The organism is Sinorhizobium terangae (assembly GCF_009601505.1).
In the GTDB taxonomy this organism is placed as follows: Bacteria; Pseudomonadota; Alphaproteobacteria; order Rhizobiales; family Rhizobiaceae; genus Sinorhizobium; species Sinorhizobium terangae.
Map to the genome: position 1 here is coordinate 57,672 of NZ_WITC01000037.1, position 55,885 is coordinate 113,556.

Genomic DNA, 55,885 nt, shown 5'->3' on the forward strand with positions numbered 1-55,885 from the left:
CGAGCGGCTCCCAGGTTTCGCCGGCAAACGCGAGATGCTGCGCGGCGACAAGCCCTGATCTCGGCGCTTTTTCAACCTCCGCTACGCGGCACGAAGCGAACTGTCGCAAATGGCGGGGCATGGCGCGTCAAAATCTGCGACAGAGATCCAACGGAAAAGCGGGGGTGGATCTTTCATGACCGACAATCAATTCCGGGACGCTGCGGCAGGCGAAACCTCACCGCTGGAGCGACGCCGCCGACCCGGCGGCCGAGCCGCGGAACGGTCACGAAAGCCGGCGGCCACGAAATACCTCAACCTCGTCAACACGCTGGCCACGTCGACGGTCCTTTCGGAAGACGCGCTCGAAGCGATACATGACGCCTCCCTGACGATCCTCGAAGAAATCGGCATGGACATCATCCTACCGGAGGCGCGCGACCGCATGAAGGCGGCCGGCGCGGACGTAACGCCCGGCACGGATCGCGTCCGCTTCGACCGCGGTCTGATCATGGAGATGATCGCGTCGGCTCCCCCCAGTTTCACAATGCATGCGCGCAACCCAGCGCGAAACGTCGAGATCGGCGGCAACAATCTCGTTTTCGCGCAGATTGCCAGCGCGCCTTTCGTCGCCGACCGAGAGGGCGGCAGGCGCACCGGCAACCAGGAGGATTTCCGCAAACTGGTCAAGCTGGCGCAGTCTTACGACATCGTGCACACCACGGGCGGCTACCCGGTCGAACCGGTCGACCTCCATGCCTCAATCCGTCACCTGGATTGCCTCTCGGACATGGTGAAGCTGACCGACAAGGTGTTTCATGCCTATTCGCTCGGTCGCCAGCGCAACATCGACGGCATCGAAATCGCCCGTATCGGCCGCGGCATCCCGATGGAGCAGATGGAACGGGAGCCGTCGCTCTTCACGATCATCAACACCTCGTCGCCGCTTCGCCTCGACGGCCCGATGCTTCAGGGCATCATCGAAATGTCGTCGCGCAATCAGGTGGTCGTCGTCACGCCCTTCACGCTCGCCGGCGCCATGGCGCCGGTCACCATCGCCGGCGCTCTCGTACAGCAGAACGCCGAGGCGCTTTGCGGCATTGCCTTTACCCAGATGGTGCGCAAGGGCGCTCCGGTCATGTATGGCGGCTTCACCTCGAATGTCGACATGAAGACCGGCGCGCCGGCCTTCGGGACGCCGGAATACATGAAGGCCGTCATCGCCGGCGGCCAGCTTGCGCGCAAGTACAACCTTCCCTACCGCACATCCAACACCAACGCGGCAAACACGCTCGACGCGCAAGCCGCCTATGAGTCGGCACTTTCGCTGTGGGCGCTGACCCAGGGCGGCGGCAATTTCGTGATGCACGCGGCCGGCTGGACCGAGGGCGGCCTGACGGCCTCTTTCGAGAAGTTCATCCTCGATGTCGATGTGCTGCAGATGGTGGCCGAATTCCTCAAGCCGCTCGACGTCAGCGGGGATGCGCTCGGTCTCGACGCCGTGCGCGACGTCGGTCCAGGCGGACACTATTTTGGTACGCTGCACACGCTTCAGCGCTACGAAACGGCTTTCTACTCGCCGATCCTTTCCGATTGGCGGAATTACGAGACTTGGACCGAGGCGGGCCGGCCGACCACCTATGATCATGCCAACCGCGTCTTCAAGCAGAAACTCAACGAATATGAGCGCCCGCCGCTCGATCCGGCGATAGAAGAAGAACTCGACGCTTTCGTCGCCAGGCGCAAACAAGAAGGCGGCGTGCCGACGGATTTCTGACGGAACGCCGAGAGCTTATCGCGTGGAAGCAAGTTTGCGCTACGGAAACACCACGGAGCGGACCGTTGCGATCAACTGGTCCGTGGGCGCCGCGACGCAGTTGCGATCGATCTCCGCAAGGGTCCTTTCCTTGACCTGGGGCGACAGCAGCTTTCTGAGGTCGCCCAGTGTCTTGGGCGCGGCGCAGATCACAAGGTTCTCGAAGGCGTGCTCAAGCGCATAGTGGTCGAGTTTCCCGGCAATCTCCATGGCGAAGCGGTGCTGCTCCTCGCGAACCGGATCGCTGCTGTATTCCATCGCCGAACGGCCATAGCCGACCGACGTATGGCTGCGGCCGGGTTTGTCGGCCATGATATCTTGAGCACGCTTGGTTTCGATTTCGTATGTCTCCACTTCCGGTTGCTGGCGTCCATCCTTCAGCAGGTTGACGTCCTTGAAGATGCGCGCCGTGTTTCCGTCGGCTGCCAGTATCCAAATCCGGTTCCGCACTATTTTCTCCCCTGTGTCGTGGATGGCAGATAGGTCGGTGAAGGTCATCAGGCAGAACGGCCGAAGCCGTTTCAGGTTCCCTTCTGCTGAAATCTTTCACACGCAGTGCGCGCGGCCGGACTACATTCGGGTAAGATAGGCGTCGAAGCTGCGTTCCGGCGTTGGTTCGTATTGCTCCCGCTCGGTCGTGAGCGAAGTGATCCTGTCAACCCGAAAATCACGGAAGTCCTGACGCAATTCACACCAAGCCGTGAGCAGCCATTTGTGCCCGAAAACGCTGAGGCCGAGCGGCCAAATTGTACGCTCGGACGTCAGTTCTGCAAGACTTTCATACGTCACGTGCAGCTTCCGCCTGGTCGCAATCGCCTGACGTATTTCGCCGAGCAGCGGAGGCGGATCGGGCTGCATTGCCGAGCGGAAGGCCCTCAACGGTGCCTCTCTCAATCTTTTTGCGTGATCCGGCGGCAGCCCTTGTCCGATCTTCTCTATCGCCTCGCGCGCAGCTTGCGCCAGCCGCCTATCCCCGAGCATCTGAACGGCGCGGGCGCCAAATGCGATTGCCTCCAGTTGCTCGAAGGTGAAGGTGAGCGGCGGCGCATCAAAGGCCTCCCGCAGCAGGTAACCCACGCCGCGTTCACCATCGATCGGCGCTCCCGATGCCATCAGGTGCTCCATGTCGCGATAGATCGTGCGTGGCGCGACTTCCATCCTTTCGGCAATCTCCCGCGCCGTCATTGCCTTCCCGGATGCGCGCATGAGTTGAATGATGCGAAACAACCGATCGGCGGGCCGCATGATTTCACCTCCCAAAGACTATGGCCATAAGGCTGGCAGTTGGGGTGTGGTTAAGTCAAGCTATATTGAAAAGGAGACTACGATGACGGCCCAACATGTACTCGAACTCGCAGTCTGCACCGTGCGGGACAAGAAGGCAGCACTCGTCGCTCGCAACCGCGCCATGCAGGCCGTGTCCCGCTATCCCGGTTTCGTCTCATGGCGCGCCGTGACCGCCTGCGAAATGACCGATCTGCTCGCCGACCTGGTCGAGTGGGAAACGCTCGATGCCGCCGAAGCGGCCGGCGAGCGGGTGCTGAACGACCCGGAATTTACGCCGTATATGGCGGCGGTCACGCGAGTAAGACTAATGCAGCACTTCGTCACCGAACGGCAGATCTGAGTAAAGAAGACGGCCCATGGCAGAACCGCTCAAGAACCTGTTGCATCCCGGCGTCGTCCTTGAAATCGCCACGCATCTGGGCCGGAGTGCGGCCGCATTCGACCGCGAGCGCTTCATTGCGCTCGCAACACACGACCTGGATGCGCTCGAACTGATGCAGCGGTCACGACAGATCTGCGACGCCTTCTTTCAAACGCTGCCCGAAGATTTCCCCGCCGCCGCCGAGATACTGCAGCGCGCCCTGCCGAGAGACGACGTACCGGGGCTGAGCGGCTGGGCACTTCTTCCGGTGAACCAGTTCATTGAGGCACGCGGCCTTGACCATTTCGAACTCTCGCTCTCGCTTCTGCGCCGTCTTACACCGCATTTCACTGCGGAATTCGGCATCCGCGCTTTCATCCGTCGAGACCAGCAACGAGCGATCACCACGATTTCCAGTTGGACCGGCGACAGCAACCACCATGTCCGGCGGCTGGCGAGCGAAGGCACGCGCCCGCGCCTGCCTTGGGCCATGCGCCTGCCGGAACTCATCCGCGATCCGCGCCCGATCCTTCCGATAATCGCCGCGCTGATCGACGACCCGGAAGATTACGTGCGCCGCTCCGTCGCCAACAGCCTCAACGACATTGCCAAGGATCATCCCGACCTCGTGGCGGAATTCGTCGCGGCGCATGTCGACGGCGCATCGCCGGAACGCTTGCGGCTGCTCCGCCACGCTTGCCGCACGCTCCTGAAGCAGGGCCATGTGGAGGCACTCGCCAACTTCGGCTTCGGTACATTGTCAGGCATCGATGCCAGCCTGACGTTGGGCACGCCGCTTGTCCGCCTCGGCGAACATCTTCGCTTCGGCCTTGGAATACGGAACTCCGACACGGCCGTGCAAAAAGTCATGATCGACTTCGCCGTGCATCACCAGAAGGCGAACGGCACAATGTCGCCGAAAGTATTCAAGTGGACGACGATGACGCTCAAGCCAGGTGCAGCGCTCGAAATCGAAAAAAGCCACCCGATCCGCCCGATCACGACGCGACGCTACTATGCCGGCGCGCACAGGGTCGTCGTTCTGATCAACGGTCAACCGGTGGCTGGAGCCGATTTCGAGCTCGTGATCGACTGAATCGGCGCGCCGTTTCGCGCTTGCGAAAAGATAGACCTTGACTTTTCCGGCCAAAACAACGACATGGTCGCAGCGTCACCTTCCGGCCGCCGCGTGAGCGCGCCCTCGGCAACCACTTCTCAGCCGTGAAGAAGGAAAAGCGCGAACATTCGCCGCGATCGGCGGCAGCACAGGCGCCTAACTGACGATTTTTCTTTAACCCACAAGTTCCCAATTCACGCGGGGTTCTTGACGCCAGACGACACCGGAATTGCATCCTGCGGTTCCGGCGAGAGCGTTTGGCGCGCCCTAAAGGTATACGCATTGTCCACTTTTAAAGAGCTCGGTCTTTCCGAGCAGATTCTGGCGACACTCTCGGCCAATGGTTTCGAAAAGCCGACGCCGATCCAGGCGCAGGCCATTCCGCTGGTTTTGAAAGGCCATGATCTCATCGGCCTCGCACAGACGGGCACCGGCAAGACCGCTGCTTTCGGCTTGCCGATGATCGAGAAACTCGTTGCCGACGGTAAACGTCCCGATCCGCGCAACATCCGCGCTCTCGTCCTTGCACCGACCCGCGAACTGGTGAACCAGATCGCCGCCAACTTGAAGCTTTTCGTGAAGAAGAGCCCGCTCAAGATCGGCGTCGTCGTCGGTGGCGTCTCGATCAACAAGCAGACCGAACAGCTCGCCCGTGGCGTCGACATTCTGGTCGCGACCCCTGGCCGTCTCCTCGATCTCGTTGCCCGCAAGGCGGTGACGTTGACCCAGGCTCGCTATCTCGTCCTCGACGAGGCCGACCAGATGCTTGACCTCGGCTTCATCCACGACCTGCGCAAGATCTCGAAGCTGGTGCCGAAGAACCGCCAGACGCTGCTCTTCTCCGCGACCATGCCGAAGTTGATCGCCGAGCTTGCCGGCGAGTACCTGACTGATCCGGTCAAGGTCGCTGTCACGCCTCCGGGCAAGGCCGCCGACAAGGTGGAGCAGTATGTCCACTTCGTTCCCGGCAAGGACCTGAAGACCTCGATCCTCAAGCAGTCGCTCACCGACAACCCCGATGGCCTCTCGCTCATTTTCAGCCGCACCAAGCATGGCGCCGAGAAGCTGATGAAGCATCTGGACCACGTCGGCTTCAAGGCTGCTTCGATCCACGGCAACAAGAGTCAGGGCCAGCGCGAGCGTGCGCTGAAAGCCTTCCGCGACGGTGAAATCCGGGTGCTCGTTGCGACCGATGTCGCCGCCCGCGGCATCGACATTCCAGGCGTCACCCACGTCTACAACTACGATCTGCCGGAAGTACCGGATGCCTATGTCCACCGCATCGGCCGAACGGCCCGCAACGGCCGCGACGGCATCGCCATCGCCTTCTGCGCACCGGACGAAATCCGCCTTCTGCGCGACATCGAGAAGCTGATGGGCATCAACATTGCTGTCGCCAGCGGCGAGGCTCCGGCCGACCAGGCGCGTCCGTCCAAGGGACGCGGCGGGCGCGGCAATGGCCAGCATCGCGGCAACGGCGGTGGGCACCGGCAGGAAGGGCGTCCGCATCGCGAACGTCCGGCACGCGAACCGGCAGCAACGCCGTCAGGCTTTGCCGGCGACGACCTGCTGCGCGACGAACGGCGTCCACAGAAGCACGACCGCCGCGATCAGCGCCAGCCGGCTCACGGCCATCATGACGGCCGGTCGGAAGGCAACCGCAATCACGAGGGCCGCAAGCACCACGGCCGCCCGGCTTCGAAACACGAGGGCCGACGCCACGGCGACGGCCCGTCCGGCGACCGCCGCGAAGGCCAGGGCGCACGTCGCGCCGACAATCGCGGCCGCCGCGGCTGAGTGCAATCTCATTGCTGGGAAACGAAACGGCGGGCCGAGTGCCCGCCGTTTTGGTCTAAGTTGGAGCATTGCGCCAGCTGCAGCATTCTCCTCCGGCCTGCCGGCCATCTCCGCCACAAGGGGGGAGATGCCGCGGTAGGGCAGAGGTGGTGTCAACATGCCCACTTAGAGCCAGAAGCGATTTTGATCAGCGTCCGAACTCCGCCCGCAAATGCTGATCGCCGTCCGGCTCAGCTCGCCACAGCCTTACTGGCCCGGTCGCCGGAGGGCGCAGGGTCAGCGGCCTTTCGGTTGGTAAGATAGACGCCGGCCACCGCGATGATCGTGCCGACGATCATCGGTAGCGTCAGGGCTTCGCCGAAGAAGAGCGCCGCCTGGACGGCCGCAAGCGGCGGCACCAGATAGATCAGCGAGGCAGCGCGCGAGACCTGTCCGCGGCGGATGAGATAGAGCAGCAGCGCGATCGCGCCCATGGACAGGCCAAGCACCGACCAGGCTAGCGCGCCGACAAGCTGCAGGTTCCAGGTGACGTGCAGGTCCTCAAGCGCGAACGCGAGGGGAACCGTAACAATCAGCGCGCCCGCATATTGCAGCGTCGCGATCGCACGGATGTCTCCATTCTGGAGGTGCCGTTTCTGGTAGAGCGTGCCGTAGGTGACGGCCGCCATGCCAAGGACATTGACGACGACGGGCAGGAGGTGGATCGGCATCGCGGCGGTATCGATCGCCACCATCTTCGGCAGCACCGCGAGCGCGATGCCGAGAAAGCCGAGCACGAGGCCGATCTGCTGCAGCCGGCTCAGGTTTTCATTGATCAAGAAGGGTGCGACGGCCGCGGTCATCAGCGGCTGCAGTCCGGCGATGATGCCGGAAATCGCTGCCGGCACCCCCTGCCCGATCGCCCACCACACGGCGCCGAGATAGAGCCCGTGGAGGAACATCCCCGACACAATAGCGTGACTGATGGTGGTCCAGGAGCGCGGCCAGCGAGCGCCCGTCACGACGCAGAAGCCGATGAAGAGCAGGATCGCGAAGGCATAACGCAGCACGAGAAAAGTCAGCGGATCGGCGAAAAAGGCCGCATACTTGGCGACCACCCAGCCGGTGGACCAGAGCAGGACGAAGATGGCCGGAGCCAAACGGGCAAGCGTCATCGGTTTTTCCGTGGCTGGGCACGACCGCGGCGGATTAGTCGAGTGCCTAAGGTCGCAAGCTGGTACGAGCACTTCCGCCGATAAAGCGCATACTGCCTTCGGTCAAAGTAATTTTTCTGATGCTCACCATCAGCGAATCGGAACCATAAGCCTGAGCGACGAGGCCGCGGGCGAAACAAACCCGGCCTCGTATTCCTCGCGATAGTGGAAATGGGTCGTATCGATGATGTGCCCCTCAGCGGCGATCCAGTCGAACATCTTGCTGTAATCCGCGAAGACATCCGAGCTCTCGGGACGATGGATCGTCGTTGCCAGGCGCATGGCCGGCAACTCGACTTGCTGCGGCTGGGTGAAGGTCCCGTCGTCTTCGCCCGCATAGCCGACGAGATAACGGAAGCCGTCAGACCGATCGTTCCAGGAGAGACCTATTAGCGCCGAATGATCATCAGGATAAGCACGCCGGCGATGTTCCTGCGTCTCCGCGATCAGGCGGCGAACGGCGCCGTCGGCCGCTTCGATGAAGGTACCCTCCCAGAGGTGACCCGTGATCGTTTGGGCCGGGCGTTCCACGATTTCGAACGCTATCACCATCTCGCTTCCTCCCGTTGCCTCCTGCCGAATGCTCAAATTTCAAGCATCTGCCGATTTCCTGCCGCACATGGAAAAGCGCCCGGGAGCCTGCCGCCCGCTGCGGCGGATTTCGGCCGCCCGCAATCACGGCGGCCGCGTCCCGAAAGACATTTAAGGCAGCTCGAAAATTCTTGATCAGCGAATGTGCACGCTTCTTGCATTGCATCAACCATTGTACTCAAATGGTCAAAAATAAGGGGACCACGCCTTTGGCATTTGACGAAATGATGAATGCGGACAGCAGTCCGCGCCAGCCATATTCGACCTACAATGAATGGTATGCCAGCCAGGACAGAAATCGCCTCATAGCGAAATCAAAAGAAGCTGAAAACATCTTCCGCAAGACGGGCATTACCTTCGCGGTCTACGGACACGCAGACTCCTCCGAAAAGCTCATCCCCTTCGACCTCATTCCCCGCATCATTTCCGGCCGAGAGTGGCGCAAGCTGGCGCAAGGCATCGAACAGCGGGTCATCGCCCTCAACGCCTTTCTCGACGACATCTACCACAAGCAGGAAATCGTCCGCGCCGGGCGTATTCCGCGCGAACTGATCGAGAAAAACGACGCCTTCCTGCCGCAAATGATCGGCTTAAGGCCGCCGGGCGGCGTCTACACGCATATCGTCGGCACCGACATCGTGCGCACCGGCGAAGACCAGTTCTACGTGCTCGAGGACAACGCCCGCACGCCATCCGGTGTCAGCTACATGCTGGAAAACCGGGAAACCATGATGCAGATGTTCCCGGAGCTTTTTCACCAGAACCGCGTGCGTCCGGTCGAGAACTATCCCTACCTGCTTCGCCAGAGCCTCGCCTCGCTGGCTCCGCCCGGCTGCAGCGGCAAGCCCCGTATCGCCGTGCTAACCCCCGGCATCTACAACTCGGCCTTCTACGAGCACGCCTTCCTCGCCGACATGATGGGCGTCGAGCTGGTGGAGGGCTCGGATCTCCGCGTCATCGACGGCAAGGTGAAGATGCGCACGACGCGCGGCTATGAGGCGATCGACGTGCTCTACCGCCGCGTCGACGACGATTTCCTCGATCCCCTCACCTTCCGCGCCGATTCCGCCCTCGGCATTCCCGGCATCATGGACGTCTACCGGGCCGGCAACATCACCATCGCCAACGCGCCCGGCACCGGCATTTCCGACGACAAGGCGATCTATTCCTATATGCCGGAGATCGTGGAGTTCTACACCGGGCGCAAGCCGTTGCTCGAGAACGTCCCGACCTGGCGCTGCTCGGAACCGCAAAGCCTCAAATACGTGCTCGAACACATCGAGGGGCTAGTGATCAAGGAGGTCCACGGTTCCGGCGGCTACGGCATGCTCGTCGGCCCGACGGCAACCAGGAAGGAGCGGGCCATTTTTGCCGAAAAGCTGAAGGCTCGCCCCGGCAACTACATCGCTCAGCCGACTTTGTCGCTCTCCACTGTTCCGATCCTCGTCAACAAGGGCATCGCTCCTCGCCATGTCGACCTGCGTCCCTACGTCCTCGTCTCCGACAAGGTGCAGATCATTCCCGGCGGCCTGACGCGCGTCGCACTGAAGGCGGGCTCCCTGGTGGTCAATTCAAGCCAGGGCGGCGGCACCAAGGACACCTGGGTACTGGAGGACTGACGCGATGCTGGGAAGAACTGCGAACGGCCTCTACTGGATGTTCCGCTATATCGAGCGCGCCGAGAACAGCGCCCGCCTGATCGATGCCGGCCTGCGCATGTCGTTGACCCGCAGCGAAGCGACCGAGGACGACTGGGACGGTGTGCTGCAGAGCGCCGGTGTGCGCGAACTCTATGACGAGGTGCACGACACGCTGACGAGCAGCGATGCCATCGACTTCCTGCTTCGCGATCGCGCCAATCCCTCGAGCGTCATGTCCTGCATCGAGGCGGGCCGCCACAATGCCCGCATGGTTCGCACGGCGCTGACGCGCGAGACCTGGGAAGCGACCAACGAATGCTGGATCGAGATGAAGGCGATGCTGGCGAAGAAGGCACGGCCCGCCGACCTGCCCGAGATCATCGACACGATCAAGCGCCGCGCCGGTCTCATCCGCGGCGCTTTCCATGGCACGATGCTGAGGAACGAGATCTTCAACTTTTCGCGCATTGGAACCTTCATCGAGCGGGCGGACAATACGGCGCGCATTCTCGACGTGAAATATTACGTGCTGCTGCCGGCCGTCGCCGCAGTCGGCTCGTCGATGGACAACGTGCAATGGGAATCGATCCTGCGCTCCGTCTCAGCCCATCGCGCCTATGGCTGGGTCTACGACGCCGAGCTCAAGCCGGCGAACATTGCCGACTTCCTGATCTCCAACGGGCGCATGCCGCGATCGCTCGCCTATTGCTACGAAAAGATCGTCAGCAATCTCGGTTATCTCGCGCGTGAATACGGCGAGACACATGCGGCGCACGAGACGGCCGAGCAGACGCTTGCGGCGCTCCGCAGCCGCTCGATGAACGACATCATGGATCAGGGGTTGCACGAATATCTCGAGGAGTTCATCAGCGACAATAACCGTCTGGGCCAGGAAATCTCCGACGGCTATCGGTTCTATCACTGAGCTTCAGGAGAAAAACATGCACCTGAAAATCAGCCACACGACCGAATATCACTACGATGAACCGGTGCAATATGCGCTTCAACGGCTGCGACTGACGCCGACGACCCAGGTGGGTCAAACGGTCCTGAACTGGGAGACGCGCGTGGAAGGTGCGGCTGTCGAAGTCGCCTACGACGACCACTTCGGCAATCGCACGCATCTCGTCAGCGTCGAGGGAGACCGCAAGGCCATTCGGATCGTGGCGAGCGGCGAGGTGCACACGGAAGATCGCGCCGGCGTTTTCGGCCCGCACCACTCCTTCGTGCCGCTATGGCTCTATGCGCGCGAGACGCCGCTCAGCAAAGCCGGGAAGCTGATCCGTGATCTTGCGAAATCCGCCGAAGGAGAGACCGATCTCGAGCGCGTGCATTCGCTGATGGCCATCATCCACGAAACGGTCGAATACAAGCCCGGCGACACGCAGACTGAGACCACAGCAGAAGAAGCACTGGAGCGCGGCAAGGGCGTCTGTCAGGATCACGCTCATATCCTGATTTCCGCAGCCCGCACGCTCGGCCTCCCCGCCCGCTATCTTTCCGGCTATCTCATGATGGAAGGCCATCCGGAACAGACGGCGAGTCACGCGTGGGCCGAGGTTCATATCGCGGGCCTCGGCTGGGTCGGCTTCGACGCCGCCAACAAGATCTGCCCGGACGATCGCTATGTCCGCATCGCGTCCGGGCTCTGCTATAGGGATGCCGCTCCGATCTCCGGACTGGTGCATGGCGCGGCGAGCGAGACGCTGAAAGTGGCCGTGACGGTCGAGAAGCAAGGACAGACGCAAAGCCAGAGACAAGGCGAACAGAGCCAGAGCCAGAGCCAGAGCCAGAGCCAAAGTCAGAGCCAGAGCCAAAGTCAGTAATCGCCGTCGCAACTGCCCCTCATCCGGCCTGCCGGCCACCTTCTCCCCGCAAGCGGGAAGGAGACTCGTGGCGGCCGCTCAAGTCCCCTCTCCCCGCGAGCGGGGAGAGGGTTAGGGTGAGGGGCAAATTGGCGAAGAAGCGCTGAGCGAGGGCCAATGCGACCGCCCTCGCCGGCTTATTCAGACGCCAGCCCTGGTCAATGGCTGTCGCGGTCCATCGGGATGCGGTCCCCACGCGCCCCAACGAGGAAGTCGAGGTCGGCGCCGGTGTCGGCTTGCATCACGGTCTTGATATAGAGCCCGCCATAGCCGCCGGTGAGCGGCCTGACCGGCGACACCCAAGCTTCGCGACGGCGGGCAAGTTCCTCATCGGACACGTGGAGATGCAGCGTGCGGTTGGGGATATCGACTGCTATGAGATCGCCATTCTCGACGAGTGCGAGCGGCCCGCCCTCGGCGGCTTCGGGCGCGGTATGCAGGATAACTGTACCGTAAGCCGTGCCGGACATGCGCGCATCGGAGATGCGAATCATGTCGGTGATGCCCTTCTTCAAGACCTTCGGCGGCAGGCCCATGTTGCCGACCTCGGCCATGCCGGGATAGCCCTTCGGGCCGCAATATTTCAGCACCATGATGCAGTTCTCGTCGATGTCGAGATCTTCACGGTTGATGCGGGCGTGATAGTCCTCGATGCTTTCGAAGACGACCGCGCGGCCCTTGTGCTGCATCAGATGGGGCGAAGCGGCTGACGGCTTCAGCACGGCGCCTCTCGGGGCAAGATTGCCGCGCAGCACGGCGATGCCGCCGGACTTCGTCAGCGCCTTTTCGCGCGGCAGGATCACGTCTTCGTTATAATTGACGACGCCCTTGACGTCGTTCCAGATCGTGTCGCCGCTGACCGTGATGGCGTCGTTATGAAGGAGCCCCATCTCGGCGACGGCCTTGATGACAACCGGCAGGCCGCCGGCGTAGTAGAACTCCTCCATTAGGTACTTGCCCGACGGCTGCAAGTTGACGATCGTCGGCACGTCGCGGCCGAGCCGATCCCAGTCATCGAGCGAGAGATCGACCCCGACACGACCGGCAAGTGCGAGCAGGTGCAGCACCGCATTGGTGGAGCCGCCGACCGCGCCATTGACACGGATGGCGTTTTCGAAGGCCTCTTTGGTAAGGATGTCGGAAGGCCTCAGGTCTTCCTTGACCATCTCCACGATGCGGCGGCCGGTAAGCTGCGAAATGACCCGGCGGCGCGCGTCAACGGCGGGGATGGCGGCATTGCCGGAGAGCGTCATGCCGAGCGCTTCGGCCATCGATGCCATGGTCGAGGCCGTGCCCATGGTCATACAGCTTCCGGCAGAACGGGCCATGCCCTGCTCGGCGTCCATGAACTCTTCCAGCGTCATCTCGCCGGACTTGACCATTTCGGAAAACTGCCAGACGGCGGTGCCGGAGCCGACGTCCTTGCCGCGCCATTTGCCGTTGAGCATCGGTCCGCCAGAAACGACGATCGCCGGAATATCGACGCTCGCCGCTCCCATCAGAAGGCTGGGCGTTGTCTTGTCACAGCCGCCGAGCAGCACGACGCCATCGACCGGGTTGCCGCGGATCGCCTCTTCGACATCCATGGCCGCAAGGTTGCGGAACATCATCGCCGTCGGTCGAAGCGTGCTTTCGCCGGTCGAGAAGACCGGGAACTCCACCGGGAAGCCGCCCGCCTCGTAAACGCCCCGCTTCACGCGCTCCGCGAGGTCACGTAGATGCGCATTGCAGGGCGTGAGCTCCGACCAGGTGTTACAGATGCCGATGATCGGCCGGCCGTCGAAGGTATCGGCGGGCAGTCCCTGGTTCTTCATCCAGGAGCGATGCATGATGGCATTCTTGCCCGTACCGCCGAACCATTCCTGTGAACGGAGTTTGCGCGGCCACTCAGCTTTCTTCTTCATCGTTTCCTCTTCAGCCCCGCATGTCAGCGGGCAATACCATGCTGCCTCACGCCAGCGTGTAGGCGGTCTTGACGGTTGTGTAGAATTCGGCGGCGTATTTGCCCTGCTCGCGCGAGCCATAGGAGGAGCCCTTGCGGCCGCCGAACGGAACGTGGAAATCGACGCCGGCCGTCGGCAGGTTGACCATCACCATGCCGGCTTCGGCATTGCGCTTGAAATGCGTCGCATGCTTCAAGCTCGTGGTGGCGATGCCGGAGGACAGCCCGAACGGCGTGTCGTTGGCAACCGCCAGCGCCTCGTCGTAGTCCTTCACCCGGATCACCGCCGCGACCGGACCGAAGATCTCCTCGCGGGAAATCCGCATCGCGTTGGTCGCCTCGGTGAACAGCGCCGGCTGCAGGTAGAAGCCGGGCGTGTCGCGCGCAATGAGCTCGCCGCCGAAGGCGAGCTTGGCGCCTTCCTGCTTTCCGATGGCGATATAGTCGGTGTCCTGGTTCAACTGGCCCTGATCGACAACCGGACCGATATGGGTGCCGGCCTTCAGCGCATCATCGACGACAAGACCGTTCATCCGCTCGGCCATCGCTGCGACGAACCTGTCGTGGATGCCTTCGGTGACGATGATGCGCGACGAGGCGGTGCAGCGCTGGCCTGTCGAGAAGAAGGCGGAATTGACCGCCGCCTCGACGGCGACCGAAAGATCGGCATCATCGAGCACGACGAACGGGTTCTTGCCGCCCATCTCGAGCTGGAATTTGCGATTGTGCTCGACCGAGGCAGCGGCCACGCGTTTGCCGGTGCCGACGGAACCGGTAAAGGTGATCGCCTGAAGGTCGGGGCTGTCGAGCATCGCCTGGCCGACGACCGAGCCCTTGCCCATGACGAGGTTCAGCACCCCTTTCGGCAGGCCGGCACGGTGAAGAATGTCGACGATCGCCCAGGAGCAGCCGGGCACCAGTTCGGCCGGCTTGAAGACGACGGTGTTGCCGTAGCAAAGTGCCGGGGCGATCTTCCAGGCCGGAATGGCGATCGGAAAATTCCACGGGGTGATGATGCCGACGACGCCGACCGGCTCGCGGGTGATCTCGATGCCGATTCCCGGCCGGACCGACGGGATGACCTCGCCGGCCAGCCTCAAGGCCTCACCGGCGAAGAATTCGAAGATCTGGCCGGCACGCACGGTCTCGCCGATACCCTCGGCCAGCGTCTTGCCCTCCTCGCGCGACAACAGCCGCCCGAGTTCGTCCTTGCGCGCGATGATCTCGTCGGCGGTCTTCTTCAGGATCGCGTGGCGCTCGAGCAGCCCGGAGCGCGACCAGGCCGGAAAGGCCGCCTTTGCCGCCGCGATCGCGGCCTTCGCATCGTCGGCGCTGGCGCGGGCATAGTCGCCGATGACATCGTTGGTGTTCGACGGATTGATGTTGGCAACGCCGTCGGTGCCGACCCATTCGCCGGCAATCAGGTTCTGATGAAGTGTCATGGGCTTTGGGCCTCCTTGTCTTCTTGACGCAGCCGGCCGCCCGTCGCGGCCTGCGGCTGCCATGTCAGGTATATCAGAGTTGGCGTATGGCGATCTCTTCCTCCGCGGCAATGGCCAGCGGATTGCGTAGCGGCAGGCCGAATTCCCCGGCCTCGATCTCGAATACGTCCCCCTCCTCCGTGCGGATGCCATCCCCGAAGGAAAGCGTCGCCGTGCCGAACATGTGCACATGCACGTCGCCCGGCACACGGAAGAGACCGTACTTGAAATGGTGATATTCGAGATTGGCGAAGCTGTGCGACATGTTCGCTTCGCCGGAAAGGAACGGCTTTTCCCACAGCACTGTGCCGCCGCGCAGGATGCGAGACGTGCCGCGAATGTCGTCAGGCGCCGCGCCGATGCGGATTTCCGGCCCGAAGCTCGCCTGGCGCAGCTTCGAATGGGCGAGCCAGAGATAATTGACCCGCTCGGTCTTGTGGTCGGAGAACTCGTTGGCGACGGCAAAGCCCAGGCGATAGGGCACACCCTTGTCGGAGATCACGTAGATACCGGCCATTTCCGGTTCCTCACCGCCATCTTCCGCAAAGGCCGGGGAAACGAGGGCTTGGCCGGGCGCGACCGCAGACGTTCCGTTGCCCTTGTAGAACCATTCCGGCTGGACGCCCTTTTCGCCCGGCTTCGGCTTGCCGCCTTCGAGCCCCATGCGGAACATCTTCATCGAATCGGTCAGCGTCTCTTCCGCTGCCTCGGCCGTCTTCTTGTGCATGGCGTCGCGGGTTGCCGCCGAGCCGAGATGAGTGAGACCGGTTCCAGTCAGATGCAGGTGCGCCGTATCAGGATGAGTGATCGGCGGCAGCATCCGCCCTTCCGCATAGGCCTTCTTGAGATCGATCGTATCGCCCAGACCGCGGCTGTCGATCACCTCCTTGAGGCTCTTGTCGCCATTGGCCGCTTCCATCGCCAGCGCATAGACGCTTTCCGCCCCCTTGACGACGCGAGCCACCTCGCCCGCAGACCGAACGGCGACGGCGATCGATCCATCTTCTTTCCTGACCTGAGAAATCAGCACGTTCCTGTCCTTCCTCTCGACCTGGGCTTCACCGCCCGCCCCTTTCGTGACGCAGGCAATGCGCCGCCCTCGGGTGATTTGCACCACCCAATCCAGCGGCCCGAGCCGCCCGTTTCTGTTTCTGGTTCAATGAAGGCTGATCGGGGAACCGGTCAGCCTTTGCCTTTGTTCTTGTTGTAGACGTCGAAGAATACGGCTGCGAGCAGCACAAGACCCTTGATCAGCTGCTGGTAGTCGATGCCAATGCCCATGATCGACATGCCGTTGTTCATGACGCCCATGATGAAGGCGCCGATGACGGCACCGGTGATCTTGCCGACGCCGCCCGAAGCAGAGGCGCCGCCGATGAAGCAGGCGGCGATCACGTCGAGTTCGAAGCCGACGCCGGCCTTCGGGGTGGCCGAGTTCAACCGCGCCGTGATGATCATGCCGGCGAGAGCGGCAAGCACGCCCATGTTCACGAACGCGTAGAAGGTCAGCCGCTCGGTGTTGATGCCGGAGAGCTTTGCAGCCTTTTCGTTGCCGCCCATCGCATAGATCCGCCGGCCGATCGTCGAGCGCGTCGTAAGGAACGTATAGGCGGCAATCAGCACGCCCATGACGATGAGAACGTTCGGCAGACCGCGATAGGTCGAGAGCTGGAAGCCGATGAACAGCGCGACGAAACCGATAACCGCCATCTGAATCGCGAAGAAGATGAAGGGCTCGTTCTCCGTGCCGTGCTGCTCGTTGATGCGGCGATTGCGCAGCCCCGCGTAGACGGCGTAGCCGACAAGCGCCAGCACAGCTACCAGCGCCACCATGTTCTTGATGACGTCGGGGTTGGGGCTGAGGAAATAGAGGAAATCCGGAACGAAGCCCGTCGACAGGATCTGGAACTCCTTCGGGAACGGCCCGATCGGCCGCCCGCCGAGGACCACGTAGGTCATTCCGCGGAACACCAGCATGCCGGCGAGCGTGACGATGAAGGACGGAATCTTCTGGTAGGCCACCCAATAGCCCTGCGCCGCCCCCATGATGCCGCCGACGACGAGACAGGCGGGAATGACCACGAACGCAGGCAGGCCCCATTTGACCAGCATGATCGCCGATATCGCGCCGATGAAGGCCACGATCGAGCCGACCGAAAGGTCGATATGCCCGGCGACGATGATCAGCAGCATGCCCAGCGCCATGATGACGATGAACGAGTTCTGCAGCACCAGGTTCGTGATGTTGACGGGCCTGAAGAGAACGCCATCGGTCACGAACTGGAAGAACAGCATGATGATGACGAGCGCGACCAGCAGGCCGTATTCGCGGATGTTGTTCCTGAGATAGTCACCGATCGACGGTTTGGTGGTTTGGGTGCTCGTATCGGCGACCATTAGTGTTTCTCCCCTGAACGCATGATGGCGCGCATGATAGATTCCTGGCTGGCTTCTTCCTTGGAAAGCTCTGCCACAATGCGCCCTTCGTTCATGACATAGATGCGGTCGCAGGTTCCGAGGAGTTCCGGCATTTCCGAAGAGATCATCAGGATGCCTTTGCCCTCGGCCGCGAGTTGGTTGATGATGGTGTAGATCTCATACTTCGCGCCGATATCGATGCCGCGTGTCGGCTCGTCGAGTATGAGAACGTCGGGATTGGTGAACAGCCACTTGGACAGCACGACCTTCTGCTGGTTGCCGCCCGAAAGGTTCACCGTCTCCTGATAGATCGAATGCGAGCGGATACGAAGCTTCGTGCGATAGTCCGCAGCGACCTTTCTCTCCTTGCGCTCATCGATGACGCCGTTCGACGCGACCGCATGCAGGTTGGCAAGGGTCGTGTTGTCCTTGATATTGTTGATGAGCACGAGCCCGAGCTGCTTGCGGTCTTCTGTGACATAGGCGAGGCCCGCCTTGATCGCCCGCGGGATCGTGCTGACGTCCACCGGCTTGCCGCGCATGGTCACGTCGCCGGTGATCTTGTGCCCCCACGATTTGCCGAAGATGCTCATCACCGTTTCGGTGCGGCCCGCACCCATCAGCCCCGCAATACCGACGACTTCGCCAGCGCGAACATTGAAGCTGACATCGTGCAGGAACTGGCGGTCACGGTGATGCTGATGGAAGACGTTCCAGTTCTTCACCTCGAGCAGCGTCTCGCCGATATTCGGCTCGCGTGGCGGGTAGCGGTCTTCCATCGCGCGGCCGACCATGCCCTTGATGATCCGGTCCTCGCTGATGTCTTCCTTGTGACAGTCGAGTGTTTCCACCGTGCCGCCGTCACGCAGGATGGTGATCTGGTCGGCAACCTTTTTGATCTCGTTCAGCTTGTGCGAGATGATGATCGAGGTCATGCCCTGCTTGCGAAACTCCATGAGCAGCTTCAGAAGCGCGTCGGAATCGGTCTCGTTCAGCGAGGCGGTCGGTTCGTCGAGGATCAGCAGCCGGACCTTCTTGGAAAGCGCCTTGGCGATTTCCACCAGTTGCTGTTTGCCGACGCCGATATCGGTGATGAGCGTCGCGGGCGGCTCCTTCAAGCCTACCTTGTTCAAGAGCTCCTGCGTGCGGGCAAAAGTCTGCGGCCAGTGGATCACACCTTTGCTAGCGATCTCGTTGCCGAGAAAGATATTTTCGGCGATCGACAGCAATGGAACCAGCGCCAGTTCCTGGTGAATGATGATAATGCCGAGATGCTCGCTGTCCGAGATCGTGCTGAAGCGCCGCACCTCGCCGTCATAGTAGATCTCACCCTCGTAGGTTCCCGCGGGATAGACGCCGCTCAGCACCTTCATCAAGGTCGACTTGCCGGCACCATTTTCGCCGACGAGAGCGTGGATTTCCCCTTCGCGGACCTTGAAGCTGACATTGTCGAGCGCCTTGACTCCCGGAAACGTCTTGGTGATGCCCCGCATTTCGAGAATGATATTGTCCATGTTCAGCATTCCAGCTGCAGCCCGCGAGAGACTACAGACTCCCTTACCCAGAGAAAAGGGTCCGCAACGGGATCGCGGACCCTCCGTTTCGACGCGATCAGTTGTTGATCTGGTCTTCCGTGTAGTAGCCCGAGCCGACAAGGATTTCCTTGGCATTGGACTTGTCGACCGCAACCGGCTTCAGCAGGTAGGACGGAACAACCTTGACACCGTTTTCATAGGTCTTGGTGTCGTTCACTTCCGGCTCCTTGCCGTCCATGATCGCGTTGACCATGTTAACCGTGACCTTGGCGAGTTCGCGGGTGTCCTTGAAGACGGTCGAAAACTGTTCGTCGGCGAGGATCGACTTGACCGACGGCAGTTCGGCGTCCTGACCGGTGACCACCGGCATCGGCATGTCGCCGGAGCCGTAACCGACGCCCTTCAGAGCGGAGATGATGCCGATCGAGAGACCATCATAGGGCGAGAGCACGCCGTCAACCTTGGCGTCGGTGTAGGTGGACGAAAGCAGGTTTTCCATGCGGGACTGGGCGACGGCGCCGTCCCAACGCAGCGTGCCGACCTGATCCATGCCCGTCTGGCCGGACTTCACGACGATCTTGCCGCTGTCGATCAAGGGCTGCAGGACCGACATCGCGCCGTCATAGAAGAAGAAGGCGTTGTTGTCGTCCGGCGAACCGCCGAAAAGTTCGATGTTCTTCGGCTCGGTTGCGCCGTCGAGCTTCAGGCCGTTAACGAGCGAGGTCGCCTGCAGGACGCCGACCTGGAAGTTGTCGAAGGTGGCGTAGTAGTCGACGTTGCCGGAGTCGCGGATGAGGCGGTCATAGGCAATGACCTTGACGCCGGCGTCATGCGCCTTCTGCAGGATGTCGGACAGTGTGGTGCCGTCGATGGCGCCGATCACGAGAACCTTCGCGCCCTTGGTCACCATGTTCTCGATCTGCGCGAGCTGGTTCGGAATGTCGTCGTCGGCGAACTGCAGGTCCGGCGTGTAGCCGGCTTCCTTGAACAGCTTCTCCATGGTCTCGCCGTCGGAAATCCAGCGGGTCGACGTCTTCGTCGGCATTGAGATGCCGACGGTGCCCTTGTCCTGTGCGAAGACCGGTGCAGCAAACGACGCGACGGAAATCGCCGCGGCTGCGAGAAGCGAAGTAATCAATTTCATCAGATCTCTCCCTGAGTGTTGAAGCCGGCAGGCCCCGTCATATGCGCAGCGATCCACCGGCGCGGAGAGTTGGTCCCCGGCGGTGGTTCAAGGTGAAGGAAAGCCCTCCCGGCCCCACATACTCCCGCATGCACTGGCGCATCGACAGGGAAACTGGAATCAATAAACATAACTGTCAAATACAATATCGCTTTGCATGCATATCAAAATTGATATACCACAGCAAAAGAGTGTGATTATTGAAAATTTTCAGAAAACGGGGCCAATGCCGTGACAGTGGACAGCAGGGCGAATGCCGGAGCGATGGCGGACGAACTTCTCGATAGCGCCCTCCTTCGATCGGGCCTGAAGATCAATCATCTGAGGCTCATCCTGGCGATTGAGGACTATCGTCGCATCAGCACCGCCGCCGATTCGCTCGGCATCTCGCAGCCGGCAGCGTCGCGAATGCTCGCCGAGATCGAAGCGATCATGAAGGCGCCGATCTGCGAACGGGTGGCGCGCGGCGTCGAACTGACCCGCTATGGCGAGGCGCTCGCACGACGCGCGCGAACGATCTTTCTCGAACTGCGCGAGGCCGCGCGCGAGATCAATGAATTGAAAACCGGTAGCGGCGGCTCGGTCTCGCTCGGCTCCGTCACGGGCCCCGCCCTTAACCTCGCCGTGCCCGCCATCCGCCAGGTCTCGACGGCCTATCCCGGCATCGAGATAAATGTGCAGATCGACAACAGCAATGTGCTGACCCGCGAGCTCCTGGCGGCGCGCCACGACTTCGTCGTCGGCCGCATCCCGGACGATCTCAATCCGCGCCTCTTCAACATGGTCGAGATCGGTTTCGAGGAGGCCTGCCTGATCGTTCGCGAAGGCCATCCCCTGCTCGAAAAGCCAATCGCAAACGCCGACGACCTGCCGGGTTACGAGTGGGTGTTTCAGCCTCCGGGAACGCTGCTGCGCCGTGCGGTCGAGGACAGCTTCGTCTCCGCCGGCGTCCGGCTGCCGGCAACCGTCATCAACACGTCCTCGATCATTCTGACGCTGTCGATCGTTCGAAACACCAACGCGATTGCACCGGTCGCCCTCGACGTTGCGAATTTCGTCGCCGGCAACGGGACGCCCGCCGGCGATATTCGCGTGCTGCCAACGCAAATCCCGATACGCATCAAGCCCTACGGCCTGATCACCGCCGAAGGCCGTGCCCTGCCGCCAAGCGCAAAGCTGCTCTACGACCTGATCCTGAAGCAGAGCAGAGCGTGATAAGGCCCGCATAACCCTCACAGGGCAGGATGGCTGAAGAATCTCGCCGTCGGTCGTTCGCAAAGCGACATCCCCGACAAATGCTGTTTGGAGAAGACACGTCATGTTCGGCATGTCGGTGTTTCAGTCAGTGCTCGAACGATTGAAGGCAGAGCAGCAGGACGCGGCGTGCGACGAGGACGCCGGCGAGCAGGCATTCCGGCATGGCATGGCCGGGTTCTCGCAAGGCTTCATCGTCGACACGTCGCCGGCTATAACGGCGCTCGATGCGGTCCAACGTGCTTATCATGAGCTTGCAACGGCCGAGAGCATGCAGCAACCGGTGATGCCCGATCATCTGAAACGCACGAGTCTTGCCGAGGTTGCGGCCGAGCTTGCACTGGACGAGCAGGAAACCGCGATTTCGCTTGCTGCCAAACGACGGCGGTTCGCCGCGGCTAACCACCCGGACAGGTTACCGGCCGACTTCAGGGCCAACGCCACCGTTCGGATGAAACTTGCCAATATGCTCATCGATGAAGCGTCGCGAAGGCTGCCCCGCGACAACGGGTCGGCATGACCTTCACTTCGGCGCGTCACCCGCGTCGGTCTTGTCATCGACCGATTGCTTCGGCTTGAAAAAGATCAGCAGAGCACAGCCCGCATAGGCGGTTACGGCCAGAAAGATCATGCCCCACGTCGTCTGCCCGGTGCTGAATTCCACCGCCGTCCAGGCAGCGCAGACGGCGACGATCAACAGGCGGATCCACAGGGGCTGGTAAAAAGGGTGATCCGGATCGATGAACTTGAACATCCTGTCTCTCGGCCAGCGTGCAAACTTGTTTCCTTGTAGGGGCAAATTGGGCGCGCCTGCAAGTATACGGCCACAAACCCGGCTTGACGACGCGAGCGCAAATGGAATAAAAATTCCGAAATTGATGAGTTTGGCCTTTTCATTCCGGCGCGAAATTGTCGCAAACGGGAGACAGAATCGGAGTGGAGGCAAGGGAGAGACACGCCGCGCCGCGGCGCGCGGGGATATCAGCGTTACATTCCTTATGAATGCGCGGGCAATGCGGTCCGCGACGCCTTTGCGCGATGAGCGTCAATCATCGCGCCCCTTTCCGGTTGCGACCGGATTTCGAGAGAGACGAACATGACAGTGAGATTTGGTCTTCTGGGCGCCGGGCGCATAGGCAAGGTTCACGCGAAAGCCGTCAGCGGCAATCCCGACGCCGTCCTCGTCGCGGTCGCCGACGCTTTCCCGGCCGCGGCGGACGCCATCGCCAATGCCTATGGCTGCGAAGTGCGCACGATCGAGGCAATCGAAAGCGCTGCCGACATTGACGCCGTCGTCATCTGCACGCCGACCGACACGCACGCCGACTTGATCGAGCGCTTTGCCCGCGCTGGCAAGGCGATCTTCTGCGAAAAGCCGATCGATCTCGATGTCGAGCGCGTGAAGGCCTGCCTTAATGTCGTATCGGACACCAAGGCAAAACTGATGGTCGGCTTCAATCGCCGCTTCGATCCGCATTTCATGGCCGTGCGCAAGGCGATCGATGACGGCCGCATCGGCGATGTCGAGATGGTGACGATCACCTCACGTGATCCGGGTGCGCCGCCGGTCGATTATATCAAGCGCTCCGGCGGTATCTTCCGCGACATGACGATCCACGATTTCGACATGGCGCGCTTCCTGCTCGGGGAAGAGCCGGTCACCGTGACCGCGACCGCTGCCGTGCTCGTGGACAAGGCGATCGGCGAGGCCGGAGACTATGACAGCGTCTCGGTCATCCTGCAGACGGCCTCCGGCAGACAGGCGATCATCTCGAATTCGCGCCGTGCCACCTATGGCTACGATCAGCGCATCGAGGTTCACGGATCGAAGGGCGTCGTCTCGGCGGAAAACCAGCGCCCGGTATCGATCGAAATCGCCACCGGCGAAGGCTACACCCGCCCGCCGCTGCACGACTTCTTCATGACGCGCTATACCGAGGCCTACGCAAACGAGATCGAAAGCTTCATCGCTGCCATCGAAAAAGGCGCGGAAATCACGCCCTCCGGCAAGGACGGCCTCGCGGCACTGGCACTGGCGGACGCGGCCGTGAAATCGGTTGCCGAGAAGCGCCAGGTGAGCATCGCCTGACGCTGCATTTTCAGCAAAACAGCCAAGGCCGGGTTTTGAGCCCGGCCTTGATCTTTTTCATTCGGTGAACATCACGCCTCGGCCCTTGGCCGGTCCTGCACCGGCTGGTTGGCACTCGGTGCGCGCCCCGGACGACCGGAGAGGAAGCCCTGTATCTGCCGGCAGCCCTCTTCGACGATGATCTGCTTCTGCCGCTCCGTTTCGACACCTTCGGTCACCACCGGCAGGTTGAGGCTTTGGCCAAGCGCGATGATCGCGCGGATGATGGCATGCGCCGCAGGGTCCTTGTCGAGAGCCGCCGTGAAGCTGCAATCGATCTTCAGTTTGTCGAACGGGAAGGTCTGGAGGTTGCTGAGCGAGGAATGGCCCGTCCCGAAGTCGTCCATGACGATGCGCACGCCGAGCAGCCGCAGCCGGACGAGCGTCGTCAACACGTCATCTCTATTGTGCATCAGCACTGCTTCGGTGATCTCCAGTTCCAGCCGGCGCGGCTCGAGACCGGTGCGCCTCAGAATCGCTTCAATCTGGTCAAAGAGGTTGGGAAGCAGAAACTGCACCGGCGAGATATTGACCGAAATCGCCAACGGCTCGTTCCAGCGGGCCGCTTCAAGGCAGGCCTGCTCAAGCACCCACTCGCCGATCTGGATGATCGAGCCGCTTTCCTCGGCGATCGGAATAAAGATACTGGGACTGACAAGACCGCGATCGGGATGTTGCCAGCGCAACAGCGCCTCGTAGCCGACGATCCTGTCGTCACGAACGTCGACGAGCGGTTGGTATTCGAGGAAGAGCTGGCGCCTGACGACCGCGTGCCGAAGGTCGTTTTCCATTTGCCGGCGCGTGCGCACCGCTGCATCCATCTCGGCGTCGAAGAAGCAGGCAATGCCCTTGCCGGTCTGCTTCGCGCGGTAAAGCGCCGTATCGGCATTGTTGCAAAGCCGGTCCGCCGTCATTCCGTCGGCCGGATAGATCGCCACACCGATGCTGACGCCAACAGCCATCGGGTCACGGCTGGTATCCATTTCCTCTGCAATGGATCTCAGAATGCGCTCCGACAATTGCCGCGCTGCCTCGGGCTGCCCGGCGGACGGCTGGATGATCGCGAATTCGTCGCCGCCGAGCCGCGCGATCGTATCGCCATCCCCGCATGCCGCGCGCAGGATGTCGGCCACCTTGCGCAGGATGCGGTCGCCTTCCCCGTGGCCGAAAATATCATTGACGGCCTTGAAGCGGTCGAGGTCGAGACAGAGGACAGCCAGCAGTTCGTTCCTCGCGCTCGCTACGGCGATCGACTGCGCCAACCGCCGATCGAACGAACTGCGGTTCGAAAGGTCGGTCAGCGCATCATGATGCGCAAGGTGCTCGATCGTGCGTTCCGCCTCCTTGCGCTGGCTGAGATCGCGCACGAAAATCACGTCGCACTCCCGACCCCGGTATTCGATCGTGCGACACGTGTATTCGACGGGAATTCGCCTCCCGTCCGCGTGAAGCAGTTCGAGTTCGCATGAGCCGCCGAACGCCCGACGACCCCCCGGCCGTTCCCGATCCTGCGCGAACAGCTCCGTCAGGTTTTTCTTTGCCAGTTCGGCTGCGGTCCGGCCGCAAAGGCTCATGAAACGCTCGTTGATATCGACGATTTCATCACCGCGGACGATCATCATGCCTTCGAGCGACGCGTTGACGAGCCCGCGAAGATCGGTGAGGTGCCGGTCGAGGAAGAGCGCGCCGAAAGCCACGAGGATGAGTGTCGTCGATGCAGCGATCACGCCGCCCGCAAGCCAGGCAGGATCGAATGTGGTAGCGGCGGCAACGCTCGGGTCCGGCACAAGGCCGACACCGCTCATCGACTTGAAGTGCATCGCGCAAATCGCAAGCACCAATAGGACCGTGGACGCGACCAGCCCGCGAACGCCCTGCAGCTTTCGGAACAGATGAAGCGCGACGCCTGCGATCAGCATGCCGAGGATGACGGCGGTCACGGTGGATCGAAAGTCGAACGTAACCTGGCCTTGCGCTTCGACCGCGCGCATGCCGGTGAAATGCATTGCTGCGATGCCGAGGCCGAGCAGGATGCCGCCGACGGCGAAGGCGTAGCGGAAGGTTCCGGCGAGCGCCACGGTGAATGCAATCCAGGACGCCGCGATCGCCACCAGCACCGAGAGGGTCGTGCCTCGGACCTCATATGCGATCGGCATGCCGCCGTCGTAGGCGAGCATCGCGATGAAGTGTGTCGACCAGATGCCGACGCCGGACGCAAAGGCGCAGGCGACGGTCCAAAGGCGGCGCTCAGTGCCGAGGCTGCGCTGCGCGCGCATCAGGAGCAGCATCGTGGCGACGCTGCCGGCAAGACAAACGATCGCCGCAATGGCGATCAGTCGCCAGTCATGATCATTGCGTATGCATGCAATCACTGAAAACATCGCTGCCCCCTGCGTCAGGGACAGCTTTGCAAGGAGTCTCTAAATAACCGTAAATTGCAGAGACACCAGAATTCGCCCGAGAGATTTCAGTGCCGAGCGACGCGGAGCGCCGAGGCGGCGTTCGAACTTAGCCATGCCCGCCGGCAATGTCTGCGTCGATCGTGCTGAGTGCGCGATTGAGATGGCCATCGAAAACGAGCCGCTGCTCGTCGGCTGCCACCGCGATTTCCGGCAGTCCTTGCAGGCGTACCTGCAGGGACTGGGCGAGCCCCTCCTCCAGTCCCTTGTGAAGGAGATCGAAGTAACGTGTCCCCGGTCCGGTGACGAAGATCGGCATCGGCTCGTAGAGGCTGAGCAAGCGGGAAATGCCGTTGCCGAGCGCGATGCCGGCCTGGCGGAAGGCGTAGCCGGCCATGCGGTGTCCCTGGCGCGCGTTGGCCGCAATCTTGTCCATCTCCGATAGCGGCACGAACTTCGCAGGGATCGTGTCGGAGGGCACCTCGAACGCCGTGCGCAGGATTCCATAGAAGCCCGCCGCCGCTTCGATGCAGCCGTGGCCGCCGCATCGGCAAAGCCCAGCGGAGCTCGTGTGCAGCATGTGCCCGAAATTCGGCGCCGAAACATCAAGTTCGCCGAGACGGCCTTTCCGTGCAAGGCCGAGACCGATGCTGTGCCCAAGCGATATGGCTGCAAGCGCCTTGAAGTCTTCTCTCTCCTCCTCGGCTCGGACCGCAAGCGCTTGGGCAACCAGCAGCGTCTCGTTGCTGAGCATGATCTTGGCCCGCCAATCCGGGCGCAGCAGCTCTTCGAAATCGAGTTCCTCTTGGCCGAAAACCGGGGACCAGATCAGTCGCGCTCCATCAGCCGCAACAAGGCCCTTGCTGCTGATCGAGATGGCAAGCACATCTTCCTTCGTGATGCGGGAGCGCTGGAGCAGCCGTTCAAGCGCTGCGGCGAATACCTGCCCGAAAGCGGCGGTGCCCCTGAGATCGTGTTGTCTCGCCTCCTCGAACCGGTCGAGCAGAGTGCCGCCGTAATCGGCGAGCGAATACTGCACGATATCGGACGAGATGCGCACGACGATCACATGGCCGCAGTCGCGCCGCGGCATGAAAAGCACACGCGGCCGGCCACGGCCGCCTTGAACGTGCTGTTCACTTCTGGCGATGATTCCGGCGCGTTCCAGTTCCGCCGTGATGGCGGAGACGGTGGCCGAGGCGAGATCGGTTTCCGATGCGATTTCCGTGTGCGACAGGGAACCTTTCCGGCGGAGCGCCGCAAGGACAAGCGTGCTGTTCTGCTGACGTACAAGTTCAGTGCTGGACTTCGTCAGCATTACGCGTCCCTGTCGATGGCGGATCCTTCAACCCCATGCCTCCTCCAAAGCATCTGTTGACCGGCAAGACAAGGCGCCCTGCATGTTTACTCGGACGGAAGCCGATCCAAGGGCAAAAACATACAGCATTTCAACATGCTATCACGACTTTTGCGCCTTCCCGGAAGAGGCGCATGGCGCTGCACGGGGCCTTGTTGACAGCCTGCTAAAACTCTGACATTTATTTTCTCGACTGTCGAGAAAAAAGTCCGCACTGGTTGCGGCGGGCTTGCGACAGCACTTCACGGTTGGCCGAGGAGGCGTGCGGGAGGTTCGTGCGCACGGCGCAACCATTTGGGAGGGATGAAATGAAATCCGTTTTGAAGTTGATGGCGGGGGCTGCCATCATCGCGTCCATGCATTCGGCGGCCATCGCCAAGGATCTTGTCGTCGGCGTTTCCTGGTCGAACTTCCAGGAAGAGCGTTGGAAAACCGACGAGGCCGCCATCAAGGCCGCGCTTGAAGCTTCCGGCGACAAGTATATCTCCGCCGATGCCCAGTCTTCCGCCGCCAAGCAGCTGACCGACATCGAATCGCTGATCGCGCAGGGCGCAAACGCCTTGATCGTGCTTGCCCAGGACTCCGACGCGATCGCCCCGGCGATCGAAAAGGCCACCGCAGAGGGTATCCCGGTCGTCGGCTATGACCGCCTGATCGAAAATCCGGCCGCCTTCTACATCACTTTCGACAACAAGGAAGTGGGCCGCATGCAGGCTCGCGAAGTCTTCAAGGTGAAGCCGGAAGGCAACTTCGTCTTCATCAAGGGCTCCTCGTCCGACCCGAATGCCGACTTCCTCTTTGCCGGCCAGATGGAAGTGCTGAAGGAAGCGGTTGACGGCGGCAAGATCAAGAACGTCGGCGAGGCCTACACCGACGGCTGGAAGCCGGAAAATGCCCAGAAGAACATGGAGCAGTTCCTGACCGCCAACGACAACAAGGTCGACGCGGTCGTCGCTTCGAACGACGGCACGGCCGGCGGCGCCATCGCGGCACTTTCGGCGCAGGGCCTCGCAGGCGCCGTTCCGGTCTCCGGGCAAGACGGTGACTTTGCGGCGCTTAACCGCGTCGCGCTCGGCACCCAGACGGTTTCCGTATGGAAGGACGCCCGCGAGCTCGGCAAGAAGGCCGCTGAAATCGCTTCCGCGCTCGCCGCCGGCAAGACGATGGACGAGATCGAGGGCGTTCAAACCTTCAACGGCGGACCGAAGGGCGTTGCCATGAAGTCGGTCTTCCTGGCACCGCTTGCCATCACCAAGGACAATCTGAACGTCGTCATCGACGCCGGCTGGATTTCCAAGGACGCAGCCTGCCAGGGCGTTGCTGCCGGCACCATCGCCGCGTGCAACTGACGGCTCGGCATTTGAATTGACCTCAAGACGCCGCAACGTGACCGCGTTGCGGCGTTTGCTTGAGGTCGGGACGGTCTTCGCATGCAGGTGATAAGATCGCGGCAACGCGGCGCGAAAATAGCCGCATGAGCAAATGGAAACAGTGGGGGACGGCGGCCATGGCCGACACGACAAATACCGCACATTTTAATCGCGCGCGCAGCGCGGCTGAGAATCCAGTGAAGCGCTTCTTCCGCGCCACCGAAATCGATACCCGCCTGCTCGGCATGGTCGGCGCGATGCTGATCATCTGGATCGGCTTCGACTTCCTGTCCGGCGGCCTGTTCCTCACGCCGCGAAACCTCTGGAACCTTTCGGTGCAGACTGCCTCGGTCGCCGTCATGGCGACCGGCATGGTTCTCGTCATCGTCACCCGCAATATCGATCTGTCGGTCGGCTCCATCCTCGGCTTCGTCGGCATGATCATGGGCGTGCTGCAGGCTGAACTGCTGCCGCAGATCCTCGGCTTTAACCATCCTGCCACCTGGATCATCACGCTGCTTGCCGGCCTTTCCCTCGGAGCGGCGATCGGTGCACTCCATGGCATGATCATCGCTTTCCTCAACGTCCCGTCCTTTATCGTCACCCTCGGCGGTCTCCTCATCTGGCGCGGCGCCACCTGGTTTGTGACCAGTGGCCGCACTGTCGCGCCGATGGACGCCACCTTCCGCCTGATGGGCGGCGGCACCGAAGGCTCGATCGGCGCGACGGCAAGCTGGATCGTCGGCTTGCTTGCCTGTCTCGCGATCGTCGCCAGCATCATCAACGCCCGCAAGCAACGTAAGCGCTTCGGCTTTCCCCGCCGCCCGGTCTGGGCCGAGTATTTCCTGTCGGGAATTGGCTGCGCCCTCGTTCTCGGCGCGGTGGCGGTCGCCAACAGCTATCCCTGGCCAACCAACATCGCCCGCAAATACGCCGAAGCCAGCGGCATCGCGTGGCCCGAAGGCGGCCTCTTCATCGCCCACGGCATCGCCATTCCGGTGCTGATCGCCATCGTCATCGGCATCGTCATGACCTTCATCGCCACGCGCCTGCGCTTCGGCCGCTACGTTTTCGCGATCGGTGGCAATCCGGAGGCGGCCGAGCTTGCCGGCATCAAGACGCGCTGGGTCACCGTCCGCATCTTCGCGCTGATGGGCATGCTCTGCGCTGTCGCCGCCGCAATCTCGACGGCGCGCCTCAACGCCGCCACCAATGCCCAGGGCGAACTCGACGAACTTTACACGATCGCCGCGGCCGTCATCGGCGGCACCTCGCTTGCCGGCGGCATGGGCACGATTGCCGGCGCCATGCTCGGCGCCCTCGTCATGCAGTCGCTGCAATCCGGCATGGTGCTGCTCGGCATCGACAGCCCGCTGCAGCGGATCGTCGTCGGCGTCGTGCTGGTCACCGCCGTCTGGCTCGACACCGTATATCGCGCCCGCGCAAAATAATCAGGAGTACGAACATGACAGATCAACGCACTCCGCTTGTGGAAATGAAGAACATTTCCATCTCCTTCGGCGGCATCCACGCGGTGGACAACGCTTCCGTCGATCTCTATCCGGGTGAGGTCGTGGCGCTCCTCGGCCACAACGGCGCCGGCAAATCGACGCTGATCAAGATACTTTCCGGCGCCTACAGGCGCGATGCCGGCGAGATCCTGATCAATGGCGAGCCGGCCGAGATCCACAATCCGCGCGACGCCAAGAAATACGGCATCGAGACGATCTACCAGACGCTCGCTGTCGCCGACAATGTCGACGCCGCCGCCAATCTCTATCTCGGCCGGGAACTGCGCACCCCCTGGGGAACGCTCGACGACGTGGCGATGGAGGCGAAGGCGCGCGAGGTGATGGGCCGCCTCAACCCGAACTTCCAGCGCTTCAAGGAACCGGTAAAGGCACTCTCCGGCGGTCAGCGGCAATCGGTGGCGATTGCCCGAGCCATCCTCTTCAACGCCCGCATCCTGATCATGGACGAACCGACGGCGGCCCTCGGGCCTCAGGAAACCGCACAGGTCGGCGAGCTCATCAAGCAGTTGAAGCGCGAAGGCATCGGCATCTTCCTGATCAGCCACGACATCCACGACGTCTTCGATCTCGCTGACCGCGTCTCGGTGATGAAGAACGGCCAGGTCGTCGGCCACGCCCGCACCGAGGACGTGACCAAAGACGAGGTGCTCGGCATGATCATCATGGGCAAGGTGCCGCCAAAAGCGATCCCCGGCCCCGGCGCCATGCAGATGGCGTGAGCCTGAAGCTCTGCAAACACCACGAATGCCGCGTCCGAGGGCGCGGCATTTTTCTTCACGGAGGTCCCTTGTCCTATGCAGCGCTGCGGCCTCCACGCGAACACAGAACGCAAATTTCCGCTGCAAACTCATTCAATCACCATTGAAGCGGCGCGCAAGCTAGGCTAAGAACCGCTCACAGCCTGCTTCGGCGGCCCTGGCCGCCAACGGATGCACCCGTAGCTCAGCTGGATAGAGTGTTGGATTCCGATTCCAAAGGTCACAGGTTCGAATCCTGTCGGGTGCGCCATTTTGATATAAACCTGAGAATCCAAGCCGCCGATTCTGCGCCCGAAGCGGCGGAAAATGTCTTTAGCAGTTCGGTTTTTGCGACGCCAAAGGCGGCGCGTATGCTGCAGGCAAGGACCTCAATCATGAAGAAGCAAGTCTTGTTCATTCAAGGCGGCGGCGCAGGGACCCATGATGAATGGGACAACAAGCTCGTCGACAGCCTGAGGCGAGAACTTGGGCCTGGCTACGACGTCCGCTACCCGCGCATGCCGAACGAGGCAGATCCCACCTATTCCACATGGAAGGCCGCGCTCGCGGAAGAGATCGCCGGCCTCGATGATGGCGCGATACTGATGGGCCACTCAATTGGCGGAACGGTTCTGATCAACGCGCTCGCGGGGTCACCACTGAACCGGAAGCTTGCGGGCATATTTCTCATCGCAGCGCCCTTTGTTGGCGCTGGCGGTTGGCCAAGTGAAGATATCCAGCCAACAGCCGACCTCGGTGCGCGATTGCCTCCAAAGACGCCGGTCCATCTCTATCATGGCAGCGAAGACGACATTGCGCCGTTTGCGCATGTCGATCTCTATGAGAGAGCGATACCCGGCGCGATAGTGCACCGGCTCCACGGCCGCGATCACCAGCTCAACGACGACTTGGCCGAGGTTGCCGCTGGCGTCCGCGCTTTGAAATGAGACGGGCCTGCCTGCGACCGCGTTCTCCAACGGGACTTCATATCCGGTATTCAGCGGCGCTTCAGCTCACCCCCACCCCGGTGTGTAGCAGTTTCCGGCGACCCCGGTCACAGATGTTTTTTGTGACGGCTCGACACCGCATCGGTCGTCGGGCGCTGTTCACCGGTCGATCTGGCGATCACAAAACGCACAGAAAGCTCACGCTTGAAATTACATTAGCGCTAATGTAATTTGCTGCCCATGAGCCAAAAACAGATGCCAGGTCTCGGTGAACTGCTCCGCTATGTCGGAGAATTGGTCGATCAGGGTGCGGAGGAAGAGTACCGCGCCATGAACCTCCCCTATCGCGCCAGATACACCCCGGTCATGCGTGCGCTCGCCGCCGGCGCGGAAACCGTGACCGAGATCACCGCCCTGAGCAACCTCACGCAGGGCGCGATCAGCCAGACCGTGAGGCTGATGGAGGCCGATGGCCTAGTGGCACGCCATCGCCTGGAGGATGGGCGCAAGAACGGTGTTCATCTGACGGCTCGCGGCCGGGAATTGCTGAAGAGACTTGAACCCCACTGGGCGATCACCTTCACAGCCATAGACGCGTTGGAAAAGGAAATTGGCCATCCGCTTCTTGAGGTGCTGGCAAAAACGGCGCGCGCACTGGAACACCAGGGATTTGCCGCCCGACTGAGGGCCGCCGCACACCACGCAAACGAGGATCACGTCGATGCAGACTGACACGATGCTGCGCAAGAACTGGTTCGGTGCAGGAGGCAGCGCCTATGCGCAGTTCAGGCCCGAGTACCCGGTCGCGCTGTCGACGTTTCTTGCGAAAGTGTCTCCCACCCGTGACATGGCCGTCGATGTCGGCTGCGGCAACGGGCAACTGACCCGGCAACTGGCGACCTATTTCGATCGCGTGATCGGGGTAGACCCTAGCGAAGACCAGATCGCCAACGCTCAGGCCGAGGACAAGGTGCGATATCTTTGCGCGCCGGCCGAAAAACTGCCTCTTCCGGACAACACGGCGAGCCTCATCACCGCAGCACAGGCCGCCCACTGGTTCGATCTGCCGGCCTTTTATGCCGAGGCTCGCCGGATCGCCGTCGAGAACGCCGTTATCGCGCTCATCAGCTACGGGGTGCTCCGGCTGGAACCTGATGAACTTCAGGAGCGGTTCATCGACTTCTACCACAACGAGATCGGCCCCTATTGGCCGACGGAGCGCAAGCTGGTGGACACCGGCTATGCCGATATCACCTTCCCTTTCAATGAGCGGGCAGCACCGGAGATGGAGATCCACAGGGCCTGGGAGCTCGGCGATTTCCTGGGCTACCTGTCGACATGGTCCGCCGTGCACCGTGTCAACGACGCCGGGCGCGAAGACATTCTCACGGCCTTTGTCCGGGATATTTCCGAACTCTGGGGCGACCCGGCGAAGAAGCGGCCGGTGTCCTGGCCCATCAACATGAGATTGGGGACGATATGAACGATATCAGCGAACTGCCGATACTCGAGGCTGGCCTGCGTCATCGCGAACGGCTGGCGGTCACCCCGTTTCACACCGTGCCCGAGGTCGATGATGCCTGGCCAGGCTTCAGGGATATGCCGCCGGTGTTCGCAACGGCGATGATGATCGGCTTCATCGAGCAGACCTGCATCGAAGCGTTGCGTCCTTATCTCACCGACCAACAACGCACCGTCGGCACCCATGTCGATGTCAGCCATGTCGCGCCAACACCCGTCGGCATGTCGGTGACGGCAGATGTCGAACTGGTAGCGGTGGACGAAAGATCGCTTCTCTTCAAAGTCTGCTGCTGCGACGAAGCTGGTCTGATTGGCGAAGGAACCCATCGCCGCGCCATCATCGACCTGAACCGGTTTACCCGGCGATTGGCTGACAAGGCCGCCCAGGCCAGCTAGTTGACATTCCGATATTATGTGACAAAGTCAGTGATATATATGACAACGTCAACTAAATGGATGTTCCATGCCGCAGGTCGATCAGGAAGATTATGTGGCCGCGGTGCGCCGCTTCAGCCGTTTCTACACACGCCGGATCGGCCTGCTGCACGAGGGCCTGCTCGGCGGCCCCCTGTCGCTCGCCGAGGGCCGCCTCGTCTACGAGCTGGCGCAGCGTAAGACATCCACAGCCAAGGAGCTCGGAGCCGAGCTCGAGCTCGATTCCGGATATCTCAGCCGGCTCCTGAGGGGCCTGGAAGAGCGCGGTCTCGTCTCGAAAAGCCCGTCGCAGGAGGACGGCCGGCAGGTTCTGATCTCGCTGACCCCGGCGGGCCGCGAGAGCTTCGCAACCATCGACGCGCGTTCGCGCGACGAGGTGAGCGCCATGCTCGATCGCCTCTCACTGCCCGAACGGCGGAAGCTCGCGACGGCACTTGCCGAGGCCGAGCGACTGCTGGGCGGTGCGACCCCGGAACCTGCTCGCGTCCCCTATATCCTCCGCCCGCATCAGCCCGGAGACATGGGTTGGATCGTCCATCGCCACGGTGTGCTCTATTCTGAGGAATACGGATGGGATGAGCGGTTTGAGGCCCTCGTCGCCCAGATCACGGCCGATTTCATTCAAAACTTCAAGCCGAACCGCGAGCGCTGCTGGGTCGCGGAGCGCGAAGGCGAGATCGTCGGTTCTGTCTTCCTCGTTGAAGAATCTGCGACCGTCGGCAAGCTCCGCCTCCTCTACACCGAGCCAAGCGCACGAGGTCTCGGGATCGGCCGCCGGCTGGTCGAGGAATGCATCCGCTTTGCGCGACAGGTGGGGTATTCGAAGGTTACCCTCTGGACCAATGACATCCTGACCGCAGCAAGGCACATCTACCAAACGACGGGTTTTCATCTCGTGCACGAGGAGAAGCACCATAGTTTCGGGCACGATTTGGTCGGGCAGAATTGGGAACTGGTGCTGTGACGGTGACACGGCCCTGCCCCAGCGCCGCGTCAGACGCGTACGGCAACGCCTCGGAAGCGCCAACTCGGCGTCCGGTGGTAAGGGCTCGACCGGAGATCGCCCGTTACGACGGGTGACTGAAGCGGGCCACTTGCGCATCCTTCATCAGGCTGCGGAAGTTTGGTCCGCTGACATGCACCAGTGTCTTGTGGTCGCCGCCTTCGAAATAGACGTCGGTGACGTTGCCGAGACTCTCGTCAAGGACCACCGGCACATTATAGGCCGATCCGATGGGCGGCACCGCGCCGGTGTCGCAATCGGCGAAAAGCGTGCTGACCTCCTCTTCCGAGGCGAGGCCAAGGCGCCTGTTCATCACGTCCTGCAACGTGGAGAGCTCGATCCGATGCGTGCTTGGAACAACGGCGAGAAAGTATCCCATTTCGTGATGCACGACGACGGACTTGGCCAGCCTGCTGCCCGGAACATGCGCCGCCTGCGCCGACTGGCTGGTGGTTGCCGTGCGGTGGTGAGCGACGGTGTCATAGGCCACACCCTCGCCTTCGATGTAGTTCTGAAGCTTCCTTGCGATCGTCATCGTAGGCACCTCAATGTTGCGTAGTGACGTATCAGGAGAGACATTTTCCTCTCATCAACTGCGAAGTCAACGGCGAATGGCCGTTGCGCCGGCCGCACTTCAATTCCAAAAACACCCACTGCAGACGCAACAAAGGCCGGCGGCCGCCGTGCAGCCACCGGCCTTCTGCAACTTCGGCCGGTCGTTACGCGGCCGCACTGTCCTTCGGAAAGTCCGTCGATACCGCGAGTTCCCGCCAGGCGGCGAGTTCGCCGGCGACATGGGCGTTCTTGGCTTCGATCGCGGCCACGGTGTCGCTTCCGAAGGGCATGCGCAGCGGCGGGTTGTCGGCGTGGGCAAGTTGCACCATCGCTTTGGCGAACCGCGCCGGGTCGCCCGGCTGGGCATGGTTTGCCGTCTTGGCGAATTCGCGCATGGCGCCAACGGTCTCGCTATAATCGGAGATCGACAGCGGGCTCACCGACAACGACTGCTCGTCCAGGAAGTCGGTGCGGAAGAAACCCGGCTCGACCACCGTCGCCTTGATGCCGAGCGGCGCCAATTCCTGCGCAAGCGCCTCGGTCAGCCCTTCGATCGCGAATTTGGTCGAGCCGTAGACGCCCCAGCCGGTAAAGGCCGTATAGCCGCCGATCGACGAGATGTTGATGATGTGGCCGGAGCGCTGGCTGCGCATCTGCGGCAGGACGGCACGGGTGACGGCGAGAACGCCGAAGACATTGGTGCGATAGATCTTCTCGATTTCTTCCGCGGTCGCTTCCTCGACGGCCCCGAGCAGACCGTAGCCGGCATTGTTGAGCAGCACGTCGATCCGGCCGAAGCGCTCGACCGCTGCTGCGGCTGCCGCCCGGGCCTGTTCCTCATTGGTGACGTCGAGCGCGAGCGTCAGGAGGTTCGCGTGCTGGCCGAGCGAATCGAGGGATTCGACGCGACGCGCCGTGGCAACGACCGCATCACCGGCACTGAGTGCCTCCTTGGTGATCAGTGCGCCAAAGCCGCGGGAGGCACCTGTGATGAACCAGATACGCATGGGAATATCCTTTTTCCTTGAGTTGAGTCGGATGTTTTCTTCGAGTGTCAATCAGTTCGATTCAGCAGCCGGGAAGTCGGCCCCTTCGGTCACTTCGGCCCAGGCATCGAAATCCTTGCGCAAGGCATCGAGCTTCGCCCGAGCACCGGCGAGAGCTTCGCGGCCGAGCAGCAGCCGCAGCGGCGGTTCGGCGGCATTAACCGCCATCACGATCGCGCGCGCGGCCCGATCCGGATCGCCAGGTTGCTTGCCGCTGTAACCCCTGATCCGGCGCCAGACGGCACCTGCCGTGTCCTCATAGTCGTTGATCGAGACGGTGGCCTCGCCGGCGGAGCGTCCCGCCCAATCGGTGCGGAAGGGACCGGGCTCAACAATGAGCACCTTGATGCCGAGAGGCTCCGTCTCCTTCGACAGCCCCTCGGACAATGCCTCGACGGCGAATTTCGAGGCCGCGTAGAAGCTTAGCGACGGCACCGACCGCAGGCCACCGACCGAAGAAATGTTGACGATCGTGCCCGAGCGGCGCCGGCGCATGCCGGGCAGGACGGCGCGGGTCATGTTGGCGAGGCCCCAGACATTGACCTCGAACATGGCGCGGACCGCATCCATGTCGCTCTCCTCGAAGGCGCCGAAATAACCGACACCGGCATTGTTGACGAGAATGTCGATGTGGCCGAAGCGCTCTTCGGCGGCGCGTGTCGCCGCGGCAATGTCGTCTGCCTTCGTCACGTCGAGTGCGAGCGCGAGCGTCCGGTCCGGCGCGATGGCCGTTAGATCGGCGACCTGCGCGGCGTCACGAGCCGTGACGACAACATTGTGGCCGAGCGCGATGACGTGCTGTGCGAGCGCGCGGCCGAAGCCGGTCGAGCAGCCTGTAATGAACCATGTCTGTGCCATTGCGAACTCCTTCCTTGATCGGATGAGGATCAGATCCTCGAGGCCGGGGCCGACTTGCCCGTGGCGACAAGGGGAGAATGGCGCAATTAGATTTGCGTGATTAGAATGGAAAATATCTCAACAATGCTGAGCGAGGTTCATCTATGCGGGCAACCGATCTGTCAGAACTTGCGGCCTTCGACGCCGTCGCGCGGCACCGAAGCTTCCGGAAGGCCGCCGAGGAGCGTGGGGTGACGGCCTCGGCGATCAGCCACGCCGTCAGCAATCTGGAGGAACGGATCGGGCTTCGGCTGCTCAACCGCACGACCCGCAGCGTCTCGCTGACCGACGCCGGCACCATGCTTCTGGCGCATCTCACCCCCGCCTTCGGTGAAATCGGATCGGCGCTCGACGCGCTCAACAGATTTCGCGACACGCCGTTCGGCAAGGTGCGCATCAATGTCCCGAATTCGATTGCCCCTTTCATCTTGGGGCGGGTGATGGGTCCGCTTATCCGGGACAACCCCAATCTGGAACTGGAGATCTCCGCGACCGACCGACTGGTGGATATCGTCGAGGAAGGTTTCGACGCCGGAGTCCGCCTCGGCGAGAGCCTTCGGGAGGGCATGGTGGCAGTGAAGGTCGGGCCTCGACTACGCTTCGCGGTCGTCGGCGCACCGGACTACTTCCGGGAGCGGGACATCCCGCAGACGCCGCACGAACTGAAGGATCATGTCTGCGTTCAAAACATGTATCCGACCGGTGTGCGCTACCCCTGGGAATTCGAACGGCGCGGCGAGGCTGTCGCCTTCCATCCGAGCGGACCGATCGCGCTCGATGACCAGGAACTCATGGTCCAAGCGGCGCTTTCCGGCGTGGCGCTCGCCTATGTCTGGGAAAACCGCGCACAACGCGAGGTCCTTGACGGCAGGCTGATCCGCTGCCTCGATGAATGGTGTCCGCCGGAGGACTGGTTTTATCTCTACTATCCGAGTCGCCGGAACATTTCAGCGGGACTGCGGGCGGTGATCGAGGCGATGCGGGTGTGACCGGGGCCGGCAAACTGGTCCTCGCGCGCCATCACGGCCGCTTGCTACTTCGGCAACGCCTCACCCATGTCGCTCCAGCCATGCCTTCAGTGCCACGGCATTGTTCCTCCCGACGTCGCGCGCCGCGAATAGCAACGTCACGGAACCGTTTGCCAGATGCTCGCGAAGCTCCTGGACCGCCGCCTGCGCCGCCGCGTCCTCCAGTTCCGCCGCATAAGCCGTGCAGAACTCGTCCCATGCATCCGGCTGTCCATGGAAGCGTTTGCGCAAGGCATCGCTCGGCGCGATGTCCTTCAGCCAGAGATCGACCCCGGCCTTGTCCTTGGCAACGCCGCGTGGCCAAAGCCGATCGACGAGGATGCGCGTGCCGTCGCTGGCCTCCGGCGCCTCGTATACCCGCTTCAATTTGAGCGAGCTCATCAGAAGCCTTTCCATGTATCTACATACTATGTATATGCATACAACCATGGAAAAGACGAAGCAACCGAAAACGCTCCGCAGCGATGCCAGTATCCTGGTGGACATCTGCGCCGGCCTGAACAGCCGGCTCGCCGCCCGGCGCATCACCCAATTCATGGATCGTGAAATGGCGGGATGCGGGCTGAGCGTCGCGCAACTCGGCCTGATGGCCCAGATCGCAGCGGCATCCGACGACACGCTCGGCGCCCTGGCGCGGCGCAGCGGGCTTGAACAATCCACCCTTTCGCGGAACCTGCGCACCCTCGAGAATGAAGGCTTGATCGAGATTGCCATCGTCGAGGCTGATCTGCGCCGCCGCGCCGTGTGGCTGACGGAGGCCGGCGCTCAAAGGCTTGAAGCGGCGATTCCGGTCTGGCGCGACGCTCAGGCAAGGTTGGCGGCGCACTTTTCCCCCGACCTCGCCCGCCGTCTGGCGGAGGAGACGGAAGTGTTAGTCAGAGGTTGAAGGCGTTGTGCCGAGCTCGCGCTCCATGAAGACGATATGGGGCATGAGGTCATCCGGGTACTGATGGTATGGAGGACAGTCGCGGAACCCGAGCGACTTGTACAGGGCGATCGCCTCCGTCAGGCGGTTGGCCGTGTCGAGCCGCATCAGCATGTAGCCGTCGGCGCTCGCCGCAGCCATGATCGCGTCACCCAGACGCCTGCCGATGCCATGCCCCTGAGAGCGCGCCGGAACAAACAGCCGCTTCATCTCACAAATCCCATCTGAAAGCCGGCGGTAGGCGCAGGCGCCGTGGATCTGGTTGCCGATCGTGGCAAGAAGGGTTTTGCCATTCGGCGGCCCGTACACTGCCGGCAGGTTCATTAGTTCCGCATCGAGCGATTGATGACCGAACGCCGCGTCGACGAACCAGCGGTCGTGCGCATAGCGGGCTCGGCACCAGTCCGTATACTCCCGGATCAATGTGTCGAAGGCGGCGTAGTCGTCAGCCGACACAGCCGTGCGAATGGTCACGTGCATATCTGCCATCAGCAACCGTCACTCTCCCGGAGCACCGCCCGCCATGCCGCGATGATTGCGTCTGCCGCAGCATTGCCGGCGAGATCGTCGGTCAGCCATGAGATCACCGATACGCGCATGACCTTGCGGCCACGCCAGATCGCACCGCCGCAGAAGCAGACGCCGTCGGCCTGTATCCGCTCGATCGTCCGCTGCGTGAGCCGGTCGGCCGCGTCGTCTGGGTGTTTCGCACCGAACCGCACGAGGATCTGGTTGAGCACGACGTCATTCAGTACCGCAATGCCCTCCTCCGACCTCAGCTTTTCGGCCATGGCATGGGCGACCCGACAGTGACGCGCGACCATGGCGGCAATGCCGTCACGCCCGAGATGCTTGATCATCGCCCAGGTGGCAAAACCACGGGCGCGACGCGACAATTCCGGGACGAAATGGCTCGGATCCCGCTCGCCCTCGTAGCTTGGCGGCAGGTAGCTTGCCGCAATCGTCATCGCACGGCGATGCGCCTCTTCGCTGCGAACAATGGCATAGCCGCAGTCATAGGGCGTCTGCAGCCATTTGTGGCCGTCGGTAGCCCAGGAATCGGCACCGTCGACGCCCTTGGCGAGCCCGCTTCTCTGCGGGCAGGCGCGCGCCCAAAGACCGAAGGCGCCGTCGACATGAACCCAGGCGCCGATGTCCCTGGCGATAGGAATGATGCGGTCGAAATCGTCGAAGGCACCTGTGTTGATCTGCCCAGCCTGAAGGATGGCAATACAGGGTCCGGAAACCTTGCCAGCCGCCTCGGTGAAATCCGACACGAGAATGCGGCCGGCATCATCGGTCTTCACGCGGACAACCCTGTCGTGCCCGAGGCCGAGAAACTGCAGAGCCGAGAAAACCGTCGCGTGGGCCTCATCGCCAATCAAAACCGTGATTGGCGGTGCGCCGAACAGGCCCTGCGCTTCGACGTCCCAGCCGGCCTTTCGCAGCACATCGCCGCGTGCTGCGGCGAGGCAGACAAAATTCGCGACCGTCGCTCCGGTCACGAAGCCGATGGAACTTTCTCTCGGCAGATCGAGAAGATCGAGCAGCCAGTTGCCAGCAACAGCCTCGGCGGCCGCGGCAGCGGGTGTTGCGTGATGGTTGCCGGTGTTCTGGCCCCAGGCGCTCGTCAGCCAGTCGGCGGCGACCCCAACGGGATGCGACCCGCCGATGACCCAGCCGAAGAAGCGCGGACCCGTCATCGCGTGAAGTCCGGGCTCCGCCTTCGCCACAAGTTCCTCGATCACGCCAAGGCCGCCTCTCTCCGGCAGAGGTTCGCGGAATTCGTCAAGCGATGCCTGGTAGGAGATCCGCGGCCTTTGCGGGCCCGCGGCTATGTTGTCGCGGAAGCGCGCGGCATGTTTTGCCGCACGCTGGAACAGGTCGTCTACCGAGTCCTGCTTCATGAAGCCCCCTCCGGCCAAGTCGCCAGCCCTCGCAAGCGAAAATGACGACTCCTGACGTCTCTCTTCTGCCGTCACGACGCGGTCCGGCCATACGCGTGCGGTTTCGCGCATGGCCGCATTTCAGCAGTGAGCGGCAGCTCTCGTGGACTCAGGCCGCTCCCCGCTCCTCGATCGGCCTTACGTTCTGGTTCATGCGGAACAGGTTTTGCGGGTCGTATTTCCGCTTGACCTCGACAAGCCGTCCGTAATTGCTGCCATAGGCGGCCTCGACGCGGTCGATTTCGTCAGCCGGCATGAAATTGATATAGGCCGTCCCGGCTGCATAGGGCTTGGCCGCCTCGAAAAGACGACGCGCCCAGTCTATGCAGGTCTGGTCCATTCCCGGTTCGCGCCAGCGAGCATGAACGTTCATGACGAAGTGCGAGCTGCGCTGCGGGAAAGCGGTCTCCTCGGCTGCAACACGACCGGCGGCACCACCGACGTGGCCGATGAAGATTTCACATTCCGGTCCCGGCAATTGACGGATGGCGTCCAGAAGGATGCCGATCGTCGTGTCCGACAGTTCTATGAAATCGTGGCTCTTCCAGTAGTTGCGAGCACCCGGCGTTAGCAAGGGATCGAACGCCTGCTGCCAGCCGACGAAAGGACTGGGACCGACGACATCCGCAATCGGCTTGCCGATTGCGCGCAAGGCCGCAGTTGCCTGCCCGCCGGCCGCGATATCGCCCGAGTAGCACATGGCCAGCACGAGGATTTCCTTGCCATACCATTCTTCCGGAAGGAAGGGCAGCGGCGGCGCCTGCCGCATCACCGCCCAGCAGGTGAGTTCGTCCGGCGCAGTCTCGAGCGCCTCGCGGTATTGCTGGAGAACCGTTTGCGCGTCGGCGAAGGGGTGGACAACCAGCCCCGCGAGAACCTGCGTGTCGAGTTCGTGGAGCTGGAATTCGAAGGCCGTGACGACGCCGAAATTTCCGCCGCCGCCGCGCAGCGCCCAGAACAGGTCGCGATGCTCTGTCAGGCTGGCGCGCACCATCTCGCCATTCGCCGTCACCACATCGACCGAAAGCAGGTTGTCCAGGGTTAATCCGAACTTGCGCGTGAGCCAGCCGAAGCCGCCGCCAAGCGTCAACCCGGCAATGCCCGTCGTTGAATTGATGCCGGTAGGGAGCGCCAGTCGAAAAGCCTGTGTTTCCTTGTCGACATCGGCAAGCGTCGCCCCCGGCTCGACCCATGCCCGCTTCGTCGCAACGTCCACGCGCACGGATTTCATCGGCGACAGATCGATCATCAGGCCGCCGTCGCAGACGGCGTTGCCGGCGATGTTATGCCCACCGCCGCGCACCGCGACGAGCAGGCCGTTTTCGGCCGCGAAACGAACCGCATTGATGACGTCGGCGGCCCCTGCGCATTGCACGATCAGTGCGGGCTTGCGGTCGATCATGCCGTTCCAGATCGTACGCGCCTCGTCGTAGGTCGCGTCGTTCTCGGTGAGTACGCGGCCACGCAATTGCCCCGCCAGCGCCTCGATGGCCTCGGCCTTAACCGTCGTCTTTCCCGCTTGCAGATTGGTGAGGCTCATATCATTCATGATTCGCTTCTCCCGCGGTGAACCATGCCCCAGCGAGCGGCATTCTGCGCCTTTCCCCAAACCCGCGCAAGCAGCCGGCCCGGCTGCATCGACCGGCGTCAGTGCGCCCCATGGTTGCAATTTTGGCCAAAATCCGCCAAGGAACGCCGGCGGCGCGCGGATGACTCCGCAGTTCACGCCGCCCCCCAGGAAGGACGTCGCCAATCAAGCCCCGGGCAAGGCTGGAATACGAGAAAAGCGGAGCGCAAAGCGCACGTTGGAGGCAGATCGGGCATGAAAGTCGTCATTCTCGCCGGTGGATACGGCACACGCATCTCCGAGGAGAGCCACCTGCGGCCCAAGCCCATGATCGAGATCGGCGGTCGTCCGATCCTCTGGCACATCATGAAGATCTATAGCCATTTCGGCTTTTCCGATTTCGTGATCTGCCTTGGCTACCGCGGCTACATGATCAAGGAATATTTCTCCAACTACATCCTCCACTCCTCGGACGTCAGCTTCAACATGGCGACCGGAGAGACCGTCTATCACACCAGCAAGGCGGAGCCCTGGCGCGTAACCCTTGTCGAAACCGGCGCGGACTCGATGACCGGCGGGCGCTTGAAGCGGGTCGCCGATTATCTCGGCGATACCTTCTGCCTCACCTACGGCGATGGCGTCGCCGACATCGACATACGCGCGTTGACCGATTTCCACCGCCGGCATGGGCGCGACGCGACCGTGACGAGCGTTGTACCGCCAGGACGATACGGGGCGCTCGCAATAGATTCCGGCCGGGTCTACAGCTTTACGGAAAAGCCTGCGGGCGACAACGGCCGCATCAATGGCGGCTTCTTCGTGCTCAACCGCGCTGTGCTCGACCGCATCGAAGGCGATCACAGCCCCTTTGAAGACGGGCCGCTCGAAGGCCTGGCGCGGGACGGCCAGTTGATGGCTTTCCCGCATGACGGCTTCTGGCGTCCGATGGACACGCTGCGCGACAAGAACCAGCTCGAAGAGCTCTGGCAGCAAAACCGCGCGCCCTGGAAGGTCTGGTCATGAGCCGACTGGCTGATCCAGAGTTCTGGGCGGGAAAACGCGTCCTTCTCACCGGTCACTCGGGCTTCAAGGGCAGTTGGGCTGCGCTGTGGCTGAGTGAAATGCAAGCGCATGTCACCGGCTACGCATTGCCGCCGGCTACCCAACCGTCGCTGCACGCCCTGCTGCATCCAGGCGAATTACCGGATGCGCAGCTCGGAGACATTCGCGACCGCGAAGCGCTTGCCGAAATCCTGCGGAAGAGCGAGCCGGAGATCGTCCTGCACATGGCGGCACAGCCGCTGGTGCGGGAAAGCTATGCGACGCCCGCCGAAACCTTCGACGTCAATGTCATGGGCACGGTATGGCTGCTGGAGGCCGCCCGCGCCGCGCCATCGGTCAAAGCCATCGTTTTGGTGACGACGGACAAGGTCTACCGCAACGACGAGAGCGGCCGACACTTTCGGGAAAGCGACACGCTCGGCGGCCACGATCCCTATTCCGGCTCGAAGGCCGCCTGCGAGATCGCGGTCGCGACCTGGCGCAGCTCCTATTTCAACGAGCGCGGCATCCGCATCGCTACCGCCCGTGGCGGCAATGTGATCGGCGGCGGCGACTTTTCGGCCGACCGGCTGGTGCCCGATATCGTGCGGGCGGCGCTTTCAGGTGAAAGGCTCCACATCCGCAGCCCGCTTGCGACGCGGCCGTGGCAGCATGTGCTCGACTGCCTCAACGGCTATTTTCTCCTGGCCGAATCGCTCTACAAGGGCAAAGCCAGCGTCGATGCACTGAACTTCGGTCCTTCGCCCACCGAACAGCCGATCGCCGTGCGTGACGTGGCAAACGCCATTCAGGCCGCAATGGGTCTTTCCCCGCAATGGGACGATGTTTCCTCACTCGCGCAACCGCGCGAAATGCAGACACTCGGTCTTGATCCGGCACTCGCAGCCGAGACCCTCGCCTGGCGCGCGCGACTGACGCAGCGACAGGCGATCGAGTGGACCGCGCACTGGTACAACGGCTGGCGCCGGGGCGAGGCCGCGCGCCAGCTCACGCTCGGCCAGATCGCCGAATTTACGAAAGGTTGCCCATGCTGATGCCCCATCACTGCCGTTTCTGCTCGACCCCGCTCGCAACGCTCGTTGCCGACCTGGGGGCGACGCCCTGGTCCAACTCGTTTCTCGAGCCGACCGAGGAAGCGATCGCACGGGAGCAGGCCTTTCCCTTGCAGGTGATGGTCTGCTCGGAGTGCCTGCTCGTCCAGACTACCGAAACGGTACCGGCCGATAAAATCTTCAACGCGGAATATCACTACCTGTCATCGTTCTCGACGAGCTGGCTGGACCATTCCCGGCGCTATGCCGAAAAGATGATTAACCGCTTCAATCTCGATGGCACGTCACAGGTCGTGGAGGTTGCCTCAAACGACGGCTATCTGCTGCAATATTTCGCCGAGAAGTATATTCCCGTGCTTGGCGTCGAACCGGCGGCCAATGCCGCCAAGATCGCCGAAGGGCGCAACGTCCCGACGCACGTTGCCTTCTTCGGAGAGATTACCGCGAGTGGACTGGTCGCCCGCGGCATCCGCGCCGACCTGACCGCCGCAAACAATGTTCTGGCGCACGTGCCGGACATCGCCGATTTCGTCAGAGGCTTCCCGATCCTGCTCAAGTCGGACGGGGTGGCGACCTTTGAATTCCCGCATCTGCTGCGCACCATCGAAGGCATCCAGTTCGATACGATCTACCACGAGCATTACTCCTATCTCTCGCTCGTCGCCGTAGAGCGCATTTTCAAGGCCTGCGGTCTGCACGTCTTCGACGTCGAGGAACTGCCGACCCATGGCGGCTCGCTCCGAGTCTATGCGCAACTGCCAGGCGGCAAGAGGCCGGAGACCGCGGGTCTGGCGAAGGTGCGTGCCGACGAGGCCGCGGCGGGTCTGATGCGCATGGAGACCTACACGGCGTTTGGAAAGCGGATCGCAGCGGTGTGCGAAGAATTCCGGGCTTTTCTCGCGGATGCAAAGGCCGAGGGCAAGACCGTGGCGGCCTATGGCGCGGCGGCCAAGGGCAACACCTTCCTGAATGTTTGCGGCCTTACCTCAGAGGACATAGCCTTCATCGTCGACCGCAATGACCTGAAACAGGGCAAGCTGTCGCCCGGCAGCCATATCCCGATCCACGCGCCGGACGAACTGGCGTCCGCGAGGCCCGACTACGTCGCGATCCTTCCCTGGAACCTGACGGACGAGATCGTTGCCGCGAACGATCACGTCCGCTCCTGGGGCGGCCGCTTCGTCGTGGCGATTCCGGAAGTACGCGTGATCTGAGGGTGCGATTACTGCATGTTTCCTCAAATCGTAACCGATTTAAGGACAAAACATGCAGCAATTCAAAGTGCCACAGCGTCCTTTGTGCGTCTGAAAAGATGCGCGGCGCTGTAGGCGCCCCAACTTCATTCTGCGATCAGACGAAAGCGAGGTTCCGGTCGCGCTCGGACATCTGGGTAATTTCGATCGGCCATGCGATATTCACACGCGGATCGAGCGCATTCAGTCCGCCTTCCGCCTCCGGCGCAAAGGGCTTGTCGTGAAGATAGATCAGCTCGCAATTCTCGGTGAGGGTCTGGAAGCCATGTGCAAAGCCGCCCGGGATCATCATGGACCGAGCGTTTTCGGCGCTCAGGATTTCGCCGTGCCAGTGCAAGTAGGTCGGCGAATCCGGCCGCATGTCGACAGCGACATCGAAGACCGCACCCGCGAGACACGAGACAAACTTCGCCTCCTCATGGGGCGGGCGCTGGAAATGGAGCCCGCGGACGGCACCCTTGGTGCGCGTCATCGAATGATTGATTTGCGCAATCACGCCAGAGGGGCCGAGCTCGGAAAGCTCCTCCTGACAAAAGAAACGCGAGAAGAATCCACGCTCGTCACCAAACCGCTTGCGCTCGACCACCAGCAGGCCGGGAAGTTCCGTATGGATGCGCTTGAAGCGCGACATTGCATGTCCCTCTCAATTGGCCAAGCGATTCATCGGGGCGGCGAGCGTGGAGGCGGTATCATCATTCCCGCGCGATCGAAAGACGTTAGAGCGATTCCACGGAAGGTGTGTAGTCGTTTTCCTTCCGGGATTGCATCGTTTCGAGGGGTTGCATGTCTCATGAACACGATCCCTCGCGAAAACCCTTACCGGCGAACGGAGACCGCTTGACCAGACAAGTCCTTCTCACCGGCGCCACCGGTTTTGTCGGCCGCCACGTCCTGCGCGAACTAGCCAGACGCGGCATCGTCGCGTGCCCTGTCGTGCGCACAGGAAGCGAAGACCGGCTTGCCGACGCGGCCGGAATCGGGCGCATTCTTTCAACCGACGCGCTTTTTTCCGAGTCGGCGGAGTGGTGGGCGCAAGCACTCGCCGGCGTCGACACGATCATCCATCTCGCCTGGTACGCCGAGCCGGGCAAATACCTCACATCACCCACCAATCTCGATTGTCTCACCGGCACCCTGGCCATGGCCAAAGGCGCCGCAGCCGCGGGCGTCAGGCGCATTATCGGCATAGGCACATGCTTTGAATACGAACTCACCGGCCACCCCCTGACGACCGATACGCCACTCAAACCCCTGACACCCTATGCGGGCGCCAAGGCGGCGGCCTTCATGGCGCTTTCGCAATGGCTGCCGCAGGTGGGCGTCGAATTTGCCTGGTGCCGGCTGTTCTATCTTTACGGCGAAGGAGAAGACGAGCGGCGCTTCGTTCCCTATCTCAGAAATTGCCTTGCCGCGGGACAGAGGGCGGATTTGACCCAAGGTCACCAGGTCCGCGATTTTCTCGACGTCGGCGAAGCCGCCAGGATGATCGTAGACACTTCGGTCAGCACCGCGCAAGGAGCGGTCAATATTTGTTCGGGCGTACCGGTAACGATCCGAGAATTTGCCGAGAGAATCGCCGACGAACATGGTAGGCGGGACCTGCTCAATTTCGGGGGTCGAGCCGAGAACCTCGTCGACCCGCCATTCGTCGTGGGCGTCAGGTGAACCGACAGGCTGAGGGACCACTTATGGCATCAGGAAACGCTACGCGGGTGCTTTACGAGCAGCGCGAGTTGCCGATTTTTCAGAACAAGATGTACGACAGCCCCGAAGACGCGATATCTTCGCCGCGCGGGGAAATGCGCCTCGTGGAGGACCTTGGCACGGGCCTGGTGCGCAATGCGGCCTTCCGGCCGGATCTGATGGTTTACGATACGAGCTATCAGAACGAGCAGGCCGTCAGCCCCTCATTCCAACGTCATCTCGATGACGTCGCCAGGATCATTCTCGATACGATGGGGCGCCACGAGCTCGTCGAGGTAGGATGCGGCAAGGCCTTTTTCCTCGAGAAGCTTCTTGGCGAAGGCGTCGATATCACCGGCTTCGATCCGGCCTATGAGGGTGACAACCCGCGCGTCCGCCGCGAATATTTCCAGCCCGGCTCGGGCATCGAGGCCAAGGGCCTCATTCTGCGCCATGTGCTTGAGCACATTCCCGATCCTGTCGCCTTCCTCGAGCAACTGAAGCAAGCGAACGGCGGCCAGGGGAAGATCTATATCGAGGTCCCCTGCTTCGACTGGATCTGCGAGCGCCGGGCCTGGTTCGACATCTTCTACGAACATGTCAACTATTTCAGGCTGTCCGATTTTCACCGGATCTTCGGCAACGTCATTTCGAGCGGCCGTGTCTTCGGCGGCCAATATTTGTTCGTGGTTGCGGAATTGAATTCCTTGCGCAGACCGGTCATCGACGAGAAGGATCGGGCAGGCATTCCGGAGGACTTCACCCGCAAGCTCGACGCACTGGATACGGCGGACCGGGAACCGGCGGTGATCTGGGGCGGCGCATCGAAGGGCGTGATCTTCTCGCTGCTGCGCACGCGCGCAGGGCTGCCGGTGAAGGCGGTCATCGACATCAACCCGGCCAAGCAAGGCAAGTATCTGCCGATTACCGGGCTGCGGGTCCGCGCGCCCGAGGACGTGCTGGCGGACTTGCGCCCCGGCTCGAGCATCTACGTGATGAACCGCAATTATCTCGAAGAGATCAAGCGAATGTCCAACAACGCATACACCTATATCGAGGTCGATCATGACTGATTTCCGAAAGGAGGTCGCCGCGCGAATCTCCGAAATCGAAGCAAACAGCGAGTTCCGCAAGAGTGCCGCCGATTTCCTGCGCCAGTCGATCGGTCCGAAATACTCGTACAACTACTTCTGGATGGACCGGCCAATCATCCAGTATCCGCAGGACATCGTCGCGATGCAGGAGATCATCTGGGCGACACGTCCCGATCTCATCATTGAAACCGGCATCGCCCACGGCGGCTCGCTCATCATGAGCGCATCGATCCTGGCGCTCCTCGACATGAGCGACGCAATCGAGGCGGGCACGACGTTCGACCCCCGCGCCCCGCGCCGGAAGGTGCTGGGTGTCGACATCGATATCCGCGCCCACAACCGGGAGGCAATCGAGGCCCACCCGATGTCGTCCCGGATCCACATGATCCAGGGGTCGAGCATCGAGCGCAATGTCGTCGAACGGGTCCGTGACTTTGCAAAACCGTTCGAGCGCGTCCTCGTCTGCCTCGACAGCAACCACACGCATGATCATGTGTTGGCGGAACTGGAGGCCTATGCGCCGCTGACGACGAAGGACAGCTATTGCGTCGTGTTCGACACGGTCATCGAAGACCTTCCGGAAGAGGCCTATCCCGACCGTCCGTGGGGCAAGGGAAACAACCCCAAGACCGCGGTGTGGAAATATCTTGAATCGCACCCGGAATTCGAGATCGACCGCTCGATTGACCGGAAACTGATGATCACCGTTGCTCCGGACGGCTTCCTGCGGCGCAAGTGATCACACGAAGACGCTTTTCTGCAAAACGCCCCGGGACAGCGTCTCGGGGCGTTTGCATTTCACAAAGAAATTGGGGCCCGGCGACGGGAACAAGGGCTGAGCGCTTCGGGGAGTTCACTCCCGCCGAAAGCCCTTGCTCGCCACCATCAGGTTGCGGGTGTAGTCCTCGCCGATGCGTCCCTCGACGAGATCGGCCGACGACAACCGTTCGACGACGCGTCCACCGCGCATGACCGCCAGCCGGTCGCACATATGAGTGACGACCCCGAGATCATGGCTGACCATGATGAAGGTCAGCTTGCGGTCGCGACGCACCTGTTCAAGGAGGTTGAGCACCTCCGCCTGGACGGATGCATCAAGCGCCGATGTCGGCTCGTCGAGCAGCAGGATCGATGGTTCGAGGATGAGCGCCCGCGCGATGGCGATGCGCTGGCGCTGCCCGCCGGACAGCTGGTGCGGGTAGCGGAATCGAAAGCCGGAGCCGAGCCCCACCTCGTCCAGCGCCTTCAGGATGCGGCGTTCGCCGTCGCCGATGCCGTGGATCGCCAGCGGTTCCAGCAATTGCCGGTCAACCGTCTGGCGCGGATGCAGCGAACCGTAAGGATCCTGGAACACCATCTGCACCGAGCGGTAGAAGGCCTTGTCTCGGCGCGTGCCTTGAAGCTGCCGGTTCTCGACATGGATCGTACCCTCGGTTACCGGCGCAAGCCCCGCAACGGCCCTGAGCAAGGTGGATTTTCCCGAGCCGGATTCGCCGACAAGGCCGAAGGACTCACCGGCGGCGACATCGACGCCGACAGCGTCCAGCGCCTTGAAGTCGTCATAGCTGACCGTGAGGTTTTGAACGGAAACGGCAGTCGTCATAGCGCCCACTCCGGCTTCCGGTCGAGGACGGGCAAGGGATGGCGGTCCGCCCCGATGACCGGCATGCAGTTCAGGAGGCCCTGCGTATAGGGATGCTTGGCGCTGGCGAGATCCGATGCGGCGATTTCCTCGACGATCCTGCCTGCATACATCACCAGCACACGGTCGCAGAAGGACGAGACGAGCCTGAGATCGTGCGACACGAAGATCAATCCCATGCCGCGATCCGCGACCAGCTTGTCGAGGATCGACAACACTTCGAGTTGCACCGTTACGTCGAGGGCAGAGGTCGGTTCGTCGGCAATCAGCAGCTCCGGGCCCGCGACCAGCATCATGGCGATCATCGCGCGCTGGCCCATGCCACCCGAGACCTCGTGCGGGTAAAGATCGAAGACGCGAGCCGGGTCGCGGATCTGCACCGCCGCGAGCATATCCAACGCCCGCTCCCGGGCCTCGGAACGGCTGACATTCTCGTGCCGCCGAAGCGTCTCGACGATCTGCCGGCCGATGCTCATCACCGGATTGAGCGAATATTTGGGATCCTGTAGGATCATGGCAATGCGCTTGCCGCGAAGATCGCGGCGGACTTTTGGCGGCGCGGAAATGAGATCGATACCGCCGAAGGAAAGCGTCTTTGCCGTCACCTCGGCATGCGGCGGCGTCAGCCCCATGATCGCCCTGCCCGTCTGCGATTTGCCGGAACCGCTCTCGCCGACGATGCCGAGACGTTCGCGCCCGAGCGTAAAGGAGACGCCGCGCACGGCCTCGACCACGCCGGTGCGCGTTGGGAACCGGACCCTCAGGTCGTTGACGGTCAGAAGCGCGCTCATTGGCCGCTCTCCCGCGGATCGAGCGCATCGCGCAGGCCGTCGCCGAGGAGGTTGAAGCCGAGGCTGACGATCAGGATGGCGACACCGGGCATGGTGGCAACCCACCATTGATCGAGAATGAAGCGGCGGCCGGAGGCGATCATCGCACCCCATTCCGGCAACGGCGGCTGCGCGCCAAGGCCAAGGAAACCGAGTCCCGCCGCCGTCAGGATGATGCCGGCCATGTCGAGCGTGACGCGCACGATCAGCGACGACAGGCACATCGGCATGACGTGGCGGAAGATGATGCGCGTCGGCGACGCGCCCATCAGTTGCACGGCGGCGATATAGTCGGAATTGCGCACCGTCAGCGTCTCGGCGCGGGCGATGCGCGCATAGGGCGGCCAGGAGGTGATCGCAATTGCGATGACGGCGTTTTCAATACCTGGTCCAAGCGCCGCGACGAAGGCAAGCGCCAGGACGAGCTTCGGAAAGGCGAGGAAGATATCGGTGATGCGCATCAGCACGGCGTCGACCCAACCGCCGGAGTATCCGGCGACAGCGCCGACGATAAGGCCGATGGGCGCGGCGATGATCGCGACGAGCACGACCACCGCAAGCGTCAGTCGCGACCCGTGGATAAGTCGCGACAGGATATCACGGCCCTGGTCGTCCGTGCCGAGCAGATAGCCCTCGCTTCCCGGCGGCAATAGCCGTGCGCCGGCAAGGTTGCCGATCACGGGCGAATGCGGCGCCAGCACATCGGCGAAGGCCGCCACGAAGACCAGCCCCAGGAGAATGATGAGACCGAGAACCGCCAAGCGGTTGGCCGAGAAGCGCCGCCACGTCATGTAGGCGCGGCCGAGACGCGCCTGCGTGCGCGATTGTGGCCGGTCGGACAGCAGCCATTCGCGGCGTGTCATCGGTCGTGTTTCGGTGGCAAGGCTCATCGTGCGCGCGTCCTTGGATCGAGCGTCCGGTAGAGGAGATCGGACAGGAGATTGATGCCGATGAAGACCGATCCGATGACGATCGTTCCGCCGAGCACGGCGTTCATATCGGCATTCTGTAGCGAATTGGTGATATAGAGACCGAGCCCCGGCCAGGCGAAGACGGTTTCGGTAAGCACCGACCCTTCGAGCAGGCCCGCATAGGAGAGCGCAATCACCGTAACGAGCGGGACGGCCGCGTTGCGCAGCGCGTGGCCCCAGATGATCCGCGCTTCCGAAAGACCTTTGGCGCGCGCGGCGACGATATACTCCTGCTGCAGTTCGTTCAGCATGAAGCTGCGGGTCATGCGGCTGATATAGGCGAGCGAGAAATAGCCGAGCAGCGACGCCGGCAGCACGATGTGGCGGAAGACGTCGCGGAAGACATCCCATTGCCCCTGCCAAAGAGCGTCGACGAGATAAAACCCCGTGATCGGCGAAAACGTATATTCGTAGACGACATCGATGCGGCCGGGATAGGCGACCCATTGCAGCCGGGCGTAGAAAACGAGCAGCGCCAATAGCGCCAGCCAGAAAATCGGAACCGAGTAACCGACGAGGCCGATGACGCGGACGATTTGGTCGGCGATGCTGCCGCGCTTGACCGCTGCGAGCACGCCGAGCGGCACACCGATAAAGGCGCCAATCAACGTTCCAAGTGTCGCGAGCTCGATCGTCGCCGGGAACACGCGGCGGATATCCGTCATGACAGGGTTTGTCGTCAGCACCGAAGTGCCGAAATCACCGGAAAGCGCCTGTCGGACATAGATGAAGAACTGGTGGTAGAGAGGCTGGTTGAGCCCCATCGCCTCACGCGTTCTCTCGACGACATGCGAAGGCGCCCGGTCGCCGAGAACGGCGAGGACCGGATCGATCGGAATCACGCGCCCAATGAAGAAGGTGACGGCGAGAAGGCCGAGATAGGTGGTCGCCACGACGACGAGGAATTGCAGTGCCGAGGCCACAACCTTTCGGGAGCGGGCGCGTCTGCGCCCGCTCAGTCGTTCTGTTCCGCTCATGCTCAAGGGAACGGTCCTTTCGGGTTATTCCTTGGAAACGTTCCAAACGTAGTTGGTGTCGAAGCTCGGACCGAGCTTGAGGCCCTTCAGGTTGCCGCGAAGGCCAGCAACTTCCGTCTGCTGGAAGATGATGACGAACGGGCTTTCCGCCAGAACGGTCTTCTGGAGTTCCTTATAGGTCTCCGCGCGCTTGGCGCTATCGCGCTCGAGAAGCGCCTCCTTGGTCTTCTTCGTCAGCTCCGGAACGTCCCAGGCATTGCGCCAGGCAAGCGTCTTGTTCTTGCCCTCGTCGGAATTATCAGGGTTGCTGGTGAAGGTTTCGGCGTTCGAGTTCGGGTCGAAATAATCCATGCCCCATTGGCCGATATACATGTCGTGGTTACGGGCACGATACTTCGTCAGCGTCTGCTTGCCGTCGCCGGGAATGATCTCGAGCTTCACGCCCGCCTGTCCAAGCGTCTGCTGGAAGGATTCGGCAACGCCGGTGACCGGCTGCGAGTTGCGGACGTCCATGGTGACGGTGAAGCCGTCGGGATAGCCGGCCTTTGCCAGCAGTTCCTTGGCCTTGGCCACGTCGAGCTTGTAGGGGTTCTCGTCAAGCGCACCCAGTACGCCCTTCGGCAGGAAGCTCTGGTGGATTTCGCCGATGCCCTTGATCAGGGTCGAGCCAATCGCGTCGTAATCGACGAGGTATTTGAAGGCTTCGCGCACTTCGGGCTTCGCCAGCGCCTCGTTCTTCTGGTTGAGGCTGATGTAGTAGACCGTACCCTTCGCTGCGCTGGTCGTCGCCAGGTCGCCGTTCTTTGCCACGGCCTCGTAGTCGCCCGGCTCCAGGTTGCGCGCAACGTCGACGTCGCCGGCCTCGAGCGCTAGCCGCTGACCGGAGCTTTCCTTCATGTGCCGGTAGATGACACGGGCGAGCTTCGCCGGTTCACCGTAATAGTTGTCGTTGCGCTCCAGCACGACGACTTCGTTTGCGCGCCACTCGCGCAGCTTGAACGGTCCGGAACCGGCATAACCCGTTTTCAGCCATTCGTTGCCGAAGTCGTTGTCGTACTTGTATTCCTCAGTCGGCGTCACGGCCTTGACGTGCTCGAGCACCAGCTTCTTGTCGACAACCGAAGCGACCGTCGCGGTCAGGCAGTTGAGGACAAAGCTCGGTGCATAGGCCTGGTCGACGGTGAAGACGAAGGTGGTTTCGTCGGCCGCCTTCGCCTTTTCGGTGACGTTGTCGCCGTTGAGGCCGAACTGAGTAAGGATGAAGGCAGGGCTCTTGTCGAGCTTGACTGCGCGCTCGAAAGAATAGGCTACGTCCTCTGCCGTGATCGGGTTGCCGGAGGCGAATTTCAGGCCGGGCTTCAGCTTGAACGTATAGGTCAGGCCGTCGTCGGAGACCGTCCAGCTGTCCGCGAGATCGCCGACGACCTTGGTCGTATCGTTGAGATCCAGGCGGACGAGCAGGCTATAAGTGTTGCTGGTCATTTCGGCGGTCGAAAGCTCGAAAGCCTCGCCCGGATCCATGGTGATGATGTCGTCCATCGCGAAGGCTTCGACCAGTGTGTCCTTCGGCGTCTCTGCGAAGGCAGGCTGGGACGCGCCCATCACCATGGCAAGTGCTGCCGAAGCGGCAAGCAGTCGAAAACGTCCATTGAGCTTGTGCATCATTTTTGCAGTTCCCTCGTTTTTAACGCCCTTTCCGGGCCTTTCTTCATGGGATCAGGCAGGCTCGTGCCATGCCTGTCCCAGAACTCTCAGCCAGTTCTCCCGGCATATCTTTGCCAGTTCGGCCTCACCATATCCGGCGTCTTGCAGTGCTGCAACGAGCCTCTGGTTACCTGCCGCGTCAGCGATTTCCTCCGGTATGGTCGCGCCGTCGAAATCCGATCCGAGTGCGACGCAATCAATCCCCATGCGCTCGACCATGTAGTCGACATGGCGCACCATGTCGGACAGAGGCGTTGCCGCATTCTCCTGCCCGTCCGGGCGAAGCATCGTCGTCGCGTAGTTGAGGCCGACGAGCCCACGGCTTTCGCGCACGGCGTCGAGCTGCCGGTCGGTGAGATTGCGGGCGACGGGCGTCAGCGCATGGGCATTGGAATGGCTGGCGACAAGCGGCTGGTCGGTCGTCTTCACAACGTCCCAGAAACCCTGCTCGGTAATGTGCGCCAGATCGATGAGGATGCCGAGCCGGTTGCAGGCGCGCACCAGTTCGAAGCCGGCCTCGGTGAGGCCCGCACCCGTGTCGGGTGACATCGGATAGGCGAACGGCACGCCGTGGCCGAAAACATTGTGGCGGCTCCAGACCGGACCAAGCGACCGAAGCCCGGCGGCATAAAAGGTTTCGAGTGATGCCAGATCGGGCCCGATCGCCTCGCAGCCCTCCATATGCAGGACCGAGGCGAAGATGCCGTCCGCGATCGCCGACCGGATTTCCGCGGTCGAGCGACAAAGCCTCCAGGCCCCGGCGCG

The 55,885-nt window shown here is 62.2% G+C and carries 54 protein-coding genes and 1 tRNA gene (2 of these 55 only partly in view); 28 read left to right on the forward strand and 27 right to left on the reverse strand.

What is annotated here, in order from left to right:
• On the forward strand, window positions 1-58 hold the end of the coding sequence (gene mnmC2, locus GHK62_RS11145) for a tRNA (5-methylaminomethyl-2-thiouridine)(34)-methyltransferase MnmC2 (protein ID WP_153439034.1). It extends 662 nt beyond the left edge of the window; only the last 58 of its 720 coding nucleotides appear in the window; the start codon falls outside the window, past its left edge; it ends in the stop codon at window positions 56-58.
• Between the two features lie 117 nt (window positions 59-175).
• A complete protein-coding gene (locus tag GHK62_RS11150; RefSeq protein ID WP_153439036.1) occupies window positions 176-1,756 on the forward strand; it encodes a trimethylamine methyltransferase family protein in 1,581 nt (526 codons plus the stop codon).
• A 39-nt stretch (window positions 1,757-1,795) separates the two neighbouring features.
• Here GHK62_RS11150 and GHK62_RS11155 read toward each other — a convergent pair whose 3' ends face one another.
• Window positions 1,796-2,245 carry a host attachment protein gene (locus GHK62_RS11155; protein ID WP_180938655.1) on the reverse strand — a complete coding sequence of 150 codons (450 nt, stop codon included), beginning with the start codon at window positions 2,243-2,245 and terminating at the stop codon, window positions 1,796-1,798.
• Between the two features lie 120 nt (window positions 2,246-2,365).
• A complete protein-coding gene (locus tag GHK62_RS11160; RefSeq protein ID WP_153439040.1) occupies window positions 2,366-3,040 on the reverse strand; it encodes a helix-turn-helix transcriptional regulator in 675 nt (224 codons plus the stop codon).
• 82 nt (window positions 3,041-3,122) lie between these two features.
• On the opposite strand from GHK62_RS11160, the gene GHK62_RS11165 reads away from it, so the two are divergent.
• From GHK62_RS11165 to GHK62_RS11175, 3 genes are all read left to right on the forward strand, one after another.
• The gene (locus GHK62_RS11165; protein WP_153439042.1) at window positions 3,123-3,422 is read left to right on the forward strand and encodes a hypothetical protein; all 300 of its coding nucleotides are present in this window, start codon (window positions 3,123-3,125) and stop codon (window positions 3,420-3,422) included.
• A gap of 16 nt (window positions 3,423-3,438) precedes the next feature.
• Entirely contained in the window at window positions 3,439-4,539 is a 1,101-nt protein-coding gene (locus tag GHK62_RS11170; protein ID WP_153439044.1) for a DNA alkylation repair protein, read from the forward strand.
• Between the two features lie 303 nt (window positions 4,540-4,842).
• The gene (locus GHK62_RS11175) at window positions 4,843-6,357 is read left to right on the forward strand and encodes a DEAD/DEAH box helicase (protein ID WP_153439046.1); all 1,515 of its coding nucleotides are present in this window, start codon (window positions 4,843-4,845) and stop codon (window positions 6,355-6,357) included.
• A gap of 230 nt (window positions 6,358-6,587) precedes the next feature.
• Here the strand turns inward: GHK62_RS11175 and GHK62_RS11180 are convergent, their stop codons facing one another.
• On the reverse strand, window positions 6,588-7,511 hold the full coding sequence (locus GHK62_RS11180; RefSeq protein ID WP_153439048.1) for a DMT family transporter: 924 nt from the start codon (window positions 7,509-7,511) through the stop codon (window positions 6,588-6,590).
• A 129-nt stretch (window positions 7,512-7,640) separates the two neighbouring features.
• On the reverse strand, window positions 7,641-8,102 hold the full coding sequence (locus GHK62_RS11185; protein ID WP_153439050.1) for a GyrI-like domain-containing protein: 462 nt from the start codon (window positions 8,100-8,102) through the stop codon (window positions 7,641-7,643).
• A 263-nt stretch (window positions 8,103-8,365) separates the two neighbouring features.
• Between GHK62_RS11185 and GHK62_RS11190 the strand changes: the two genes are divergently transcribed.
• From GHK62_RS11190 to GHK62_RS11200, 3 genes are read left to right on the forward strand one after another with little or no spacing between them, the layout of a single operon-like run.
• The gene (locus GHK62_RS11190; RefSeq protein ID WP_167528216.1) at window positions 8,366-9,760 is read left to right on the forward strand and encodes a circularly permuted type 2 ATP-grasp protein; all 1,395 of its coding nucleotides are present in this window, start codon (window positions 8,366-8,368) and stop codon (window positions 9,758-9,760) included.
• Between the two features lie 4 nt (window positions 9,761-9,764).
• Complete coding sequence (locus tag GHK62_RS11195) at window positions 9,765-10,706, forward strand: alpha-E domain-containing protein (protein ID WP_153439054.1); 942 nt, start codon at window positions 9,765-9,767, stop codon at window positions 10,704-10,706.
• A 16-nt stretch (window positions 10,707-10,722) separates the two neighbouring features.
• Window positions 10,723-11,607 (forward strand): transglutaminase family protein, encoded by an 885-nt coding sequence (locus tag GHK62_RS11200; protein ID WP_153439055.1) that lies wholly within the window; start codon window positions 10,723-10,725, stop codon window positions 11,605-11,607.
• Window positions 11,608-11,804: 197 nt separating this feature from the next.
• Here the strand turns inward: GHK62_RS11200 and araD are convergent, their stop codons facing one another.
• From araD to chvE, 6 genes are all read right to left on the reverse strand, one after another.
• A complete protein-coding gene (araD, locus tag GHK62_RS11205) occupies window positions 11,805-13,550 on the reverse strand; it encodes an L-arabinonate dehydratase (RefSeq protein WP_153439057.1) in 1,746 nt (581 codons plus the stop codon).
• 46 nt (window positions 13,551-13,596) lie between these two features.
• Window positions 13,597-15,030, reverse strand: a complete 1,434-nt coding sequence (locus tag GHK62_RS11210; protein WP_153439059.1) for an aldehyde dehydrogenase family protein — start codon at window positions 15,028-15,030, stop codon at window positions 13,597-13,599.
• Window positions 15,031-15,103: 73 nt separating this feature from the next.
• On the reverse strand, window positions 15,104-16,099 hold the full coding sequence (gene araD1 / locus GHK62_RS11215) for an AraD1 family protein (RefSeq protein WP_184108867.1): 996 nt from the start codon (window positions 16,097-16,099) through the stop codon (window positions 15,104-15,106).
• 152 nt (window positions 16,100-16,251) lie between these two features.
• Entirely contained in the window at window positions 16,252-17,466 is a 1,215-nt protein-coding gene (mmsB, locus tag GHK62_RS11220) for a multiple monosaccharide ABC transporter permease (protein WP_153439061.1), read from the reverse strand.
• Entirely contained in the window at window positions 17,466-19,001 is a 1,536-nt protein-coding gene (mmsA, locus tag GHK62_RS11225) for a multiple monosaccharide ABC transporter ATP-binding protein (protein WP_153439062.1), read from the reverse strand. Before mmsA ends, mmsB begins: the two co-directional genes overlap by 1 nt.
• A 97-nt stretch (window positions 19,002-19,098) precedes the next feature.
• Complete coding sequence (gene chvE, locus GHK62_RS11230; protein ID WP_153439064.1) at window positions 19,099-20,166, reverse strand: multiple monosaccharide ABC transporter substrate-binding protein; 1,068 nt, start codon at window positions 20,164-20,166, stop codon at window positions 19,099-19,101.
• Between the two features lie 303 nt (window positions 20,167-20,469).
• Between chvE and GHK62_RS11235 the strand changes: the two genes are divergently transcribed.
• Together GHK62_RS11235 and GHK62_RS11240 are read left to right on the forward strand one after the other, a co-directional pair.
• A complete protein-coding gene (locus GHK62_RS11235) occupies window positions 20,470-21,420 on the forward strand; it encodes a LysR family transcriptional regulator (protein ID WP_153439167.1) in 951 nt (316 codons plus the stop codon).
• 103 nt (window positions 21,421-21,523) lie between these two features.
• Window positions 21,524-21,979, forward strand: coding sequence for a hypothetical protein (locus GHK62_RS11240; RefSeq protein WP_153439066.1), 456 nt, complete (start codon window positions 21,524-21,526; stop codon window positions 21,977-21,979).
• A gap of 3 nt (window positions 21,980-21,982) precedes the next feature.
• On the opposite strand, the gene GHK62_RS11245 is transcribed toward GHK62_RS11240, so the two are convergent.
• Window positions 21,983-22,213 (reverse strand): hypothetical protein, encoded by a 231-nt coding sequence (locus GHK62_RS11245; protein WP_153439068.1) that lies wholly within the window; start codon window positions 22,211-22,213, stop codon window positions 21,983-21,985.
• A 342-nt stretch (window positions 22,214-22,555) separates the two neighbouring features.
• On the opposite strand from GHK62_RS11245, the gene iolG reads away from it, so the two are divergent.
• The gene (gene iolG / locus GHK62_RS11250; protein WP_153439070.1) at window positions 22,556-23,548 is read left to right on the forward strand and encodes an inositol 2-dehydrogenase; all 993 of its coding nucleotides are present in this window, start codon (window positions 22,556-22,558) and stop codon (window positions 23,546-23,548) included.
• Between the two features lie 71 nt (window positions 23,549-23,619).
• Here the strand turns inward: iolG and GHK62_RS11255 are convergent, their stop codons facing one another.
• Window positions 23,620-25,968, reverse strand: coding sequence for a bifunctional diguanylate cyclase/phosphodiesterase (locus tag GHK62_RS11255; RefSeq protein WP_153439072.1), 2,349 nt, complete (start codon window positions 25,966-25,968; stop codon window positions 23,620-23,622).
• A gap of 127 nt (window positions 25,969-26,095) precedes the next feature.
• Window positions 26,096-27,304 carry an ROK family transcriptional regulator gene (locus tag GHK62_RS11260; RefSeq protein ID WP_153439074.1) on the reverse strand — a complete coding sequence of 403 codons (1,209 nt, stop codon included), beginning with the start codon at window positions 27,302-27,304 and terminating at the stop codon, window positions 26,096-26,098.
• A gap of 347 nt (window positions 27,305-27,651) precedes the next feature.
• On the opposite strand from GHK62_RS11260, the gene xylF reads away from it, so the two are divergent.
• The 9 genes from xylF to GHK62_RS11305 all read left to right on the forward strand — a co-directional run bounded on the left by xylF (window position 27,652) and on the right by GHK62_RS11305 (window position 34,849).
• Window positions 27,652-28,692 (forward strand): D-xylose ABC transporter substrate-binding protein, encoded by a 1,041-nt coding sequence (gene xylF, locus GHK62_RS11265; protein WP_153439076.1) that lies wholly within the window; start codon window positions 27,652-27,654, stop codon window positions 28,690-28,692.
• A 158-nt stretch (window positions 28,693-28,850) separates the two neighbouring features.
• Window positions 28,851-30,164, forward strand: a complete 1,314-nt coding sequence (locus tag GHK62_RS11270; protein ID WP_153439078.1) for a sugar ABC transporter permease — start codon at window positions 28,851-28,853, stop codon at window positions 30,162-30,164.
• A 14-nt stretch (window positions 30,165-30,178) separates the two neighbouring features.
• Window positions 30,179-30,964 (forward strand): ATP-binding cassette domain-containing protein, encoded by a 786-nt coding sequence (locus GHK62_RS11275; RefSeq protein ID WP_153439080.1) that lies wholly within the window; start codon window positions 30,179-30,181, stop codon window positions 30,962-30,964.
• A 212-nt stretch (window positions 30,965-31,176) separates the two neighbouring features.
• A tRNA-Arg gene (locus GHK62_RS11280) sits at window positions 31,177-31,253 on the forward strand.
• A 124-nt stretch (window positions 31,254-31,377) separates the two neighbouring features.
• On the forward strand, window positions 31,378-31,929 hold the full coding sequence (locus tag GHK62_RS11285; RefSeq protein WP_153439082.1) for an alpha/beta fold hydrolase: 552 nt from the start codon (window positions 31,378-31,380) through the stop codon (window positions 31,927-31,929).
• Between the two features lie 255 nt (window positions 31,930-32,184).
• A complete protein-coding gene (locus GHK62_RS11290; RefSeq protein ID WP_234886855.1) occupies window positions 32,185-32,661 on the forward strand; it encodes a MarR family winged helix-turn-helix transcriptional regulator in 477 nt (158 codons plus the stop codon).
• On the forward strand, window positions 32,651-33,412 hold the full coding sequence (locus GHK62_RS11295) for a class I SAM-dependent methyltransferase (protein WP_234886856.1): 762 nt from the start codon (window positions 32,651-32,653) through the stop codon (window positions 33,410-33,412). Before GHK62_RS11290 ends, GHK62_RS11295 begins: the two co-directional genes overlap by 11 nt.
• On the forward strand, window positions 33,409-33,846 hold the full coding sequence (locus GHK62_RS11300) for a thioesterase family protein (RefSeq protein ID WP_153439086.1): 438 nt from the start codon (window positions 33,409-33,411) through the stop codon (window positions 33,844-33,846). Before GHK62_RS11295 ends, GHK62_RS11300 begins: the two co-directional genes overlap by 4 nt.
• Window positions 33,847-33,913: 67 nt before the next feature.
• Window positions 33,914-34,849, forward strand: coding sequence for a bifunctional helix-turn-helix transcriptional regulator/GNAT family N-acetyltransferase (locus GHK62_RS11305; RefSeq protein WP_153439088.1), 936 nt, complete (start codon window positions 33,914-33,916; stop codon window positions 34,847-34,849).
• A gap of 103 nt (window positions 34,850-34,952) precedes the next feature.
• On the opposite strand, the gene GHK62_RS11310 is transcribed toward GHK62_RS11305, so the two are convergent.
• From GHK62_RS11310 to GHK62_RS11320, 3 genes are all read right to left on the reverse strand, one after another.
• Complete coding sequence (locus GHK62_RS11310) at window positions 34,953-35,423, reverse strand: aminoacyl-tRNA deacylase (RefSeq protein WP_153439090.1); 471 nt, start codon at window positions 35,421-35,423, stop codon at window positions 34,953-34,955.
• 184 nt (window positions 35,424-35,607) lie between these two features.
• A complete protein-coding gene (locus tag GHK62_RS11315; RefSeq protein WP_153439092.1) occupies window positions 35,608-36,450 on the reverse strand; it encodes an oxidoreductase in 843 nt (280 codons plus the stop codon).
• Window positions 36,451-36,501: 51 nt separating this feature from the next.
• Entirely contained in the window at window positions 36,502-37,347 is an 846-nt protein-coding gene (locus GHK62_RS11320; RefSeq protein WP_153439094.1) for an oxidoreductase, read from the reverse strand.
• 143 nt (window positions 37,348-37,490) lie between these two features.
• Here GHK62_RS11320 and GHK62_RS11325 point away from each other — a divergent pair, with 143 nt between their 5' ends.
• Window positions 37,491-38,375 carry a LysR family transcriptional regulator gene (locus GHK62_RS11325; protein WP_153439096.1) on the forward strand — a complete coding sequence of 295 codons (885 nt, stop codon included), beginning with the start codon at window positions 37,491-37,493 and terminating at the stop codon, window positions 38,373-38,375.
• 60 nt (window positions 38,376-38,435) lie between these two features.
• Here the strand turns inward: GHK62_RS11325 and GHK62_RS11330 are convergent, their stop codons facing one another.
• On the reverse strand, window positions 38,436-38,795 hold the full coding sequence (locus GHK62_RS11330) for a DUF488 domain-containing protein (RefSeq protein ID WP_153439098.1): 360 nt from the start codon (window positions 38,793-38,795) through the stop codon (window positions 38,436-38,438).
• A 46-nt stretch (window positions 38,796-38,841) separates the two neighbouring features.
• Here GHK62_RS11330 and GHK62_RS11335 point away from each other — a divergent pair, with 46 nt between their 5' ends.
• Entirely contained in the window at window positions 38,842-39,300 is a 459-nt protein-coding gene (locus GHK62_RS11335; RefSeq protein WP_153439100.1) for a MarR family winged helix-turn-helix transcriptional regulator, read from the forward strand.
• On the opposite strand, the gene GHK62_RS11340 is transcribed toward GHK62_RS11335, so the two are convergent.
• The 3 genes from GHK62_RS11340 to GHK62_RS11350 all read right to left on the reverse strand — a co-directional run bounded on the left by GHK62_RS11340 (window position 39,286) and on the right by GHK62_RS11350 (window position 42,834).
• Window positions 39,286-39,828, reverse strand: coding sequence for a GNAT family N-acetyltransferase (locus GHK62_RS11340; RefSeq protein ID WP_153439102.1), 543 nt, complete (start codon window positions 39,826-39,828; stop codon window positions 39,286-39,288). The genes GHK62_RS11335 and GHK62_RS11340 overlap by 15 nt on opposite strands.
• Window positions 39,828-41,246, reverse strand: a complete 1,419-nt coding sequence (locus GHK62_RS11345; protein WP_153439104.1) for a pyridoxal phosphate-dependent decarboxylase family protein — start codon at window positions 41,244-41,246, stop codon at window positions 39,828-39,830. The genes GHK62_RS11340 and GHK62_RS11345 overlap by 1 nt, the downstream gene beginning before the upstream one ends.
• Window positions 41,247-41,394: 148 nt before the next feature.
• On the reverse strand, window positions 41,395-42,834 hold the full coding sequence (locus GHK62_RS11350) for an FAD-binding oxidoreductase (RefSeq protein WP_153439106.1): 1,440 nt from the start codon (window positions 42,832-42,834) through the stop codon (window positions 41,395-41,397).
• A 273-nt stretch (window positions 42,835-43,107) separates the two neighbouring features.
• Here GHK62_RS11350 and rfbF point away from each other — a divergent pair, with 273 nt between their 5' ends.
• The 3 genes from rfbF to GHK62_RS11365 are packed head-to-tail and all read left to right on the forward strand — an operon-like array spanning window position 43,108 to window position 46,180.
• Window positions 43,108-43,875 carry a glucose-1-phosphate cytidylyltransferase gene (gene rfbF, locus GHK62_RS11355; protein ID WP_153439108.1) on the forward strand — a complete coding sequence of 256 codons (768 nt, stop codon included), beginning with the start codon at window positions 43,108-43,110 and terminating at the stop codon, window positions 43,873-43,875.
• On the forward strand, window positions 43,872-44,948 hold the full coding sequence (gene rfbG, locus GHK62_RS11360) for a CDP-glucose 4,6-dehydratase (RefSeq protein WP_153439110.1): 1,077 nt from the start codon (window positions 43,872-43,874) through the stop codon (window positions 44,946-44,948). The genes rfbF and rfbG overlap by 4 nt, the downstream gene beginning before the upstream one ends.
• Entirely contained in the window at window positions 44,948-46,180 is a 1,233-nt protein-coding gene (locus GHK62_RS11365; protein WP_153439171.1) for a class I SAM-dependent methyltransferase, read from the forward strand. Before rfbG ends, GHK62_RS11365 begins: the two co-directional genes overlap by 1 nt.
• 136 nt (window positions 46,181-46,316) lie before the next feature.
• Here the strand turns inward: GHK62_RS11365 and rfbC are convergent, their stop codons facing one another.
• Entirely contained in the window at window positions 46,317-46,850 is a 534-nt protein-coding gene (gene rfbC / locus GHK62_RS11370) for a dTDP-4-dehydrorhamnose 3,5-epimerase (protein WP_153439113.1), read from the reverse strand.
• Window positions 46,851-47,056: 206 nt separating this feature from the next.
• Here rfbC and GHK62_RS11375 point away from each other — a divergent pair, with 206 nt between their 5' ends.
• Genes GHK62_RS11375 through GHK62_RS11385 form a run of 3 tightly spaced genes read left to right on the forward strand, consistent with a single transcriptional unit; the run spans window position 47,057 to window position 49,735 of the window.
• Complete coding sequence (locus tag GHK62_RS11375; RefSeq protein ID WP_234886857.1) at window positions 47,057-47,884, forward strand: NAD-dependent epimerase/dehydratase family protein; 828 nt, start codon at window positions 47,057-47,059, stop codon at window positions 47,882-47,884.
• A gap of 23 nt (window positions 47,885-47,907) precedes the next feature.
• Complete coding sequence (locus GHK62_RS11380) at window positions 47,908-48,975, forward strand: class I SAM-dependent methyltransferase (protein WP_234886858.1); 1,068 nt, start codon at window positions 47,908-47,910, stop codon at window positions 48,973-48,975.
• Window positions 48,968-49,735: a cephalosporin hydroxylase family protein gene (locus GHK62_RS11385; RefSeq protein WP_153439117.1), complete on the forward strand. Its 768-nt coding sequence runs from the start codon at window positions 48,968-48,970 to the stop codon at window positions 49,733-49,735. The genes GHK62_RS11380 and GHK62_RS11385 overlap by 8 nt, the downstream gene beginning before the upstream one ends.
• A gap of 114 nt (window positions 49,736-49,849) precedes the next feature.
• On the opposite strand, the gene GHK62_RS11390 is transcribed toward GHK62_RS11385, so the two are convergent.
• The 6 genes in view from GHK62_RS11390 to GHK62_RS11415 are tightly spaced (at most 51 nt apart) and all read right to left on the reverse strand, a layout consistent with a single transcriptional unit that may run on beyond the window.
• Window positions 49,850-50,599 (reverse strand): ABC transporter ATP-binding protein, encoded by a 750-nt coding sequence (locus GHK62_RS11390; protein WP_153439118.1) that lies wholly within the window; start codon window positions 50,597-50,599, stop codon window positions 49,850-49,852.
• Window positions 50,596-51,429, reverse strand: a complete 834-nt coding sequence (locus GHK62_RS11395; protein ID WP_153439120.1) for an ABC transporter ATP-binding protein — start codon at window positions 51,427-51,429, stop codon at window positions 50,596-50,598. Before GHK62_RS11395 ends, GHK62_RS11390 begins: the two co-directional genes overlap by 4 nt.
• Complete coding sequence (gene nikC, locus GHK62_RS11400) at window positions 51,426-52,358, reverse strand: nickel transporter permease (protein ID WP_153439122.1); 933 nt, start codon at window positions 52,356-52,358, stop codon at window positions 51,426-51,428. Before nikC ends, GHK62_RS11395 begins: the two co-directional genes overlap by 4 nt.
• On the reverse strand, window positions 52,355-53,398 hold the full coding sequence (locus tag GHK62_RS11405) for an ABC transporter permease (RefSeq protein WP_167528217.1): 1,044 nt from the start codon (window positions 53,396-53,398) through the stop codon (window positions 52,355-52,357). Before GHK62_RS11405 ends, nikC begins: the two co-directional genes overlap by 4 nt.
• A 42-nt stretch (window positions 53,399-53,440) precedes the next feature.
• A complete protein-coding gene (locus GHK62_RS11410) occupies window positions 53,441-55,081 on the reverse strand; it encodes an ABC transporter substrate-binding protein (RefSeq protein ID WP_153439126.1) in 1,641 nt (546 codons plus the stop codon).
• 51 nt (window positions 55,082-55,132) lie between these two features.
• Window positions 55,133-55,885, reverse strand: partial view of a dipeptidase gene (locus GHK62_RS11415; RefSeq protein ID WP_153439128.1) — the 3' portion only. 303 nt of this gene lie beyond the right edge of the window; the window shows 753 of its 1,056 coding nt (coding positions 304-1,056); its start codon lies beyond the right edge, outside the window; its stop codon occupies window positions 55,133-55,135.

Bases quoted from the DNA above. Each gene is read 5' to 3' on its own strand.
- GHK62_RS11395 (WP_153439120.1), bottom strand. From the start codon at position 51,429: ATGAGCGCGCTTCTGACCGTCAACGACCTGAGGGTCCGGTTCCCAACG.
- chvE (WP_153439064.1), bottom strand. From the start codon at position 20,166: ATGAAATTGATTACTTCGCTTCTCGCAGCCGCGGCGATTTCCGTCGCG.
- GHK62_RS11185 (WP_153439050.1), bottom strand. From the start codon at position 8,102: ATGGTGATAGCGTTCGAAATCGTGGAACGCCCGGCCCAAACGATCACG.
- GHK62_RS11150 (WP_153439036.1), top strand. From the start codon at position 176: ATGACCGACAATCAATTCCGGGACGCTGCGGCAGGCGAAACCTCACCG.
- xylF (WP_153439076.1), top strand. From the start codon at position 27,652: ATGAAATCCGTTTTGAAGTTGATGGCGGGGGCTGCCATCATCGCGTCC.
- GHK62_RS11275 (WP_153439080.1), top strand. From the start codon at position 30,179: ATGACAGATCAACGCACTCCGCTTGTGGAAATGAAGAACATTTCCATC.
- GHK62_RS11365 (WP_153439171.1), top strand. From the start codon at position 44,948: ATGCCCCATCACTGCCGTTTCTGCTCGACCCCGCTCGCAACGCTCGTT.
- GHK62_RS11335 (WP_153439100.1), top strand. From the start codon at position 38,842: ATGGAAAAGACGAAGCAACCGAAAACGCTCCGCAGCGATGCCAGTATC.
- GHK62_RS11270 (WP_153439078.1), top strand. From the start codon at position 28,851: ATGGCCGACACGACAAATACCGCACATTTTAATCGCGCGCGCAGCGCG.
- GHK62_RS11320 (WP_153439094.1), bottom strand. From the start codon at position 37,347: ATGGCACAGACATGGTTCATTACAGGCTGCTCGACCGGCTTCGGCCGC.
- GHK62_RS11210 (WP_153439059.1), bottom strand. From the start codon at position 15,030: ATGACACTTCATCAGAACCTGATTGCCGGCGAATGGGTCGGCACCGAC.
- GHK62_RS11300 (WP_153439086.1), top strand. From the start codon at position 33,409: ATGAACGATATCAGCGAACTGCCGATACTCGAGGCTGGCCTGCGTCAT.
- GHK62_RS11310 (WP_153439090.1), bottom strand. From the start codon at position 35,423: ATGACGATCGCAAGGAAGCTTCAGAACTACATCGAAGGCGAGGGTGTG.
- GHK62_RS11330 (WP_153439098.1), bottom strand. From the start codon at position 38,795: ATGAGCTCGCTCAAATTGAAGCGGGTATACGAGGCGCCGGAGGCCAGC.
- GHK62_RS11380 (WP_234886858.1), top strand. From the start codon at position 47,908: ATGGCATCAGGAAACGCTACGCGGGTGCTTTACGAGCAGCGCGAGTTG.
- GHK62_RS11255 (WP_153439072.1), bottom strand. From the start codon at position 25,968: ATGTTTTCAGTGATTGCATGCATACGCAATGATCATGACTGGCGACTG.
- GHK62_RS11385 (WP_153439117.1), top strand. From the start codon at position 48,968: ATGACTGATTTCCGAAAGGAGGTCGCCGCGCGAATCTCCGAAATCGAA.
- GHK62_RS11180 (WP_153439048.1), bottom strand. From the start codon at position 7,511: ATGACGCTTGCCCGTTTGGCTCCGGCCATCTTCGTCCTGCTCTGGTCC.
- rfbC (WP_153439113.1), bottom strand. From the start codon at position 46,850: ATGTCGCGCTTCAAGCGCATCCATACGGAACTTCCCGGCCTGCTGGTG.
- GHK62_RS11345 (WP_153439104.1), bottom strand. From the start codon at position 41,246: ATGAAGCAGGACTCGGTAGACGACCTGTTCCAGCGTGCGGCAAAACAT.
- GHK62_RS11260 (WP_153439074.1), bottom strand. From the start codon at position 27,304: ATGCTGACGAAGTCCAGCACTGAACTTGTACGTCAGCAGAACAGCACG.
- GHK62_RS11290 (WP_234886855.1), top strand. From the start codon at position 32,185: ATGCCAGGTCTCGGTGAACTGCTCCGCTATGTCGGAGAATTGGTCGAT.
- GHK62_RS11235 (WP_153439167.1), top strand. From the start codon at position 20,470: ATGGCGGACGAACTTCTCGATAGCGCCCTCCTTCGATCGGGCCTGAAG.
- GHK62_RS11295 (WP_234886856.1), top strand. From the start codon at position 32,651: ATGCAGACTGACACGATGCTGCGCAAGAACTGGTTCGGTGCAGGAGGC.
- GHK62_RS11240 (WP_153439066.1), top strand. From the start codon at position 21,524: ATGTTCGGCATGTCGGTGTTTCAGTCAGTGCTCGAACGATTGAAGGCA.
- mmsA (WP_153439062.1), bottom strand. From the start codon at position 19,001: ATGGACAATATCATTCTCGAAATGCGGGGCATCACCAAGACGTTTCCG.
- GHK62_RS11315 (WP_153439092.1), bottom strand. From the start codon at position 36,450: ATGCGTATCTGGTTCATCACAGGTGCCTCCCGCGGCTTTGGCGCACTG.
- rfbG (WP_153439110.1), top strand. From the start codon at position 43,872: ATGAGCCGACTGGCTGATCCAGAGTTCTGGGCGGGAAAACGCGTCCTT.
- GHK62_RS11340 (WP_153439102.1), bottom strand. From the start codon at position 39,828: ATGGCAGATATGCACGTGACCATTCGCACGGCTGTGTCGGCTGACGAC.
- GHK62_RS11325 (WP_153439096.1), top strand. From the start codon at position 37,491: ATGCGGGCAACCGATCTGTCAGAACTTGCGGCCTTCGACGCCGTCGCG.
- rfbF (WP_153439108.1), top strand. From the start codon at position 43,108: ATGAAAGTCGTCATTCTCGCCGGTGGATACGGCACACGCATCTCCGAG.
- GHK62_RS11390 (WP_153439118.1), bottom strand. From the start codon at position 50,599: ATGACGACTGCCGTTTCCGTTCAAAACCTCACGGTCAGCTATGACGAC.
- GHK62_RS11410 (WP_153439126.1), bottom strand. From the start codon at position 55,081: ATGATGCACAAGCTCAATGGACGTTTTCGACTGCTTGCCGCTTCGGCA.
- GHK62_RS11285 (WP_153439082.1), top strand. From the start codon at position 31,378: ATGAAGAAGCAAGTCTTGTTCATTCAAGGCGGCGGCGCAGGGACCCAT.
- nikC (WP_153439122.1), bottom strand. From the start codon at position 52,358: ATGAGCCTTGCCACCGAAACACGACCGATGACACGCCGCGAATGGCTG.
- GHK62_RS11170 (WP_153439044.1), top strand. From the start codon at position 3,439: ATGGCAGAACCGCTCAAGAACCTGTTGCATCCCGGCGTCGTCCTTGAA.
- araD (WP_153439057.1), bottom strand. From the start codon at position 13,550: ATGAAGAAGAAAGCTGAGTGGCCGCGCAAACTCCGTTCACAGGAATGG.
- GHK62_RS11160 (WP_153439040.1), bottom strand. From the start codon at position 3,040: ATGCGGCCCGCCGATCGGTTGTTTCGCATCATTCAACTCATGCGCGCA.
- GHK62_RS11200 (WP_153439055.1), top strand. From the start codon at position 10,723: ATGCACCTGAAAATCAGCCACACGACCGAATATCACTACGATGAACCG.
- GHK62_RS11245 (WP_153439068.1), bottom strand. From the start codon at position 22,213: ATGTTCAAGTTCATCGATCCGGATCACCCTTTTTACCAGCCCCTGTGG.
- GHK62_RS11190 (WP_167528216.1), top strand. From the start codon at position 8,366: ATGATGAATGCGGACAGCAGTCCGCGCCAGCCATATTCGACCTACAAT.
- mmsB (WP_153439061.1), bottom strand. From the start codon at position 17,466: ATGGTCGCCGATACGAGCACCCAAACCACCAAACCGTCGATCGGTGAC.
- GHK62_RS11305 (WP_153439088.1), top strand. From the start codon at position 33,914: ATGCCGCAGGTCGATCAGGAAGATTATGTGGCCGCGGTGCGCCGCTTC.
- GHK62_RS11350 (WP_153439106.1), bottom strand. From the start codon at position 42,834: ATGAATGATATGAGCCTCACCAATCTGCAAGCGGGAAAGACGACGGTT.
- iolG (WP_153439070.1), top strand. From the start codon at position 22,556: ATGACAGTGAGATTTGGTCTTCTGGGCGCCGGGCGCATAGGCAAGGTT.
- GHK62_RS11195 (WP_153439054.1), top strand. From the start codon at position 9,765: ATGCTGGGAAGAACTGCGAACGGCCTCTACTGGATGTTCCGCTATATC.
- GHK62_RS11165 (WP_153439042.1), top strand. From the start codon at position 3,123: ATGACGGCCCAACATGTACTCGAACTCGCAGTCTGCACCGTGCGGGAC.